The sequence below is a fragment of the Mucilaginibacter terrigena genome (assembly GCF_004168255.1).
GTDB lineage: Bacteria > Bacteroidota > Bacteroidia > Sphingobacteriales > Sphingobacteriaceae > Mucilaginibacter > Mucilaginibacter terrigena.
The window spans coordinates 285,625-343,295 of sequence record NZ_SEWG01000003.1 but is presented as its reverse complement, the minus strand read 5'-3'; the positions used below and the strand labels follow the sequence as shown (position 1 = coordinate 343,295).

The following is a 57,671-nucleotide window of genomic DNA, read 5'->3' as shown; positions in this document are numbered from 1 at the left end:
CCGGGGTGCCAGAACGGTTCATTTGATATTACCCACGATGCACCGATGGTTGGGAAAAACCCGTAACGGTGATTTGCCGAGAAACGCTCAGATCCATTATACCCAAAGTTGCCTTCTAAAAAATAGCGGCTTTTGTAAGAGTAGGTTAACCTGCCGGCTAAGCCCAGGTTACGGTATGGCAACGAGTATTGTAGGGTTACTTTATCCTGCTTTGGATCTTTTGAGTTTGAGTAAACCGTTTGCTGCGAAGTACCTATGAAGGTAGCGCTGATGCCATGGTTGCCAAACTGCTTGTTATAATCTAACGCGCCCTGCAGGTAAATAAATGTATTTGCAATGGGTGAGTTGGCCGAGTAAGTAAGGTATTCTTGCGCTACATTGTAACCAGTAGGCTGTGGGTTTAGCCATTCTAAAGTATACTGGTTAGCCTCCTTATCATACGAGTTAACGTTGTAATAAAACGGAGAATAGGCCAGCTGCGAATCGAAGTACGAATATCTGTTAGTATTGAACAATGCCCTGAATTTTAGCCCATCGGTAATAAAACTAAAATTCTGGTTAACTTCAAACTGGGCCGACATCCTCGATTCCGACGAATTTTTGTGCCCCCTAAGTAATGCGGCGTACGGGTTATTGTATTGTATGTTATTACTTGACGAACCGGAAGCTATGCCCGCATTGCCAAATAAAATGTGCTGTGCGTTAGCGTTGGCTGCATCGGCGGGAAAATAAGCCGGGAACAAGACGGGGCTGGTATGCATAGCCACGTTATACAAGTCGGACGAGAAGGAACCATCGATAGTGATCGGCCCGTTATACTCACTGAAATTACCGGATAACCTTACTATCAGTTCGGTGCTTTTAGTAAGGTTTATATTAACATTGCTGCGTAGTTGGTAATTCCTAAACTTAACGTTGTTGTTATTATTATTTCGGATATCCTGGTTCAACACGCCATTATCAATATTATACGATCCGGCTACATAGTACCTGGTAACTGCATTGCCTCCGCTAATATTTAAGTTGTTACGCTGTGTGGTCGCCCTTTTTTTAAATAGCAGTTTAAGCCAGTCTACCGCGGGGTAAACATATGCGTTGCTTCCCGGCTCGCCATTTATGGCGGCTTGTGTATTTATTATTTTACTTTGCGAGAAAGGCAGCGGCAGCGTAGGGTTGCGCGTTAAAGTTGCCTCGTTATACAGGTTCATGTAAGTGATAGGGTCGGTAAGGTCAAGCGTGTGGTTAGACTCTGACGACGAGAACTCCGACCGGAAACTGATTTGCGCCTTGCCGGGTTTACCCTCTTTGGTACTTATCAGTATTACACCATTTGCCCCCCTTGCGCCATACAGCGCGGTAGCGCTCGCATCCTTTAATATCGAAAAGCTTGCTATGTCATCAACCTGCAGCCTTGCCAGGTCTGATGTTGAATACTCAACATTATCAATTAATATCAGCGGGTCGCGCTTGTAGCCGAAGGTTGTAACACCGCGTATAAAAAACCTGGCATTATCCTGCCCCGGCTGCCCGCTGGTTTGAAAACCCGTAACACCGGCTATTTGCCCAATTAAAGCGTTAGTTAAGTTACTTGCCGGTATTTTAAGGTTAGCCGGGGTAACACTGGTTACCGAGCCTACCACAGCTTCTTTTCGCTCTTTGCGGCCAAAGGCTGTAATTACAACTTCATCAATTGTTTTACTTTCGTCCTTAAGTATAATGCTGAACAATTTATTGGCCTGCGTAGCTACTGTAGTTTGTGATTTAAACCCCACAAACGAAAACCTTACCGTAGCCCCCTCAGGCACATCTAAAATAAAGCGCCCGTTTACATCTGTAACTGTGCCAATTTTTTTATTGCCATCAACAGTAACGTTTACGCCGGGTAACATTAGTTTTAATGTATCGGCTACGGTACCGGTAATGGTTATTTTGGGTGCCGTTTGCGAAAAAGCGCTTTTGCCTGCTACAATAAAAAGCAAACAAAGCAGCACTTTAAGTACCCAAAGGCTTTTGTTTAATTCGTAAATTTTCTTCATATTTTTGATTTGATAATTGATTTTAACTAAGCATGCGCCCATGCTATTTGCCATAATAAAGGGCCAAATTAGCCCGGCCTTGATATGGAGTTATTGATCAAATTTGAGTGGTACGGCACCGCGCGTTGGGCACATACTATGTGCGATAATTCAGGTCTTGTCATTTTAAATTAATTGGCTCTATAAATTGGTATGGTAAACTTAGATTGATTTGCTGCCGCAAGGAATGGATAAAAATTGCAAAAGGATGGATAATTTTGCCTTTATTAAACATTTATAATCTTTGTGCGTAGGTTAGTATCCAATGCCACTATTTAAGGCCAATGCCTATATAACTTTAATGGATTTTTATACCGCCTTGTAAATGGATAATAAGTTAAAACCGCAAAAAGTGTGGGTAAAGGAAGGCTTTATTGGCCAGCGGATGATTGTTTTGCCGCCTAACATTAAGCGTAAAATAATTACCAATCAGGTTATAAAAAACTTTTATTTAACCGCGATAGGGCATTATCCTAACGCTGCTAACCATGGCCGCGAGCGCAAAACCGGCAGCAACCAATACATACTTATTTACTGTGTTGAAGGCGGTGGCACCATTAACTCGGGCGGGGTTACCCATACGCTGATACCCAATAGCTATTATATTATTCCAAAAAATTTACCCCATAGTTATAACAGCGATGCTAACAATGCATGGAGTATTTATTGGATTCACTTTACCGGCGACATATCTGACAAGATATTTGACCGTTACCTGCATAATGGCGCACCAGTGGTGCAGCATATCCCTTATGACGAGAACAGGATAAAAAACTTTGAACAGATATATTCCATCCTCGAAAACAGTTTTAATGAAAAAGAGATGGAGGTAATGAACATTTACCTTTTGCATTTTATATCGTCGCTTATCTATTATAAAGAAGCAAACCCCGCCATTTATAATACCGATTCTATCAGTAACTCTATCCTTTTCATGAAGAAAAAGATAGGTAAGAATTTAACGATAGAAGAGTTGGCTAAACAACAAAACTTATCGGTATCGCATTATTCCAGGGTATTTAAACAAAAAACCGGGGCTTCGCCAATTACCTTTTTCAACCAGTTAAAGATCCAGAAATCATGTCAATACCTCTATTTTTCGGACAGGAGCATTAAGGAAATATGTACCGAGCTTGGTTTTGATGACCAATTTTACTTTTCAAGGTTATTCAGGCATATTACAGGCGTATCTCCATCGGCCTACAAAAAAGCGCACAAAAAATAACAGTCGCCAATATTCTCTTCCTCTCAAAACAGAACAGCCAACTGTTCAAAATCGAACACTCTATTCGATTATGCAACTAACCCTGACTATTCTTTACAACACACTGTAGTATTTTTTCATACACATTTTAATACACAGGCTATTTAAAAAGCTACAAAGTGGGCTATTTTGAAGGCTTTTTGGTTTAATTGTAAAAATATATCATGCTTAATGTCATTTTTTTCAATGTGTTTAAAAAGTTTGGCATTGAATTGGAATACTACTTATCAAACGGAGTTAAAATGGTAATCGAAAAGAAAACTAAAAACACGGGTGAAGAGAAAGAGTGGGAAAACCCGCAAGCACCCGAGAAAACATCCGACGAACGCGACAAGGAACAATTAGCAAGGCAGTATAAAGAAGCAAAACGCCGCCACGATAACCTTAGCGAGAACCAGGGAAACGAAAACAAAGAAGAAACCAAACAATAAACTAAAAAACTTAAAATATTGAATTATGAAAACTTACCAAAAACCAGCCACAAGCAAATTAGTTAATCGCTTTGATAAAGAATTGATGAACATATTAATGAGCGACCTTAAAGCCTTGAAATCAAAAAATGTAAGCCGCTTAACAGCTGCGTAGTTTAACCACACTAAAAAAAACTCAACAACTAAACATCTTTACCCATGAAAGCTTCTAAAAAACCTGCAACAAGTAAATTAGTTACCCGTTTTGATAACGATTTAATGAATTTATTAATGGAAGACCTAAGGGCTTTCAGAGAGCGGAACCAGTTTTCATCAAGCAACAAACAGGGTGCTGTACAACAACAGTTGTCGGCCGCCTGATCGATCATATATTATATCTACAACATCTATTTAAAACATCTCTTTGAGAAAAGTAAGGCCGCTGTAAAAAGCAGGCCTTATTTTTTTGAGGTATATTTTACAATCAGCTTTGCTGTTTTCATTGACGCGCCGGGTGCACCCATCCTTCCGTCGAGCACCTCATAATTATCAAGCATTTTTTGGCGATAGTCATCATCATTCAACAGGTTATCCAACTCGGCAGCTATTTTGGGCGATGTGCAATCCTGCTGTATTAACTCCTTTACCACTTCCTTATCCATTATCAGATTAACAAGCGATATAAATTTTATTTTTACCAGCATACGGGCAATGCTGATGGTTATGGCATTACCTTTATAAACTACCACTTGCGGCACATTAAACAATGCGGTTTCTAAAGTGGCCGTTCCTGAGGCTACTACCGCTGCTTCGGCGTTAGCCAAAATATCGTAAGTGGCATTAAATATTACAGGGATAGCTTTATTACCCAGGTATTGGCTGTAATATTCCGCTTTGAATGAAGGCGCCCCTGCCACAACAAATTGATGATCAGAAAACTCCCCGGTAACGCCCAACATTTCGGGCAGCAACCTGCTTATCTCCTGTTTACGGCTGCCGGGTAACAAGGCTATTATCCTTTTACCGGTCAGGTTATTATTTGTCAGGAAGCTGGCATCGGCCTTAAATGCATCAACGGCATCCAACAGGGGGTTACCTACATAATCTATATCCATCCCCCAGCTTTTGTAAAAATCCACTTCGAAAGGCAGGATACAAAACAGGTGGTCAACAATCTTCTTTATTTTAAGTACACGTTTTTGGTTCCATGCCCAAACCTTAGGCGATATATAATAGCAAACCAACAGGCCCTTAGCTTTAGCAAACTCAGCTATTTTTAAGTTAAACCCCGGGAAATCTATCAGCACTAAAACATCCGGCCGGTATGTCGCGATGTCATGTTTACAAAGCTTTAGGTTTTTAAGGATTGTGCGCAGGTTTATAACCACTTCTACAAAGCCCATAAAGGCCATATCGGCATAGTGTTTAACCAGTGTACCCCCTTCGGCCTGCATCAGGTCGCCGCCAAAAAAACGGAAGTCAGCCTCACTGTCAAGCTCTTTTAGAGCTTTCATCAGGTTGGCCCCATGCAGGTCGCCCGAGGCCTCGCCGGCTACCAGGTAATACTTCATCACGAAATGTGCATTTTAAATACGAATATCAACAACGTACACACAAATGTAGCTATCATTATTCCGTTTGATGTTTTATCAAGATAAGCCTTTGCCGAAAACCGTAACATCACCAGGTTTAGGCCTATGGCTATTAGGTAAGGTATCGCGGGCTTATCCAAAAAAATGCTATCATTCTTTAATAAAACCGCAAATATTAGCCAGGCAAGCACTGGTGCTACACAGCCGTAAAGCATGCCAATGTATAGGTTGTTCTTTTTAAACATTAAATGTCCACGTGTTTAAAACAGGTATGGCGTGGTGCGCGGTCATATCAAACTGAACGGGTACAACCGATGCATAGTTATGATCGAGCGCCCAAACATCGGTATCCTCACCGTTATCGTCGTTCTGAAAAACACCTGTCAGCCAGTAGTAAGGCCGTTTATGCGGATCTATGCGTTCGTCAAATTCTTCGGCCCATTTGGCATTAGCCTGGCGGCAAATTTTTATCCCTTTTATGTTATTCCCTGCCGGGAAGTTAACGTTAAGTACTGTGCCAACAGGCAACCCGTTGGCTAACACCTGCACAGCAAGTTCCTTTACAAACTTTTGGCAATGCTCAAAATTAGCCTGCGTGGTATAATCATCAAGCGAAAACCCGATAGATGGGATCCTTTCTATCGCCCCTTCAACCGCTGCCGACATGGTGCCCGAGTACAATACGTTTATAGAATTGTTAAGCCCGTGGTTAATACCCGATACACAAAGATCGGGCTTTACGCCTTTTAATACAGTGTTAACAGCCAGCTTTACACAATCTACCGGGGTGCCGCTGCAACTGTACATTTCAATACCTTCGTAAATATCAACCTTATCTAAACGCAGCGGCTTACCAATGGTTATGGCATGCCCCATGCCCGATTGCGGGCTATCGGGCGCTACAACCACTACCCTGCCAAGCTCTTTCATGGTGTGCATCAGGGCTTTTATGCCGGCCGCGGTTATACCATCATCATTTACTACCAATATTGTGGGCTGCTTAGTTTTCATCTTGCTGCAAAAATAGATAATTTGCTACACGCCTGCTGACGAAATAAATTAAAAGTGACCTGAATATTAAACTACTTTATTTACACCGGGTATCCTTACTATTAATAAACCTAACAAAAAGCTTATTACCACAGCCAGCGGCGCTACTACCAGCAGTTTTAATGCAGGATCAACCGCCCAGTTGCGTAACCCTACCGAAAGGCCTATGACCACCAACGGGTGAATAATATATACCGCGAATGTGCTGCGCGATAATTTACCGAGGAACACCGACGATTTATTCCAACTGTATTTGCCTATGCAAAGCAGCGCGGCGATGATGGTAAAGCCTACCAGTTGCTCCCAAACAGCATACCATAACGATTGCCAGTGCTCACCGCCGGTAAACCATGTTGTTGGGAAACCCATAAGCTTTCGCGCGATAAAAAATAACGGGAAGCCTATAAACACCAGGCAAAGCGCTATGGTGCGCATACGCTTACCTGTATAATGTTGGGCGTTATTAAGCCATTTGCTTCGTGATGCAATTAAACCCAGTATAAACAAGCTGATGTATTGCGGAAAATGCCCCAATTGAAACCCCAGTGGTTTAAGCACCCATCCCACGGGGAATAAAATACGTACAACATACGTTATGATGCCAACAATTACCGCAAAACCCAGGATAGTTAAGATGTTAGGTAAAGCTACCACCTTGCTCATATGCTTCACGGTTACCCGGTATAAAACATATAACAGGGTAAATATCAGCAGCGCGGCAACAAACCAAAGCACACCAAAATCTACCCATGGATGAAAACCGCCCAAATACTGCAGGTACGTTATATCGCTGCCATTGGCCCATTTGTAGGGCATAAAGCTTAAAAATGGCGATAATACTAACGAATAAAATATCAACGGGATGCCCAGCCTGATCAGCCTGTCTGTAATAAACTTCACAAGGCCTTTTTTATCGTAGGATGACGGAATAAACAATGCCGACAGGAAGAAGAAAAACCCCATAAAAAATGCCTGATTTACGGCTACAAACACTGTCATAGGGATTATGGCGCCTTCCAGGGTGGTTTTTTGTGAGTAGTACCAGCCGCCCGGTGCACCGTAGGTAATAAAGGTGTGGTGCATTATCACCAGTATGGTAAGCAATACTTTTAGATGATCGATATAATTGATCTTTTCTTTTGGCTGAATAAGTGCAGGCCGTGCTTCGGGGTTCGACATTTGATTTTAGTTTATGGCATCAAATGTACACCAGTTTAAATAAAAACGAAATTAGACTTGGCAGTTAATGCTATGTTTGTAAATTGCATTAAATAAACCCATTATAAACCTTTATCATGCAAAGTTCAACTAAAATTTGGCGGATACTTTTCGCCATTGCCATAATAGCCATTGCAGTACAGCAAGTGGTGTTTTCTGTTTACATGCCGGTGATACTTCCCTGGCCCGAAGACCTGGTAAAATCGCCGGTTGTTGTTTGGATAGGCAGCGCAATAGTGGCTGCCATAGGCGCACTTATAATTATTGATAGTAAAGCAAGGCCGGCTGCAATATATTTAGGATTATTATTCCTGGCTTTACTTATCGTATTTCATATACCAAACCAGTTCAGAACCACGCCCGGTTTTTTAGGCAGTTGGGCAAACGCGCTTAAAATATTAGCTTTAAGCGGCTGTGCATTTATTGTTGCAGCATCATCACCAAAAACAGGCACCTATGTTACCGGGTTTGAAGCCATACTGCCAGCGGGCCGCTTTTTTTTAGCTATTACGATGCTTGTATTTGGGATAGAACATTTTGTTTACATAGGTTTTGTGCCCGGGCTTGTGCCACACTGGGCAAAGTTCCCCATTTTCTGGACTTATTTTACAGGGGTAGCGCTTATAGCCGCAGCGCTGGGTATTATACTTAATATCAAACTCCGTCTGGCGGCAAACCTGCTGGGACTTATGATATTTATATGGTTCCTATTATTGCACGTCCCCCGTGCCATGGCCGATCCCCGCGGGGGAAACGGTAACGAGATAGTGAGCGCTTTTGAAGCCCTTGCATTTAGCAGCAGCGCGTTCATACTGGCAGCTATCAGCAGGAAAAAAGAAGCAAAAAGTAAAACTAAAAGAAAAAAGGCTTAGCTATTGCTAAACCTTTTTCTTTCTAAAGCTTCCCTTCCAGTTCTTTTGCTTTTGCATAGTTAGATGTTCCGGGTGGTACATTCCTGAGCCATTTTTTGGCGTTTACATTATCCTTTTGTTTTACATAGCTTAAGGCGATATAGTAAGCGGCATCGTACTTAAATGCCGATTCGCCGGCATATAGTTGTTGCAAAATTTCGCGACCGCTGGCTTCCTGCTTATCCTGTATCAGGGTTATGCTATAGTAATATGCGGCCATGCTGTTTTTAGGGTTAGCCGCATATTCTTTAGCCAGTAGTTTTTCGGCCTGGGCATAATTCTTTTTATTATAAAAAGCAGCCGCCCTTTCCAGGTTAGTTTGCGATCCCTCGCCCCGCTCTGAAACCGACATACTGCTGCTTATAGTGTATTCGTCATACAGGCTTTTCTTCCAGGGATTAAATACTATTAACCCCAATATAAGCACTGCCGCCACGCCGGTGATCCAGCGGGTATATGCTTTAAATGATACTACTTTGGCCCCGGGTTTAAAATGAGTTTTATTTAAACCGTTAAGCGTTTGTTTTAAGTTATTAAGGTTAGCATCAGGCGTTAGGTGTGTTTTTAGTGCAGTTTTTGCCTGGCGGTACTGCTCAACATACGCGCGCAGTTCGGCATCAGCCTGCATTTGCAGTTCAAAATCCTTTTGCTGCTGCGGCTCCATTTCTCCGTCTACATAATTTGCTGCCTGTAGCAGGCTATCGTTATCCATCGCCATTTTACATTAAGATTGAACCATTTTTACCAAAGATGCCATACACTCCGATTTTTTTTTGCGCAGGTACCCGTAAGTAACACCCATGGCTTCGGCCACTTTTTCCTGTGCTTCGCCCTGCATGCTCCAACGGATAATTTCTTTACACTTTTCACCAAGTTTCTCAAAAGCAGCCACAAACCTGTTGTTCTGTTCGGTCTGCTGTTCAAGTTCCTCAGCAAGCGCAAAAGTATCCTCGCTGCTATCTAATACATCGTCGGGGTTATTTGTTACCGGTAAAACCGCTCTTTTTTTCAACTCGTTAAACCACTTGCGTTTGCATACCAAAAAAACAAAAGCATTAAAGGGGCAGGTAAGCTGCAGATCTTTGTTTTTTGCCTGGTGATATATATCAATTAATGCTTCCTGGAAAATATCGGCCGCGTCATCCTCATTGCCATTATTAAAACAGATGTATGACTTAACCTGCCGGGCACAGCTTTTATATATCTCATCTATTAATGCCGCGTCATTATTTAATAAGGCAGTAACGTAACGCTGATCTGGATGGGTTGCTTTTGCCATAAACTTAGGTTGGTGGAAAGTACGAAAAATAATATTTAAAAATATTTTCAAAAAAGGGGGTAACAAATTTTAAGCGCCGCTGATATAGATGCAAACAACGATAAAACACGGCGTAACGCTGAAAAGCCAAAACAGAGTAAGCAATAAAAAAATTAAAAACCACGATCATGAAAAAGTTCAATTTAACCTCAGTATCAGTAGCAGCATTATTGTTATTATCAGCAGCCTGCACAAAAGACAAAAACGACATGGGCTTTGTACCCACCAACCCTGATGGCAACGCACAACAATTTGTGGCCAGTAACGCACCTAAAACACAAAAAGTACAAATTGATGCATCGGCCCTGCCAAAAAGTGTAACACTTAAAGGCGGTACAAAAATCACCTTCCCGGCAGGGTCTTTAAACATTGCAGGTGTAGCCGCAACAGGGCTGGTAACTGTAGAAGCTGTTGAAGTATTAAAAAGAAGCGACGTATTGTTTTACGGCAGCAACACTAACCACAGTAGCGGTGCGCCCCTTGCATCAGATGGTTTTATATATGTAGATGTAAAAGTAAATGGCACCAGCATTGATGCTAACCTGGCTGTGCCGATGGAAATTTCTATTCCGGCTAAAAGAAGCGGTATTACCCAACTTTGGGAGGGGGTTGACCAGGGTGGTAATCCGCTTGTAGCCGGCGCAGCCGCACAAATGGCATGGGCAGCGCCACGTAAAGGCCCTAACGGCCAGGGTGGCGGCAAGGAAGTTGTAGCTGTTGATAACAACTTCACCTTTAATTTTGGCAACACCGGCTGGATAAACACCGACGTATTTTATAGCTACAGCAATCCAAAAACTACCGTTAATGTTGACCTTGTTGGAAATCCCGGTACATTATCTTCATTCCACTCGTACAGCGGCGAAACTTATGTGTACTTCTGCGCCAAAGGCAGCAACGTTGCCGCCCAGTTATACACTACAACAGGCCCCAATAGTGTTAAAAGTTATGACGATGTAATGCCGGTAGGTGTTGAAGGTAAATTTCTTACCTTCTCTATCAAAGATGGCAAATACTACTACGGCGAACTGGAAAGCACTATTGTTGCCAGCCAGCACGTAACCCTAACCCTAACCGAAACTACTGAAGCAGCGGTACAGACAGCTATCAACAGCCTGGATGGTTATTAATTCTACCTATAATTTTATGACCATAATATGGCGGCCTTTTTAAGGCCGCTTATTATGGTTATAAGTTTTTATATTTAATTGTTTTTTACCTAACCAGCCCTGCCCCTGCTCACATGAAAAAGATATTATTATTTGCATTCATCTGCCTCAGCGTAAACCTGCAAGCGCAGGTTGCCCCGGCGATATTACCAAGTGATACCATCCCGGCCATCATTAACCATACAGAAGATAATGGTGTGGTGAAATTCAGTCCGCAGCTGCGGCCGCTACGGCCAATTGCCGGTGCCCCGGCCCCGTTTTATACCTATTTTTGGGAGTTTGGCGATGGCAGTTTCAGTTTTGAGAAAGACCCTGTACACACTTATTTAGATAGCGCCCTCACCTATAATGTACGCCTGTATACTACCAATAATTACGACGATGGCAAGCGCCCGCCAACCCGGCCAAAAAAGATCATTGTAAAATCGGCGAAGGCTATGCTGGCTGCGGTGCAGGTACCCGGCAATCTTTTTCAACCCGGTAGCAGCATCACCCTAAAGAATAACTGCCAGCCTAAACCCGGCGACGATATGATGATGATACTGGGCTACCGCAACAAAGCAGGCAGCATGACCCAAAACCTGGGCGGCACCATCGCTATTTTATATAACGACAGGGAATTTAGCAGCAATAATTTCGAACTTTCAGAAACTCGGACCTACCACAACGAAAAAAGCGAAGATCTTGAAAAGTTAAATGCCTTTGCAGCCATGCCGGTTAAAAAGCAAAAGGATAATTTGTATTACGCATCTTTAAGCCCTGGTATATTGCAGGAACAAATAGATGAGATATTGGCTAAAGAAGCCCTGGTTTTGCTCGACCAGGTAAAGAATTTTAAAAGCAGCAAGGCATGGCATTTTGAGGGGTTAAAGGCAGGGCAGGAAAACTTCGTGTTTATGAACTTTAAAACCACGCCCGAAATGATCAAGGACACCAATGCCATTGTGCGCCTTACCGGTGTTTTTGTACCCGATGACCCAAGGATAGAGAAGGAAATTTTTAGCGTGGAGCTACAGATCGTAGCCTCGCACGATCCTAATAAAATGTCGTTGCGCAAAACACGGATGGATTACCGTTTTACCGGCAAACACCGCGAATTGACCTATCGGGTAGATTTCCAAAACACCGGCAAAGGCCCGGCAAAAAAGGTGAATGTTGGTGTCCGCATTTCGCCGGTATTTGATGTGACAACCATCAAAGTAAGTCGTACAAAACCCGAACTAAAAAGCTGCGACAGCGCTTATGCCAACCAAAGCTGCCTGAATGTCTTGCCGGGAAAAGACAGCGTGAATTTTGTGTTCAATAACATTTATTTGCCCGGCACTCAGCAGGAAGGCGTACACGATGCCGACTCAACCAAGGGCTTTGTGGAGTATAAAATAAAGTTTCAGGAGAAGCCAAAAAAGCTGCCTATTTACACACGCGGCTCTATCATTTTCGATAAGAACGAGCCAATTGTTACCAACCGTGCTACCGGCCGCTTTAAACCGGGGCTTTCGCCGGCAATTATCCTGGGCTTTGGCTTTCCAATTCAAACTAAAAGCAACAGTTATCTAACCCAAAAGAATTACACTATCGGCGCAAGCATTGCGCCTTACTCGCCATACCGGAAATACCTGCAGGCCGAAATTTACCTGAGCGATTTTAAAGAAGTTTCGGATACTAAAACGATAACCGCTAATAAAGATACGGTGATTGGGAAAGACCGCTATGTTATTTCTAATCGTTCGCGCACGTTATCAAATAAAATAACAACCATTAATATTGTGCCTGTATCATTACGGTATAGTTTTAATGATTACGTTGGCGCGGGGGTTGGGGCTTTGCTGGCGCTTGATATAAACAACACATCAAAGCGTGATATAAACTATATGCTTAGCGGTATACAGGGCACACCCGATCTGAACCTATCAGTATTGAAAGATAAGATAACGAATGCCTTCTCTGACGTGCGGGCTTCTGTTTTTGCCGATGTTGTTGTGGGCAAAGTGCGTGTAGGGCCGGCTATTGGTTTCAGGTATTTTTACGATCCAAAATCTTCTGTATCACACGCAAGCACCTATGTAACCTGGAAGTTTTAATATAAAATAACCTATTTTAGTAGCATAACCTTTATCTATGCCGCTGAAGTATTTACGCTTTTTTGTGCTGCTTTGCCTGGCCTTTTGCCATGCAGCCGCTTATGCACAGGATGCAACCATAAGTAAAAACCTGGCAGACTTAAAAGCTAAGAACGACCTTACCGAATGGCTTTACCAGCGTATAGACTATGTAAACGCCAACCCGCAACAATTGCCCTTTTTACTTGCTACCCAAAAAGATGTTTGGCGACAACCTGTAACCCTTGAAGAGCGGATAGCATGGCTGACCTTGTTAAGCACACAAGGGTACGACCAATTGCAAGTTGGTGATATCCTCAGCTCCATTAACTATTACGAAGAAGCCTACGCCTATTTTTATAAATACAAGGTAATGCAATTTGACGTGGTGGAGTATGTATTTAAACCACTAAGCAATAACTACACCCGCCTTGGCGATTTAGAGCGTGCCGTATTTATCCAGCAAAAAACGGTAGACCGTTTAAATGCTTTTGAAAACGCTGATGATATCGCCTCCACCTATAATAACATGGCTATTGCTTATTACACCATGGGCAACTTGGATATGGCAGCCAATTGCGTTGCCAGGGGCGAAAAACTTGTTAAAAGCCCGGCTATCAAGTTCAGGCTGCAAAACATTTTGGCCGAGATCTTCAACGATCAAAACCAACTGCCAAAAGCCAGGGCGCTGCTCCAAAAGAACATATCATCGCAAAAAAAACCTGATCAGGAAACGGCTTACGGGAAATTTGGCGCTTACACCACATTGGGCGATATTGATTTGAAGGCCGGCCAGTTAAATGCAGCCGAAAACAGCTTTAAGGCTGCCTTAAGTATTATCGATATATGGTTTAAGGGTTATCGGCTGCGCGAAAAAGCCAACCTTACCGCACGCTTAGGCAAAATAGAACGGCTAAGAAACCATCCTGAAAAAGCGCTTATATTATTTGATAATGCCTTGCGCATACTGCGGATAAATACCCTGCAAAACAAAACACTGGCACAAAATATATACGGCGAGAATAAACTGGTGGAAATTTTTCACGAGAAAGCCCTAACCTACCGGCTTTTAAAGCAGGATGGGCAGGCACTTGAAAACATGCGTTACGCTTTGCTGGCAAACGATAAAATAAGAAAGGAATTTGCCGATAATAAAACCAAGGAACGCCTGCAGCAGGATGGCAAGGAACTGGCCGAAACCGCTATAGAAATGGCTATGGGTTTATACAATACAGCTTACGATAAAAAATACCTTAACCTAATACTGGAAATTGCCGAGCAAACCAAAGCCCGCACCCTGGCCGACCAGATACAGCGCACCAAACAGCAGCTGGCCACCAACATACACGATACCAGCCTGCGCAAACGGTTGGATCTGGAGCGTGCCATTGCCTATAACGAACGCCTGGTAATGACAGAAAAAGATGGCGCCAAATACCAGAAAAAAGTAAATGCGCTTAAGTATGACCTGTCGTTACTTAACAAAAAATACCGCGAGCAGGCGGCCGGTTCGGTGTTGCCTTCGGCTGCTATATTGGCTGCTTTGCCTGAAGGAATACATGCCATAGAGTTCTTTTTTGGGACCCGGTTTGTTTATGCCATCGATATTAAAAATCGGTATGTTAACGCAGTTTCGCGAATTGGCGGTACAGATAGTTTAAGGGCGCAGCTTACCCTGTTCATCAATACTTATTACCGTAACGGGCCTGATGCGATGCTAAACTCTCCGAAAGAGTTTTTCCTGGCATCGAACCAGATCTATACAACCCTTTTTAAAAATACCCCGCTGCAAGCAAACGAACGCTTATGTGTTATAGCCGATGATGTGCTGGGTTACCTGTCGTTCGATGGACTTATCACTGGTAATAAATATGAGCCGGCTATGTCAAAATGGCCCTTCCTCATCAGGAAAGTGACCACAACCTACGCGTTTTCGCTTAACGCGCTGATAAAAAATAAAGCCAAGGATATAAACAGGGATGCTTTCAGCGGATTGTTTGTAACGCACGAGGGCAGTAACAATACGCCCATCATCGCTGTAAAAAAAGAAGCCACTGCTATCAGCAAATTAGTAAAGGGCGATTATTTGTATGATGATGAGGTTAGTACTAAAACCTTTTTCAACAGCTTTGAAAATTCGGGTACGCTGCACATCAGTACGCATGCTTACTTAAGCGGTATAAATAAGGAGCCGACGCTTGATTTTGGGAAGGACAAGCTGTTCCTGTTTGAATTACTGGCCCGGCGCAATAAACCTAATCTGATCGTTTTAAGCGCCTGCCGCACCGGTGACGGCCTGCTGGCAAAAGGCGAAGGGATCATTAGCCTTTCGCGCGGTTTTAGCGCTATTGGTACGCCCGCCACCATTGCAGGTTTGTGGAATGTTAACGACGAAGCGGTGTCGCAAATAACGGCGGACATGTATAAGTTCTTACTTAGAGGGCAAAGCAGCGGTGCGGCATTACACCAGGCAAAATTAGCGTGGCTGAATAAAGCCCAAGCATCCGACGTCATGTACCTGCCCTACTACTGGGATAGCCTTATTCTGATGGGTGCCGATGAGCCGGTATATTTACAGGCAGTTAGTAATAAAGTTTATTGGTATGCAGCAATGGGGGGTGCATTAGTAATAATAATGGCTTTTATTTACCTTAAAAAGCAACGCAGAAATAAAGCCTAATATCTTGTGGCCTGGAAAATAAACCAAGCATTTAATACCAGGTAAATAGCCAGCAATACCTGGGCAAATACAAAATCAAATTTCCGTGCTTTTTCGATTTTATCCTGCTTCACCAGTTTTAGGGAAAATGATGTGCCGATAATAACAGCCAAAATAAACAGCAGGGTTATGCCGTGCAGGGTATCAACAAGGGTAACCGTGGTAGATTCGGGCAGGGAGGAGTCGACGATATACTTATTACCTATTACAGCAAATAACGCACCTACACTCAGGCCAAAACGCGAATCGATACTATCGGTATGGATGTAAAAACACATATAGGCTATCAGGAAAGCGACATACATCCCTAAAAACATTTTCCAGAACAGTCCCATAGCATCCCTGTCCAGTTGGATCCTGACTTTAAAATTGCTGTACTCGGTATGTGGTTTTGCCAGACTTTCGTCGCCAAAAGCGGTTTCATAAATTTTAATACCGGTGGATACGTCAAGGCTATCGATACGCCAACCGCGGAGGGTGAAGCGCGGGTCGAAATGCTTGCCAAGCGTATCGGCAGCAAACACCAGTGATTTGGAATCGAACTGCGAGTTCTCTATCGAGAACCGCAGCTTCTGCCTGTCGAACGGGAAATTGTTTATCGCCCACGAATCCTTCATCACACATTGCAGCTTCATCAACAGGTAGATCTGGTTATCGCTCGAATCAACAGTAGAATAGGAGGTGGTTACCGACTTTGCCTGCGGCACTTCCAGGTTGTGCAGAAAATCGAACTTCTTGTTCTTGTATTTAAGCCAAAGCCATAGGTTAATGCTATATTCTTTGTCTTTAAAATTAATATCGTGGATACTGGTTATATATATCCCACTGTAAACGGTATCAGCGCGTTCGGCTTGCGCCTTTGCAGGTACAGCTGCTAAAACCGCTATCAGGATAGTAAATGTTAAAAAGAACCGTTTACCAATATACAATGCCATACTAAGGATTTGAGGTATAAGCTAAAAATAGGCATTTTGTTTGTTATTAATTATAGTGATTAAAGCCTAAATGCATACCGATAAAATCATCTGTGAGCCTCACAATAAACTATTTATTGACCACATTTACCGGGTTGCCGTTTAGATAGCCGGCCAGATTATCAACTACCATTTGCATCAGCCTGGTTCGTGCTTCTTTTGTTGCCCAGGCAATATGCGGGGTAATGATGCAATTTTTTGCTTTAAACAATGGGTTATCAGGACGCGGGGGCTCAACTGATAAAACATCGATGCCGGCACCTGCTATTATATCGTTATTAAGCGCATCGGCCAGGTCCTTATCAACAATAATTGGCCCGCGTGATGTATTTAGCAGGAATGCCGATCGTTTCATCCGTTTCAGGTTTTCGGTGTTGATGAGGCCTGTAGTTTCGGGAAAAAGCGGGCAGTGTATGCTCACCACGTCCGACTCAGCCAAAAGCTCAGGGATATCTGCCCACCTGAAATTGTCGCGATGCGACTGATCTGTACGCGTGCGGCTGTTTCCGATGATGTTCATCCCGAAAGCGGTGGCCACGTCGCCAACTTTTTGGCCTATGCTGCCAAAGCCAATAATGCCTATGGTTTTACCCGCAAGCTCAACCAAAGGGGAGTTCCAGTAGCAAAAATCGGCAGATCGCGCCCAATCGCCATTCATCACCGAATCGCTGTGTTGCTGAACATGCTGGGTAAGCCCGAGCAGTAAGGCAAATGTTAGCTGCACTACTGATGTTGTACCATAGCCCGGCGCGTTGCAAACAACAACGCCGTTGCGCCTGGCAGCATCAGCATCAACAATATTGTAACCTGTAGCCAGCACGCCAATATACCGCAAACCAGGGAGCTGATCTATCACCTCGCCGCTTAACGGGGTTTTATTGGTAAGCAGGATATCCGCCCCGCGCGACCGTTCAAGCACCTCTGCAGGCGGTGTACGGTCGTACAAAACTACCTCTCCTAAATTTTTCAATGCATCCCAGCTTATATCGCCGGGGTTTAACGTATAGCCATCAAGTACTACTATTTTCATTTTTTACTGTGTAGTACAAGTATACATACTAATATTTTACTTACTGTGATGGGGTTAAACGCTTTAATTACCTGGTAAAAATTGTTATTTGCCCTCCTGTTTTAAACAGATCGTGCGGTACAAAATGCCCTTTGCTTGTTTTCCCGTTCACTTTTATAGTTGTAAGGGTTCTGCCTTTGCCGGGTTTAGTTATAGTAAGTGTTTTACCACTGCTTGTGCGCCATTTTACTTCATCAAAAAGCGGTACCGTAACAATATAACTGGGGTCGGTTGCCGAAAAAGGGTACAAACCTAAAGAACTGAATACATACCATGACGACATCTCGCCGGCGTCGTCCATGCCGCTTAGTTCCAGGCCCTCCTTACCAATTCCGTATAAATTATTCAGAATATAATCGATAATTTTCTGTGATTTTGCGGGCTTATCAATAAAAATATAAGCGAATGGCGCCTCATGATCGGGCTGGTTACCCTGGCAATACTGGCCTATCATCGTCTCTACATTCCGGGCTATATGATTGGGGTTCCAGGGTAAGGTAAACAGCGAATCTAACTTTGATTCGAACCCTTTGGGGCCACCGTAAAGTTCTATCAGGCCCTTCATATCGTGCGGTGCAAAAAACGATACCTGCCAGGCATTTGCCTCGCGGTACATATATTCGTAATACGGGTATTGCGGATCGAATGGTTTGATCCAGTCGCCGCTCTCTAACCTGCCCCGCATAAACCTGGTAGTGGGGTCGAACATGTTCTTATAATTTTTCGAGCGGGCCATCAGTATACGGTAGTTAGCGGTATCGCCTAACTTTTTTGCTATCTGCGCTACAGAATAATCATCGTAAGAATATTCCAGTGTTTTGGATACACCTGCTTTGGCCTTTGTTTCCACATTGGGGTTAGGAATGTCAGGGTCTGATATATAACCCTTTTTAATGTATTCGCTAATGTACGGGCGGGCGCCCCCTTCTATATTGGCATTACGCAAAAGCAGCTGATAGGTGGCCTTAATATCAAAATTATCAATACCCCTCAGGTAGGCACCCGCTATTGATGATGCCCCGTGGTCGCCATGGAAAAAGGTAGGCAAAAACCCTGTTTTATCACCAACATCCTTCATAGATTTAATAACATTAAGGGTAACCTGCGGGGTAACCAAGCCCAAAAGAACATCCTTATTACGATAAGTGTCCCATAAGGATGGCTCGGTATAGTAAGTGATACCTGTATTTACCACTTTCTTTTTAGCATCTGTAAACTCGCCGTTCACGTCGCTGCGTAAAGCAGGCCACAAAAACGACCTGTATAAGCATGAATAAAACATTTGCGTTTGCTTTGCCGTACCGCCCTTTACCTGGATAGCCGATAACAGTTTCTCCCATTTTTGGGTTGCCTCGTTACGGATTGTCTCAAAAGATTTGCTGCCTATTTCTGCTTCCAGGTTTTCTTTAGCGTTCTTTACGCTTACGAATGATAAGCCTATTTTAAGCTCCACCGGCCCTGTACTTCCGTCGGCCAGGTCCAGCATGGCAAAGCCCGATCTTTTCCCCTCCTCGGTTAGCGCTAACTTTTTAATTTTGGTGTTAATAGTAGCATAAAAGTAAACGTTTTCGCCACCCTGGAATCCCTGTACGGCGTTATCGCCTGCCAGCTTAATATTCCAGGTGGTTACCCTGCTGTTGGCTTTGCCAAGGTCGAAAAGTATCTGCCTGTTTGTGTTGTTTTTATATTCGTACCGGTGAAAGCCCGCGCGTAAGGTTGATGTTAAGCTTGCGTTTACCTTGTAGTCGTCTAAATAAACCTGGTAAAAACCCGGCGCCGAACTTTCCCTTTTATGCGAAAACCTTGAACCGAATTTATCACCGGGATTGGAAACCGGCAGTATAGGAATATTACAAAGGTTCCAGTGGCCCTTATTAGTGTGCGTAAACCCCAATATCACCGAATCTTCGTACTGGTACCCTGCACCCGAGCCATATGCCGTCATGGGGCTTAACTGCACCATAGCGTTTGGTAACGAACTACCGGGAAATACCAGCCCAGCCCATGAGCGCCACCCTTCGGGCAATTTGTAGCCGAGTATTTTGGGGTCGTTAAGGGGTGCGGTACCAATAAATGTGTTTACATATTTGGTATAATGGGTTTGTTGGGCCCTGGCAGCACCAACTGTGCAGGCAAGCATCAGTACAAAAAATACTTTTTTGGTCATCAGTTATAATTGGTTGTAAGCGGCGATAAACAACAACGCTTACCTTATTCGCTAAAAGTTTACACAGGTTTATAGCAGGGAAATTGCCTGCTATTTATATTAAGATGCAATACCGGGGCGTATCCCCCAAAAGAATTTCAAATTTATATGGCTGCTAAATTCCGTTAGAGGCCTAATTGGCTATTTTTAACCAGCCTGTTATACTCATCCTTGGTAAATGGGTAACTAAAACTTCGTGCTCCAGTTCGGTGCTTTTAAAGAATACGCTTTTTCCCGCGTTTGGCGAAATATCCTGCGATCCGTTTTCCTGATAGATACGTAAGGCCCCGCCATTCACTTCGGCATTCAGGTAAATGATCATAGAGAAAGCCCTTGTGCCGTTCTGCTTAAAATTATCAAGGTGCCGTTTATAAAAACTTCCTTTTTCGTAAAGGGTGTAATGAAACTCGTAACCGGTTATACCTGCATAACAGCTACTGTTAAGATGGGTAACGAAGGTATCCATCAAATCAAAAAAATCGTTCTCATAAACGTTATTATGATCGCGGTCCAGCCAGTAAATTTTATCGCTGCGCACCAGCTTATCATGATTTACCAATTGGTTATTACCGGTACCGGCAGTAAGCAGCTTGTTACCGACATATAGCGCGTTGATGTTGTTTACCAGGTTTGCGGATAATGCCTGGGTGATAAAGTTTTTAACCGTGCCTACCCTGGTGGCCAGGTAGGTATCGATAAGCTCGTCGAAGATGATTTCCAAATTGATGTAAGGTACATCAATTACATCCGCTTGGTGCCATTTAACATTTATATAATTTAAAATTCAATCGCTAATGGTAAGCACCCTGCTACATTTTCGCGACAGGGGCCGGATTATGCCGGATCTTCTCGTCGTACAGCACTATTTTACCGTTTTTAAGCAAAACATCATCGGTATAATAAAGCGAATCCGTTTTACCTCTTTTATCTGTCCATTTTTCCATGTACCAAAGGGTAACCCAGGTGTCCTTTTTATCAGGGTAATATGTGGTCATCCACGATTCAAACTCTTTTGACACGGTAACCAGGTCTCCCCGCATCTGGCTTATTATCTTTACCAGGCTGTCCTTTTTACCCGTAAAAGAAAAGTTATCTGCCATAAAGGTAACAGTATCTGCAAAGCCCTCTGTGGCCCCTTTAATATCACCGTCTACATATTTCTTAAGGCAGTTTAGTACTATCAAAGCGTTTTTCTCATCACCCTTTTCCCAGTTAATAGAGTATTTGGGTTTAAACGGGTAGCTAAGCTTAGCGGTGGTATCGGTTTTAGGCTGGCCGGCAGTATTTGTTTGCTTGCACCCTGCAAACACAATACATATAATTGCTAATAGTAGGATCTGTTTCATGGTTAAGGCTGATTATAAGTTATTTATAAATAAATATATAAAAAGTTTCAATCTATTGTATTTACTAAAGTACCAAACAAGGAATTTTATAGCTTTATACCACTATGCTATATATTACACAGCTTATTTACATAAAACCAGGGCAGGAAGTTATTTTTCACCAGTTTGAGGATGTCGCTATTCCCCTTATTGCAAAATACAATGGCACATTAATGCTGCGGGTACGGCCAGATGAACAGGTTATTATTGAAGGTAACATACCCATCCCCTATGAAATTCATTTAGTTAAATTTACGGATGAGCGCGACCTCGAAAACTTTATGAAGGATGAGGAACGGAAAAAATTCCTGCATTTAAAGGAGCAGTCGATAGAGTCTGTTATGCTGATAAAGGGGGTGAAATTATAAAGAAAAGCCCCCCGGGAGGGGCTTTCTTTTATTTCGATCTTACAAAATCCAGGTCCTGGAAATCGTAACTAAAATCGGTAGCGGGCGATATAGGTTTCATTTTAAGCCCAAGCGGTTTCCCATTCTCGTCAGTAGTGAACATGGCAAAGGCATCTGCATCCATACTGCGCTTGTTCCATTTTACCACAAAGGTATTGCCCTTGTAATAAAACATTTGCCCGGCTAAAAGTGGCGAACGTTTTGAGGTGAACCAAAGCTGCCCGTCCTTTTGGCTGATGGTAACATCGCCCAGCCAGTTATCATGGTAAGTACCGGTATATAAGCTGCCGTCTACAGGAGATTTCTTTTGTTCCTCTACCTGTTTCCAAACGGCAGTAACAACACTGGCGGCGCCTCCAAAATTTCCCTTTTCAACATCGCTGTACAGTTTTACCCAGTCTTTGCCGGTATCGCCAATATAGCTATCGATGATCTCGTTGGTGACAGAGGTAAATGCACCGCCCGACTGCTGGTTGGTGAGTACTATGATCCCCAGTTTTAGTTCGGGGAACAAGGTAACCTGGGTAACCATGCCATCTAAGCCGCCGGTATGGCTGGCCTTTAAATAACCTTTGGCATCATTAAGGAACCAGCCTAAGCCGTAGCCGCTAAAATGCGTATTATAGGGGCCGGGCACACCAACAGGCAGCGCTGTTTGTACAGTCCACATTTCGTGGTGTATGCGGCTGCTGAACAGGCGTTTGCTTAGGTCGTCGCCATATTTACCATCATTCATTTGCATTATTGCCCATTTGGCCAGGTCGTTTACGCTGCTGTAAATACCACCCGCAGCATTAGTTGGCTCGCTGGTGCTGCGCGGTATTACCACCACTTTACCATCAACCTGCGCGTGCGCGTCTATATAATTTTTTGTGTTTTTGATGCGGCTGTATGACGCGAAACTCCCTGTCATTTGCAGGGGTTTCATGATCCTGGTTTCGATAAAGTTTTCCCAGGTCATCCCGCTTACCCGGGCAATAACTTCGCCTGCTACAATGTATAGTTGGTTATCGTAATCAAATTTACTGCGGAAACTGCTTACCGGCTTTAAATAGCGCAGGTTATGTATAATATCCTTCACCGTAAAATCTGCCGAATCGGGGAATATCATCAGGTCGCCGGCACCCAGGCCTAAGCCGCTGCGGTGGGTTAGCAGGTCGCGGATGGTAAATTCAGCTGTAACATAAGGGTCGAACATTTTAAATTCGGGGATATAATCTGTAACCTTATCATTCAGTTTAAGCTTGCCTTCGTCAACCAAAATACCAATTGCCGCTGTTGTAAAGGCTTTGCTGTTTGATGCTATACCAAACAGCGTGTTAGCATCAACTTTTTGCTTAGTGCGTAAGGATGCAACCCCATATCCATTAGCATATACCAACTTGCCGTCCTTTACAACAGCCACAGCTATGCCGGGCACATCAAAGGTTTTTAAAGCCAGCTGCGCCAGGCTATCAATTTTTGCCGGCGACATTTGTGCCCTTACATTAATTGCGCTTAAAATGCCTGCTATAGCGGCAAAGGGTATAATATATCTAAATTTCATGCGATTGGTCTTGATTGGTTCAATATAGGTAATTACTAAATATTACTTCAAAATAATTTCAGCACAATCTTCTCCATTAAGCTTAGCATAAAATGAATGCAGTTACCCTACAAGCTAAACCGATATTCTTTTTGTAGATTTATATTGCGTTGTTTAGCACAAATCCCTAAATTGAAGTTTATGAGATCGGGAGCACTAAAAATAGCATTCATTTATGTTGCGGCAGGTGTTCTGTGGATCACACTTAGCGATAAATTGTTGCTGGCGCTGCAAAGCCACCTCGATTTACAAGTTGTATTATTTATCAGCAGCATTAAAGGCATTGGCTATGTAGTGCTAACCGGCGTGCTTTTGTATAAGCTTATCCGGATCCATACGAAGCGCCTGTCTGAGAGCGAGCGGCGCTACCGCAGCTATTTTGATGATAACCCAAACCCCATGTGGATAATTGACCTGCGTACCCTGGCCTTTATGGCGGTAAACGAAGCAGCTATAGTTTTTTACGGCTACAGCCGGGAAGAATTTTACAGGATGAACGTACTCAGTATAAGTCCGCCGGAAGATATTAATGCTGTTTATTCGGCTGTTAGAGAATTGCAGCCGGGGATGAATGATAATGGCATTTGGCGGCACCGTAAAAAAGATGGAACTTTTGTAAACGTTGAAATTACATCGCACCTTATCCGCAAACAAAAAAACGGCAATCTTATGGCTATGATCAAGGGCTTAAATTGATATACTATTTATTGCGGCAATTTTAAATATCTTTATCAACCAAACCCGCAATTAATTAAAAATGAAAGCCCTGGCTTTACAATCCGCAAAAAAACTTTACGGCCTGGACCATTTGCGCGCCTTTGCCATCTGCTATGTTTTAATTTATCATTACCGCCTTTTTGGCCGCCCCGATTGGGTACCGGTGGTTAGCAACTTCGGCTGGACGGGCGTTGACCTGTTTTTTGTTTTGAGCGGCTATCTTATCTCCTCGCATTTGTTTGCCGAACTTTCAAAAACAGGCACCTTATCTTTAAAAAGGTATTTTATTAAACGCTCGTTCCGTATATTACCCGCTTACATTTTTATAGTGGCTGTTTACTTTCTTGTACCGGCCTTCCACGAAAAGGAGTCGTTATCCCCCCTTTGGCGTTTCCTCACCTTTACCAAAAACTTCGGGTTGGATATGCAGGCGGAAGGCACTTTCTCACACTCATGGTCGCTTTGTGTAGAAGAACAATTTTACCTGGTGCTGCCCATGGTGCTGCTGGCCTTAGCCTGGTATAAAGCAGGCAAAAAAGGCCTGCTAATATTGGTTGGCGTATTTGTGGCCGGTTTTGCCGTTCGCTGGTATGGCTGGCAGCTAATTGAACCATATATTGATACTGCCGGTTTTCGGGTATTGCATCATAAATATATTTACTACCCAACTTACACACGGCTTGACCCCTTGCTTATGGGTATTGCAGTATCGGCCTTATATAATTATCGCCCTGCCTTCGGCAGTAAAATAGTAAGGGTAGTAAACTGGTTAATACCAATAGGGATATTGGTTTTGGTTGCGGCATATTACATAAACCGGAACGAGGCAAGTATTATCTCGGTTGTTTTCGGCTACCCCGTGGTGGCTATTGGTTATGGCCTTATTGTAATGGCTGCGGTACATCCATCATGTTTTTTGTATAAGTACCGCTCGGCAGTTACCGAAAAAATTGCAATGCTATCTTACAGCCTGTATCTTTCGCACAAAGGCTTAATGCCTTTAACCCAAAAGCTAATAGCGCCTTATGGCTTTAGCCCCAATAGTAATATTACTATGCTGATATGCTTTGTAGTAGTTGTTGCTGGCGCAATATTGCTGCATATTGTGGTGGAGAAACCGTTCCTGAAAATGCGGGATAAGTTTTTGAGACCAAAACCTGCAACCCCTGAAGAGGTACAGATTATCATGTCTTGATGAATGTTACATTGGCGCTACTCTATTTTTGAAGCCAGCAGTATGGCGATGGATAATGCAACCCGTTTCAGCTTTTGTCATTGTTTCAATGTTGAGGCCGATATAAATACCGGCCTCAACATTGTCTGTCATTTCCTTTCTATAGATATTACGTACTGAAAAAGCACATTGATATTGATTATTTTCAGTTAAATATATATTAGGAAACCATCGGGGTTGCTGCAATTTAAAATACTAAAATCGCGACCTTTTTCGCTATATAAATATCGTTCAGGTATATATTTTTTATTTTTGGGAATTTTCCTCAACACTCACCTCTGCTAAATTATCTTTTATATTCCAGTCTGTAAGCAGGTAATTCGGGTCGATAACAGCCCTGGAAGGTTTTACAGGGACTGTAACTGAGATGGTTTGCTGATCAGATCTTAAAAAGTGCTTCTGAAGGTAAAGCAGTTTACCTGTTTCCTCTCCATTTTTGGCAGGGGCAAATATCCCAACCTCTATCCAATCTTTTAACGGAACCCGCTTCTCTTCCCCCCGTTCGCTCACTACAAATTTGCGGGCCTGCACGCTAAATGTCACCTGCCAGGTGCCGGCTTTAGTTTGTTTGATAGTTGCGTGTTTAGCTTTCAGGTCCCAAAACGTGTTTTCTTTAAATAGGTTGTGCAGGAGATAGCGGAGCGAATCTGGTGTTACTGCCTCCAGTTCCTGGTAAAGGTTTAAAGATGTAGCCATGGGCGTTTTACCCGGACTGTGCTTTTGCAGCAATTGGCTAAGCGCCATATTAACACGGCTTTTACCTATATATTTACTAAGCGTATACAGTGCAAAAGGCCCTTTACGGTAATTTTGATAAAAGTCTGCAGCTTGCAGGAGTGGCAGAGCAGCCCGGGTACGTGGCGTTTCGTACTCTTCCCGCATAAAACTTAGTAACTTTTCCAGGTGCTCAGGCCCGTACTTTTCTTCCAGTACACCCATAGCCGAATACCACGCCAAACTCTCGGAAAGCAGACCAGCACCTTCTACATAGGCGGATTTTAATTGATTGCCCCACCACTGGTGTGCAACCTCGTGTGCCACCACTGCCGTTACCAGGTCAAAACCGCGTGCGTCTTTGTCCGGGTTCATCAGGAAAAATCCTTCCCCGGTAGTGATATTGGCCGGAGCGGCATGGTTCCCGCCGTCGCGGCCCGGCTTGGCCACAAACCTAAGCTGGCGGTACCGGTAAGGCCCAAACTGCTTGGTATAGTAATCCAGGGATGCTTTAACGCTCTTCATCATCCGCTCCAAATTCATAGCATTAGCAGGATCGTGGTAGATCTGGATAGATACAGGCCTCCCGCAACCTTGCGGCGGGACCCATTGCTCTTCATACAAAGCGTACGCGGCCGAAAAGAAATTATATTCGTTTCGGATAGGGGCATCGGTAATATAGTGGAAATAGCGCCGGTCGCCTTTCTTCCATGTCTTTTGCAGGGTGCCCGGCGCTATCGCTACCTGATCAGTATCTGTACTTACTAACGCGTCCACCCATACCTGTTCGGCAAATGGGGCATAATTTCGGGCTTTAACATTATACACCGAAGCAGTTGCCGGCCGTGGGGCAAGACCGTATTTTTTCCGGCCTCCCGCGTTGTCCAGTTCCCGGTATTGCTGGTACCCCATAACAGGCAGCCATTCGTAGTTGCGCAAGCCGGCAAACTTTTCGGTTATTGACGAATCAGCGCCGTTGTTACTAAAGCCCCCCGCTTTATGATATACCTTAAAATTTAACAGCAGCGTATCACCGGGTTTTAGGGGGTTTTTAAGTGCATAAATAAAAAAACCTGACCCATTATCTGCAGGTACCTGTATAACCGGCCTGTTAAAAGTTATGCCCGTGGTTGTGCCTCCCTCGGGAGCTGCCATCAGCAAAGTATCTATAGAAACGTTTTGCTTGTTTACTAACAGGTAAGTTCCCTTTAATTCAAACTCGCGCCGCGCCGGGTAAATTGCTACCTGTAAATTCACTTTAGTAAGATGGGGCTGCGGTGTGTAAGCATACCTGCCATACCGGTGCTCGTAAGCAGCACGGCCTGCAGATACTTCATCCTCATTTGTGTAGTTATTAAGGATGTTTGTATTATATAAGATATGCCCGCCTGTTGCAAGGATCAGCCCTGATATGATAAGAGCTGCCAATGCTGTAGGCCGGGTGAAGCGCCGGCGGGCCAACTTCAATCGCCTAAGCAAACTTTCGTCGCGGCTGCGTACCCAAAGCAGGCTTGCTATCACTGCCAACAATACGGCCCACGCGGCCCAATATGCTTTAAACCAAAACCAGGGTGCAACAGACGAACCAAACCCCCCCATGCTGGTATATGACCATTTAGGGCTCGATCCAAAAATCAGGAGCTTGTGCTCTATCCCAAGCAGCGGGGCAAATAAAATGCATCCAAAGGCTATAAGCGCAACTAAATGACCAAGGTATTTTTGATTGATGATTACATGGATCCACAATGCAAACAGGGCGAACAGCAGGCCTTCTATCAATTGGAAACCGAAGAGTACTTTTAAATACAGCCCTAACCCGACGTAGGTACCGCCAATAGCTATTTGCGCGATTACCCCGGCAATTAGCAGAAATACCAGCCATACAATAAGCATAAGGCAAAGCGACAGATATTTGCTAAGGAACAATATCCATTCCGGCACCGGTGCCGCGTTAGCAAGTTCGCTTAATCCGCTATCTCTTTCGCGCCAGATGAGTTGGCCAGCATAAAAAATGATCAGCAGGAAAATCACTATCCAGAACTTTCCGGGTGATGTAATAGGTGCAGTCAAAACTTGTAAAACTTGCTCGGTAACGGGTAGTAAAGGAACACCTTTTGCTTTTAAATTGCCGGGCATAGCAAAACCTACCACCATCGCCAGGCAGCCTAATAGAACAAGCCCTACGCGGCTTTTTGCCAGTGCCCAAAATGATGTCCAGGTTGTAACTTTTAACTGGTGTAAATGTGTTGCCGGGCTATAAGCCGCTTGCACCTGCGGTAACAATTCTGCTTTTTCCCAGTTTAGCAAGCCCGGGTCGTTTACATTTGCCGGCTGTGAAGGGTTCTTTTTACCGGCGCTGCCGGCAGAAGGTATTGCAAAGCGGAAACGAAAATAGGCGACCGCCAGCATGCAAGCGGTAATAAATAACCATAATAAACGGTTCGCCATAAATGCGCCATCGGGTTCAATAAGGCGGGCGTTCCTTTCTATCGGGCTCCAATCATTCAGGTGGTTCATTACCGAATTTAAATAGATAGGATCCATAAAGGTTTCCAGATCCCTCAGCCCTAATGCTCCTAATACTTGCCCTCCCAGGTAAGCAGTCATAGCAAGTGTTACACCACACAGGTAGCTTGCCATGGCGCTTCGTGTAAGTGTGGCCATGGCAAACTGGATAGCTGTAGCAATAAAGGCGTTGGGCAAGATCACGTAAAACAAAATGCTTAGATAACTTGCCGACCGGAATGGCCCCAAAAGGCCAGGCTCTATCCCGGTTAGGTATGTAGCCGACAAGATCCCTGCAGGTATGGCGAGCAGGATCATTATATTGAGCACAAATGCCGCGATAAACCGCCCGCCCAGGTATTCGGCCTTGGTGGCCGAGGATGTGTAGGTAAGCGAGAACATGCGTGTTTGCACATCTCTTGCCGCGGCATCTCCCGCTATTGATGCACCTATCAAAAGCCAAAACATGCTGCATACAACAGCAACAGAGGCGATAACCACCGGCGCATTGATCATAAAATAACCATTGCGCGCATCATCAAGGTAGTTAGCTGTGATGGTTAAAAATGCAATACCAAACACCACCGCGAAATAAAGCCATGTTGTAACCTGTCGGATTTGGTAAACGAATTCCAGTTGAATGATTTTTCGCAGCTTCATGGCTTTGTACCCTCCGCATTTTGTTGAACCCCATAAAAGCCGGCCATAGTGCTGAAGTAAATATCTTCCAGATCCGGCTCTACTTTTTCAAAATCATTACCCGGATTGGCCAAGCTGTAAATGTGTACCATAGTGCGCCCGCCAAGGAACTTAGCCGAAATGACCTGATGCTCCTGCGCCAAACCTGCCAGCATGCTTTTATCAATCAACTTTCGCCATATTTTTCCATTAATGTCGGCCACTGCTTTATCTGTTTGTGCCTCAAGCAAAATCGTCCCTTTATTAATAATGGCAAGGTTGGTACAAAGTTCAGATACATCTTCAATAATATGTGTGGACAGGATAACCACACTTTGCTCGCTTAGCTCGCTTAGCAGGTTCAAAAACCTTACACGTTCAGCAGGGTCGAGCCCGGCTGTTGGCTCATCAACAATTAACAGTTTAGGGTTTCCCAAAAGCGCTACTGCCACACCAAAGCGCTGCCGCATACCGCCCGAGTAGCCACCCAGCTTTTGCTTGCGCTTATCCCACAGGTTGGTTTGTTTCAGCAGGCCCTCTGTTACTTCTTTGCGTGCTGCACGGTTAGTGAAGCCTTTAAGTACCGCGAAGTAATCGAGCAGCTCTTCGGCAGTGGCTTTTGGGTATACGCCAAATTCCTGCGGCAGGTAGCCAAGTGTCCGGCGTACTTCCTCCTTTTGGTTAATTACATCTGTCTCTCCCAAAAATATCTGTCCCTGGTCAGGCTCCTGCAGTGTGGCCAAAGTACGCATAAGCGTAGATTTACCCGCCCCGTTAGGTCCCAGTAGCCCATACATTCCCGGCGGGATAGTTAGCGAAATGTTATTTAACGCCTGAACACCGTTGGCATAAGTTTTACAAACGTTGCGGATGAGCAGGCAATCTTTATGTTCTTCTATATTTTTCATTTTTTGATATATCTTTCATTGTAAAAGAAGCGCCTTCATTATCAATTGCGAAAACAGATATGCAGTCTCTATAAACTAATCGACAAACACCCCTTTTATTCCCGCCAGGCACCTACCGGCTCATTCCGGTTATTTGCAGATCAGATAAGGGCGTTGGTCGAGCAGGTGGTTGGAGAATGACAGGAAAAAATACCTTTGTTGTATGAATCGGATTAAAAAGCTATTCGTGCTGATACATGTTGTTCTTTGGACAATTTTCAGCCTGCTGGTAGTCTTGCAACTTAGAACTGATGGTAACCAGCACTGGTTAATCGCAACCCTGGGGTTCATCCTGACGGGTTTATATGCTTTTTACAGCCACTTTTTTTTGCTAACCCGCTACCTGGGTAAAAACCAGCCGGGCGCTTATTTTATAAGGTTTACAGGAATTGTGCTGAGCGGGCCGGTAATATTTATAATTTTTCAGTACATCAGGCAGGATACCCGCGACGATCTGTTCGAGTCTTACTTAATGTCGCTCATCTCTATCGTGCTCATCTTCGTGCTTTTAGGCTGGCTGGCCAGGATTACGGAGAACCTGGTGCTCAACACCATCAGGAAAGAGCAGCTGGAGAAACAGGCCGTGGAATCGGAGCTGTATTATCTTAAATCCCAGATAAACCCGCATTTTTTATTTAATACGCTTAACAATATCCATACCCTTGTTTATAAACAGGCGCCGGCAGCGCCAGAGGCCGTTATGCGCCTGGCATCTTTAATGCGCTACATGATCTATGAGTCGAACGCCTCCATGGTGCCGCTTACCAGGGAGATAGATTACCTGCAGGATTATATGGGTTTGCAGCAGCTGCGGTACAAAAAAGCCCTGGTAGCAGATCTTGAAATAAAAGGAAATGCGGCATCGTGTAATATTGCGCCCCTGTTATTCATCCACCTGCTGGAGAATGCCTACAAACACAGCCCTGCGCGGCTGGAGCCGGGCGATATTAAGGTTGGTATCGGGATCATAGGAAATTCCCTTACCTTTCATATTAAAAACCCAATGAACGAAAAACATGTGAACACACTGGAAGGCCCGGGTGGTATTGGCCTGCAGAATGTAAGGAAAAGACTGGCGTTATTGTACCCGGGCGCACATACATTGGAGATAAATACTACAGACGGAATGTTTAATTTAACTTTAAAGATCAGCGCATTACACTCACCTGCTTCATGAAAGAAAAGCTCACCTGCTACATAATTGATGATGAATACCTGGCCCAGGAAATACTGGAAGAGTACGTAATGAAAGTGCCTTTCCTGGAACTGAGGGGCACCTTTATGAGTCCGCTGGAAGCGGCCGTGCGTATAAAAGATGATAAACCCGACCTGCTTTTCCTGGACATCAACATGCCCGACCTGGATGGGCTTAGCTTTATACCGATGCTAAACCCCAAGCCTATGATCATACTAACGACGGCCTACGACCAGTACGCGCTTAAAGCCTTTGAACTGGAAGTAAAAGACTATCTGGTGAAGCCTTTCCCGTTTGAACGGTTCTATAAAAGTGTACTGCGCCTTTACCAGGAACATAGTGCTACACTACAGCCCGAAAAGAGTGATATTAAGGCGGAGCCGAAAAATGAGCCGGGGTATATCTTTCTAAAGGTGGGCCACCGCATCCGAAGAATCGCGATCTCCGATATTATATTTGTAGAGGGCACGAGAGACTACCTGCAGATCCATACCGCCAAAGAAAAGATCATGACCCTGCTGAACTTTGCTAAACTGGAAGAACTGCTCCCTACCCGGGGGTTTGCCCGCGTGCACCGGTCGTACATGGTGGCTATCGATAAGATAGACCATATCGAAAAAAACAGGATCAAAATCGCGGACCAGCTAATTCCAGTAAGCGATACCTATGCCGAGGCCTTTTACAGGATGTTAAGGGGGATTTTGTAGCGACGGCACTTTTAGTATGAGTTACACAGGTTTCCTAATTAGCCGCCTAATGTAGACTATAATAAAGTATATAAACCGGAAATTGAATTAAACAAAAAAGCCCCGCGGACTTGCGGGGCTTTGCTCCACTGACTGGACATAACATTTGGTAGAACAGTTGAAGCTTTTAAATGATTTAAAAGTTGCTTAAAAGGGGTTCGAGTCCCCTAAGGGCTACGGTAAACGTCGATTTCTTACAAGAGATCGGCGTTTTTTGCTTTATAGGTCGCGTAATAGGTAAAATTTATCTGGAATTGAATGACGCGGAATGAAGTTGAAACACGTTTACCGCCATCTCCAAACGCATATCATTAAACTGCATCCGCACCGAACAACTGAACATTTAAAAAGGCTTTGGGCTTGTTCAATTCAGACCTATTTACGCTTGATTTACCCATCATCAAAAAGGGTAAAATTTCATGAGCAAGTCGAAGTTTTTGCGGTCTGAAGTCAACGACAAGACTTGTTTGAAATGGATTTTATGTCGGATAACTTAAACCAAAGTTATAACCTTTGCCCCACCGGGGGAAAGGAGTTCTTAATCTGTATTAAAATATTTCTCTCTCCCTGTTAGTGCTTCAAAGTAAAAATTCAAGAAATCAAAGCTCAGAGATGAATTGATTGAACCTGATTCAAATGAGATTTGATGAATCAAATGATGAGCCCAATTAAATCGTTAATCTCAGATTTATCTATACGATGATAAAAACGAAGTATAATAAGTTGGCATGCGCCGCTTGCGAATTAAGCTTTAATAGCATTAAATTAGTTTATTCGAAAATTAAGCCTCCGGCTCATCCGAGGTTAGCGATTTAAGCCAAAGAATTTGATGCGAGCGCAAAGATAATCTCCTCTCGTGGGTTACGACCCAACCGGGAATACTTCAAAGCCGAGGCATAAGAAAAGATGCTTTAAATGATTGTTATGGAAAGAAACATACTACTACTTGTTTGTGAAATCGTCTACAAACTTTTCGAGAAGTTCATTATTTGCAGCTATTAATTCATTCTGCTGTTTCAGTAGTTCATTTGTGGCGCTTTGCTTCGCACTGATTTCATTCATTTTCCAGTACCAAGTGAAAAATTCACGTATCACAAGGAATACGATAAGTACACCTGCAATAACAAATAAGGTTTGTAACCAAGTCATATTAATGGGTTAGAGTATGTTAGATTTTTTTGCAGTAAAACAAGAACTTTCCCGCGTCATTTTGAATTGTGACACAGATATCAAAGCTGGCATCTTTGCCGCCAATTGTTATTTGAATATAGCTTTGGGGATACGATAAGCCATCAGCAACAGAAAACTCATAAGTTTTTTCAGTTTTGTCTGAATTAAATCGCACAGCTTTTAAAGTTAAATAGTGGTCGGTAGCTTCATTGTTAGGATTTATTAACACTAAATTGTAGTGTGAGCCAATGAGAGATTTGAAGTTAAAATCGGATTTAAAAAGGAAGGTGCTATTCGATTGTCCAATATTTATCTTGCCATTTTCATACTGCCCAATCTTAATTTGCTTTTTAGATACGTACGTTTGCTGAGAAAATGATACTTGTGCAGAAACGAGTAGGAACACAAAAATTAAAAATGTTTTCATTGAAGGTTTTAGATTTTTACCTCCAGTTCCAAAAGGTGGGTTAAAAAAAACAAGCGTGAAACTGAAGCCTATAAATCACTGAAAGAGAGGCAACTGGTATCGCCCACACGCAGGAAATAAATAGTGCAAACAGCTCACGCCTGTGGCATGAGCGTTCAGCTTACTATTCCCCTTGTGTTAAAAATTACCAGTTTTTCTCTTTCAGGAACTATGTGCTAACGCTGTATCGTTATAATTATATGTTGTATTACTTTTTATCTATTCAATAAGCATTTGAATTTTGTTTCACTGGCTAATATCGGGTTTAATTCTGGAAAATAAATGATAGTCATTCAGAAGACTTACGATTGGCACTACTTGCTTTAGCAGAGCGTAGCTCTGTCTTAGTATACTTCTTTCTTGAGCATAGCGAAAGAGAGAAGTATACCGAGTTCTTTTATAAAATTGCTATCTATAGTTGATAACTAAACCTTTTTATCTTATTATGTAGTGGCACCGACCTCTCACTGGTCGACATTTCGCCTTCTCAAAGGTCGCTATTTCAGCTTTTTTAATTTCCAATCTTCTTCACCCCCCCCTTTAATAAATTATTGAATTGACGTACAGATTGTTAACGCTCCTGAAAAAAAAAGATTTAAAAAAACATCAAAAATGCCAGTTTTCGATGCTTCAGGGAAGTTATACATAGTATACAACAGCAATTAAAAATGAAAAAGACACGAAATCAAGAATTTGAAAATCAATGGGGACAGTATGAAATTGGACGAGTTTTTTTTTATGCTCCGGCTGCTATAGTCGAGGATCAGAACTTGAGTTTTCAAGCGAGGATACTATTTCTCATCATTAACTCCTACTGTAAGAATAAAGGGTATTGCTATGCCGGTATTGAAACCCTTTGTAAAAAAATGGCATTGAAGGAAACGATGTTAAAAAAATATAAAAAAGAACTTAAGGATAACCAAATCATTAAAACTTCATACAAAAGAGATCGCGAGCACCCTTCTCGAATTTACATAAGATTTGATACTCTGATGGAACGTTATCCTAAGTTACCAATAAGAATTCCTGAGGGTTGTAGATTATCACATAAAGCCGAGCAAAGATTAAGAAACGCTCGAAAGCATCTGTAAATCAATGTATTGTCCTAAAATAAACTTAATCAAAAACTTTATTTTTCCAATAACTCGCTGGAGATTAGCCAGTAAAATAAACCCATCGACATGAAAAATTCGATTAATATAAGGCCTGTTATCAGGCATGACAAGCAACGCAAAGACGGTCTATATCCGTTAAATCTTTCTATACGCGTAGGAGGTGCAACTAACCGGGTGTCAACAGGGAAATACATCCAGGCAAGCGATTGGGACAGTAAAAGCGGTTGTTTAAAAAACAATACTAAAGCTAACCAATTTATAAATCAGATACTCGCGGCACAAATGAAAAGTTGGTGGGAGAAGATGTATACTCTTAAAACATATCGGTCGACATTAAACGTCCTCAAGAAATTTGCGCCAAAGGCTTCATTTGGTGATCTAACTTATGCCTTTATTCAAAAGTTTGATGTGTATATGAGTCAAAAAAGGGGTAATTCACTTAACGGTCGATGGGGGCGGCACAAATGTTTGCGTGCAGTGATACGTGAAGCTATAAAAAAAGAGCTAATAAAGGAAAGTAATTACCCTTATAGGCACTTTGAGGTAAAGTCCACGGTAAGTAAACGTGAACCTTTGACTGTAGCTGAAATTCAGGAGATAAAAACACTATTGATCCCAGAAAAGAATGGTTTTTTAAACAGGGTGCGGGATATATTCTTGTTATCTGTTTATACAGGACTACGTTATAGCGATATTATGCGATTATCTTTTGAGCACGTAGATGCGGAACTTAATCTAATTGTAATCGAAATGCAGAAGACCAAAAAGGTGGTAACAATACCTGTTTTACCAGATGCCAAACTTATTTTGGAGAGATATACCAAGCACAAGATCAAAACCGTTGGCTTGACCATAATGCCCCAAATGACCAATCAAGTCCTCAACAGGGAATTAAAGATATTGATATCAAAGACCAACATTACTAAAAATGTCACTTTTCACATAGCGCGATATGCGTTCGCGTCTTCACTTGTTCAGGCTGATATCAACCCATTTATTATGATGGAACTTATGGGGCATGCAAGAATAACGCAAACTCAAACTTATATCAAACCCGCCAAAACAAACCTTGTAAAATCCATGGAAAAACTTGCTGACACCTACAGTAAGGCGGTTAATCACGGGAAACAGAAAATCGAAAACCACCAGGCAACCTTACTGCATATTTAAACCCTAACCATTTAAATCAATGAAAAATAACACCGTAAAACAGATACAAACCCGTAAATACTATGCTTCGCCGCGTCTTACACATGAGTTTAAATTAAAGCTTAAAAGGGACATTAAATGGTTGTATGTAAACAAAGAATTTATTGAGTTCATTGAAGCCACTATCAAAAAATTGCCAAAGAAAGATGTTCTTCCATGCCTGTACTATTTCAAAAAACTGGCGGTTCAGGTGCGAAGAACACCAGAGCCGGAACACTATAAAGCGTTCGAAGGTTTATATGATGAACATATATCGGAAATAATCGATGAACAGAAATTTTATAATCCTGTGAAATGGATTGATGCGGAAATCGAGGAAATAATGGCGGTAGCTGGGTTGGCAACAGTAAACGCCTACGGCGCTGACGAAGATTTTAGCGAATTTAAACCAAGCTTTGACCCTGAGCTTGTACCCGAAAAGAAAGTGATTGAAATGTTAGGCATGAGCAAAAGTAAATTACTTAGGCTACGGGCAGAAGGGATGCCTTACCAACAAATTGGCAAACCGATATTTTACAACCTGAAAGAATTGAAAGAGTGGCTTAAATGCACCGCCGCTTAATTGCCGAGCCTGATCCGAAAGAATCAGGCTTTTTTCATGCTTTTAAATGCCGAGGCGCAACGATTAAGTAATTAAGCAGATAAGTGCCCATGCGAAAAAGAAATTAGCCATCGCAACAAATTTCACCAATAAAATCAATCCTATCATAAATTATTATAATGATTAAGAAATATAAAACCAACCATGTTAAAGAACACAAAAAACAACAACATTGCGTAACGTGTAATCGCTATGTAACTTACGATGAACGTTACCCTGACTATGTATGCAAGAAGTGCGTTGAACTTGCTATTGATAAAGGTGGTAAATCAGTAACGTTCTTTAATATCACTGATTCAGGGCATGGATGTCAAGGTAAATACGTTGACGATGGCAAGCTTTGTAGGGGAACAACCTGTTTCATCAAAGGTGTAAGATGTTTTGCTGAAGAAGCATACTTTGGAGGCATTGTCATCAGACCATTTAAGCGCAATCGCAAAGCCGGGGACATATTAGAAAAACTTGGAAGTCTTGAGCCTTGATGAGCGAATGATACACTTAAAAATACTTTTCGCTTTCTCAGATAAGAGGAGAAAAGGGGGCTGGGGGGAAAAGTGGTGTTTGGCTGTGTGCGCCGCAGGCATTTCTCTGGGTAAAGGTAAATCTATTCTCTCTCTGAGAAAGTAAAATGTGATATTCTTATCTGATGATGTACAACCCCAAATTAAATCATTAGATAAAATGCAAAGTAGGCTTTGAAGCTTGATGAAACTGTAAGTTAATCAAGTCTCAAGGCCTATTTTGTTGAAGATAATATATTTGGGTCTGATGATAAATATAAAAATCTCTCCTTATATCAGATTTTATAATGAACAAATCACGTTGTTATATTAACAAAATCAAACGGTTTCTACATAATTAACGATGAACTTTGCTACCTGTTCCTGCTCTGCTATTGTTAAAATGTCTCCATCATAAATCCAGTACCCTTGTGCATCAAATAATATCCTGCCAAAGTAATCAGGGTCTTTTTCATATTCTGTATATAAAAGGTAGCACAACGCGGCATCTTTGCTGTCTAAATCTAATATAATACGCACCACCTCATCTGGTTGGTTCATGCGTTTAATCCAAGCCCGGGCATCATTAACCAAATAAGCATTGTTTATCATCAAAACAAAAGTGAAAAATATTTTGTAATAATTCATATGAATTGCTAAAAATATTAGCATAGATTTGTATTAGTAATTATTTGTGATGGCCGATAACAAAAGAGAATTGATTAACAGTTTGCAGAAAAATATTTTGCAATGGGAAGGTTACAAGCCGCCCTCTCTTAGTGAAAGGAAGTTATTTGGTTTAAATACTATTGAGGCAAACTTTCCGAATGGTATATTCCCCATACGTGCCGTACATGAATTAGTTTGTGATAATACGGAACAGGCCACTGCTTCAAGTGGTTTTATCAGTGGCCTACTATCAGTATTAATGCAGAATAGCGGGGCATGCTTATGGATAAGCCTATCCGGAAATATGTACCCAGTAGCGCTAAGATCATTTGAAGTTGAGCCTGACAGAATAATTTTTATCCAGCTTAAAAAAGACAAAGATGTGTTATGGGCGATGGAGGAAGCTTTGAAGTGTGCCGGTCTAACAGCTGTTGTAGGAGAATTGTCTGAGGTTGATTTTAAACAATCGAGGCGTTTACAGTTGGCCGTAGAACAAAGCGGTGTAACCGGTTTTATACTCCGTAACAGATCAAATAAAATGGGATCAACTGCTTGTGCTGCGAGATGGCATGTTAAACCTTTAGCAAGCGAAGCAATAGACGGGTTGCCGGGTTTGGGGTTTCCCCGCTGGCAGGTTGAGTTGTTGCGCGTACGCAATGGCAAACCGGGTAATTGGGTTGTTGAATGGTCGGATACTGGGTTTACACCAATACTGAAAGAACAATTAGAACATCAAATACAAAAAGTAGGATGAGCCATGCAAAAGCGTTACATGGTAATATGGTTTCGTCATTTGACGACGGATTGGCTGACACTTCGCAAGCCGGAATTAAAAGATGTGCCTTTTGCTTTTGTTGCCCCTGAACGTAACCGCATTATTATTACCGCTGCCAACCCTATTGCAGAAGCCCAGGGTATTTATAGAGGAATGGCGGCGGCTGATGCCAAAGCTATTACCACCAACTTGCAAGTTGTGGATCACTTACCTGGTAAGGAGGCTAAACTGTTAAAGCAATTAGGCTTATGGTGCATCAGATACACACCAATAGTAGCTGTTGATTTGCCTGATAGTCTGATATTAGATATATCCGGCTGTGCTCATTTATGGAAGGATGAACGTGGTTATTTGAAGGAGATCGTAAATAAACTACGGTCATCAGGATATAATGCAAGGGCTGCTATTGCCGATACTATTGGTGCTGCCTGGGCTATCAGCCATTATGGAAAAATAACACCTATTGTAGGCAGCGGTGAACAAGCACAAGCGTTGCTTAACTTGCCCCCAATAGCTTTGCGGTTAGAAGATGCTGTACTTCAAAAACAACAAAAATTAGGTTTTGCTACCATCAAAAGCTTTATGCAAATTCCACGTACTGTATTGCGCAGGCGATTTGGTGACGGCTTTTTATTGAGGTTGGCTCAGGCTTTGGGGGTTGAAGACGAGCACCTTGTTCCACTTATTCCACCAATACCTAATACAGAAAGGTTGCCTTGTCTTGAACCAGTAAGAACGGCTAAAGCTATTGAAATCGCTATCACAAAATTATTGGAAAGTTTGTGTGTACGCTTACAGTCGGAGGGTAAAGGCATTCGTAAAGCCACATTAAAATGTTATCGGATTGATGGCAAAATGGTGCATGCAAAGATCAGCACCAATCGCGGTTCGCATAGCGTGTCACATTTATTTAAACTTTTTGAGTTACAGATTAATAAAATAGAACCGGCATTAGGCATTGAGCTATTCCTTATGGAAGCAACCAAAGTAGAAGATATTGATCCTTTACAGGAAAAACTCTGGGCTGATAAGCCCGGCCTGCAGGATACGGCTTTGGCAGAATTGTTAGATAAGTTAGCCGGTAAAATTGGCGCTAAAGCAATATATCGCTATTTACCATCAGAAAATTATTGGCCTGAGCGTGCGATTAAACAAACTTCATCCTTAACAGATGTGCCGACAACTAAATGGCGAAACGATAGGCCAAGGCCTTTACGCCTTTTGCAACATCCCGAACCTGTTGAAGTAATGGCGTTACTGCCTGATTATCCACCAAAGGTTTTTACTTACAAAGGTAAGCGGCACATAGTAGAAAAAGCGGATGGCCCAGAACGTATTGAGCGCGAATGGTGGCAGGACAAAGGTGTGCACCGCGATTATTATGCGATTGAAGATGCTGAAGGGCAAAGATACTGGCTATTCAGATCAGGCCATTACGATGCTGCCCCGCAATGGTACTTACACGGATTTTTTGCATAGCTATGAGGTACGTTGAATTACAAACTACATCAAATTTTAGCTTCCTGCGGGGTGGGTCACATCCTGAAGAATTGGTTGAGCAAGCGTCTTTATATGGCTATGATGCTATCGCCATAGTTGATCGAAATAGCCTTGCGGGTATTGTTCGTGCCCATATCGTAGCAAAAAAATTAAATCTCAAATTTATTCCTGCTTGCAGGCTTGATCTGTTAGATGGGGCAAGCTTGCTTGCTTATCCTACTGACCGCGATGCTTATGGCAGGCTTTCAGCATTATTAACGGTTGGTAACTTAAGGGCTGGAAAAGGAGAATGCCATTTGTATAAAACAGATGTTTATGCACATAAAGAAGGGATTAAGTTTATCATCATCCCACCAGATGAATTGAACGCAAGGTTTGACTATGATAATGGATTTAAAAGAAATGTAAATGAATATAAAGGTGAATTTGGTGGCTCTTTATATATCGCAGCCACCCGATCGTATAGCGGCGATGATGCTAAAAGATTAGCGCGCTTATCAAAATTAGGCATACCTATGGTAGCTGTAGGCGACGTGCATTATCATGAATTAACCCGGCGTGAATTGCAGGATATTTTAACCTGTATCCGGGAAAAATGCACTATACATACAGCCGGATTTAAGCTGCACGCCAATGCCGAGCGGTTTATCAAACCTGTAGATGAAATATATCGTTTGTTTCGGCAATATCCTGAAGCAATTGAAAATGCTTTGGTAGTGGCAGATGCCTGTCAATTCTCTTTAGATACCTTAAAATATATTGAGCCTGAAGAAAAAATAGTTGATGGCCTTACACCTCAGGAACGGTTAACCAAATACACTTGGGCTGGCGCACATGAGCGGTTTGGTGAAATACCAAAGAAAGTATCTGATCAAATCGAATTTGAGTTAGCCTTTATTGCAAAACGAAATTTGGCACCCTATTTTTTGCGGGTATATAAGTATACCCAAAAGGCAGAAGAATTAGGTATTCTGCATCAAGGGCGAGGCTCAGCAGCTAACTCAACTGTTTGCTATTGCTTATCCATCACAGCGGTAGACCCGATGAAATCCCGCTTGTTGTTCTCTCGATTTATGTCTGATGCTCGGGAAGAATGGCCTGATATTGATGTAGATTTTGAACATGAGCGGCGCGAGGAAATTATCCAGCATATTTACGAATATTATGGGCGGGAACATGCCGCCATTGTTGCTACAGTAACGCAAGAACGTCACCGTGGGGCTATTCGTGATGCCGGTAAAGCGATGGGTTTATCTGAAGACACCATCAAACGCGTAGGTGCTACTATTTGGGATTTTAGTGAAGAAGGTTTTGATGAAAAGCGCTTACGGGAGCAGGGATTAAACCCTAATGATCCACTTATTCATAAAGTGCTGCAATTAACTACCCAACTGATGGGTTTTCCCCGGCAACTGGGGCAGCATACGGGTGGGTTTGTTATAACGGATAATAAACTATCAGATCTATGCCCGGTAATGAATGCGCGAATGGAAAACCGCACTCAACTGGAGTGGAACAAAGATGACCTGGAAGCATTAGGAATTCTAAAAGTGGATGTTTTGGGTTTGGGCATGCTCACCATGATCCGCAAAGCATTTGATTTAGTACTACAACACTACGGCAGAAAGCTAACCTTAGCTAATGTGCCGCAGGATGACCCAAAAGTATATGAGATGATTTGCCATGCAGATACTATTGGTGTATTTCAGATTGAAAGCCGGGCGCAAATGTCCATGTTGCCACGCCTCAAACCACAATGCTTTTATGATTTGGTGATAGAAGTAGCCATTGTTCGACCCGGCCCAATTCAGGGCGATATGGTGCATCCTTACCTGCGCAGGCGGAACAAGGAAGAGCCTGTTGATTATCCATCCCAAGAGTTAAGGGACATATTAGGGCGTACATTAGGAGTTCCATTATTTCAGGAACAGGCAATGGAAATAGCCATTGTTGCAGCTGGTTTTACGCCTGCTGAAGCTGATGAGCTTAGGCGAAGCATGGCAAGTTTCAAGGCCAATGGTAAACTTGGCCTCTATGAAGATAAGATGGTAAAAGGCATGCTCAAAAATGGCTATGAGGAAGATTTTGCAAGGCGGGTATTTAAGCAATTACAAGGTTTTGAAGGCTATGGTTTCCCTGAAAGCCATGCAGCATCATTCGCCTTATTGGTTTATATATCATCATGGTTAAAATGCTATTATCCTGATGTATTTTGCGCGGCATTGCTCAATAGCCAACCTATGGGGTTTTATCAGCCGGCACAAATAGTACGTGACGCAATAGATCATAACGTTAAGGTTTTACCCGTTGACATAAACTACTCTTTGTGGGATAATATTTTAGAAGAAAAAAACGGCGAACATCATATAGTGAGGTTGGGTTTCCGGCAAATCAAAGGATTGCGTGAAGATGATATGCAATTACTTATAGCTGCACGTAAAGCATCATATACCCACATTAATCAACTATGCACCGCTGGTATTTCTGAAGCTGCTTTAGAAATACTGGCCGATGCAGATGCCTTTGGTTCATTAGGTTTAGATCGCCGTAAAGCATTGTGGGAAGTATCGGCTTTAGGGGATAGGCCAATGGCTCTGTTTGAAGATACGCTATCAGAAAGTGTAAAAGAGGTAAAGGTACAATTACCATTAATGTCAGAAGGTGAGCATGTGGTGCAGGATTATTCATCGACGGGCTTGTCCCTGAAAAATCACCCGGTTGCTTTGGTTCGCGAAAAACTGGCTTTACTGCATAACACAAAAATTGCTGATCTGAAAAAAATGGAAGATGGCGAAGCTGTGAAAGTAACAGGCTTAATAACCGTTCGCCAGCGGCCAGGTACTGCTAAAGGCGTATTGTTTATGACATTGGAAGACGAAACGGGAGCGGCCAATATTGTAGTTTGGCAAAGGCTGTTTGATATGTATCGAAAAGAGATCATCCAATCGCGTTTATTTATGGTGCAGGGCTATTTACAGATAGAAGGTGAAGTAATCCATGTGGTAGCCAACAAATGCTTTAACCTAAATAGTATGTTACGTGGATTAACACAAACCATTGAAGATAAACTGCCGTTCTTAATGGCAAGGGCGGATGAAACTACTAAACCACATCACGGTGGCAACAAGGGCGAACAACAAGCCGGTAAACAAGAAGAGGTGTTTTATAAAGGAAGAAATTTCAGGTAGATACTTGTTATATTAATCAGATGTTCTAAAATAACTTGCCTTAAAAGGCAAAACAGTTGACTTGTCCAATACTCAAATAACAAGAGAAATTTAGCTTAAATCAATATAAATCCATAGTACTTAAACTCGGTTTCAAATAAAATTATCCATCTAAAGCATCATATAGAAAACTGAAATTGAGAACATGGTAAAACTGAGAAAGCCACGAGAGCCTAAACTCAATTAGAAATGTTTGCCATTAATAAATGATTTCTAAATCAAATTTATCTCGAGAAACACTTTTCATTGATTTAAGATGTCGGCTCAGCCACCTTTTTAATTGTTCGCTTGTTCGGTTAGTTTTCGCTTGTTTTATGCTGAGGATTTCTTTGATTAGCTTAGCCGTGGGTATTTACAATCAGCTTTTGATGGGTCTTCAGCATTGAAATGGTTCGATTTAGGGCAGTTGGATAAACTCCTGAAAACTTTCAGATCGTTCCGCTCGCGTGGTAAAAAGTGGGTTAGTCGGGTTGAGAGGGATGAGAATGAGAATTGTTTTGCTTTATCAAGGTACCGATTTTACCTATTGCTATACCTAACCATTCGCCTCTTAGACAACTCTTGTATAGACCGGTATCCCCTCGCGGAATCGAACCTAACTTCAGTCATTTTTCAATTTCTTAAAACGTGTATTTATTATCATAGTGATTCAAAGTCTCAATAAAATCTACCGCCCTATATATATTTAAAGGGGCTTAATTGTTTCTTAGATTACAATTATCTTTAAAGTAGTTACAACAGCATTTCTCCAATTTTAAGTGCTAATTTTATAAAGTGAAGATACTGATAGTAGAAGACGAAACAGGCCTGCGCGATAGCATTGAAGCGTACTTTACAGGCAGCGACAGCATTTGCGAAACGGCGAAAGATTTCACCTCGGCTTTAGCAAAGGTTAGTGTTTACCGTTACGATTGCGTAGTGCTTGACCTTACCCTACCCCACGGCAATGGCTTGGATATTGTAAAACATTTAAAAGGGAACGGGCATAACGACGGGGTGCTCATCATCTCTGCAAAAAACTCGCTGAGCGATCGCCTTACCGGGCTCGACCTGGGAGCGGATGATTATTTGACCAAACCCTTCCATTTATCAGAACTGAAATCAAGGGTTACGGCTATAGTACGGCGTAGAACATTCAACGGAAACAACAACCTTAAATTTAACGAGATCGATATCGATCTTGATGCGAAAGCTGTAAAAGTGAAGGACGTTGTTGTAAAATTCACCCGTAAAGAATACTCCCTGTTATTGTATTTCATCGCCAATAAAGGTAAGGTGGTATCCAAAAGCGCAATTGCCGAGCACCTTTGGGGCGATAGTATCGATATTGCTGATAATTTTGATTTTATCTACTCGCACATTAAAAACATCCGCAAAAAAATGGTTGAAGCAGGCGGTAATGACTACATACAGGCTGCCTACGGCATGGGTTATAAATTTGCCGGCGTATGAAACTTTTAACCAAATACAATAGGGTTAACATAGCGGTTACAGTTGTTATTATGCTGGTTACGGGCATTATCTATTATTACACCATCAGCCATATTTTAACCGGCCAGATAGATAAGGACTTGGAACTTGAGGAAAACGAAGTGTTTAGCTACGTAACCAAAAATCACCGTCTGCCCGATGTTTACGAAAGCAACCATCAGCAAATTGTTTTTATGCCGCTTGGCAATAAACAGGTTGAACGCAGGTTTTTAGATACCACCTATCATGACTCGGATGAAAAAGATCTTGAGGCGGGCCGTGCGCTTATCAGTTCCGTAAAAGTATCGGGGCAAAATTATCGGATACTGGTAACCCAATCCAAGGTAGAAACCGAAGACCTGATCCAGATCATCTTCCTGATCACTATCGGGGTTATTGTAAGCCTGCTGGTGATACTCATTATACTAAATAGGGTTATATTAAAAAGTATCTGGAAACCTTTTTACAAAGTGCTGTTCCAGTTAAAGGAGTTTAGTTTGGTTAACAACGGCGTCATCAGCAATACCCCATCAACAATAGATGAATTTACCGAACTCGACCAGGCCGTTATCAGCATGGCCGACAGGGTAAAAAACGATTATCAAAACCTGAAGGCATTTACCGAAAACGCCTCGCACGAGCTAATGACACCAATTTCGGTCATCAACTCAAAACTGGATACCCTGGTGCAAACCGATGAGTTTACCGATAAGCAAAGCAACCTGCTGAACGATATTTACGGCACGGTAACAAGGTTAACCCGTTTAAATAAATCTATGCTATTGTTGGCTAAGATAGAGAATGGATTAATACAGGATAACCAACTTGTTGACGTAAAAGATGTGGTGAAAGAGTGCATTTACCAGCACGAGGAAATGGTGCAACAGTTGGGCATCACACTGAAAACTACTTTGGGCGATAAACAGCTACAGGCCAATAAATCGCTCATAGAAATTTTAGTGAATAACCTGCTGAGTAACGCCATCAGGCATAACCACCAGGATGGGGAATTATCCGTTTACCTCGATTCGGAAAAACTAATCATCAGTAATACAGGCGAGGGTAGTTTTGATTTTGGACAGGTGTTAAAAAGGTTTCATAAATCTGACGGTTCCGAAGGCATCGGGCTGGGCTTAACCCTGTGCAAACAGATCTGTGACAGCCATGGCTTTAAGCTTAATTATGAACACAATGATAAAAAACATGCTTTTTCGGTAAGGTTTTAATTATCCAAATTTCCTCCAGTTTTAGTCCAAGTTGAGCACAGCTTTGGCGTATAGCTTAGTATAAAAATTACTAAACATGAAATTCATCAAAACAACAGCAGCTATTTTAATAGCAACAGCCATGGGCGTAACTGCTATGGCTCAAAAAATTAGTTCAACGCAAGTACCTGCAGCGGTAAAAGCCTCTTTCGGCAAAGCTTACCCTGCGGTAAAAACGGTTAAATGGGAAAAGGAAAAAGGCGATTTTGAAGCGGGCTTTAAACAAGGCAGTAACGAGATGTCGGCAGTATTTAAGGCAGATGGTACGCAATTAGAATCTGAAGTGGAGATAAAAACTACGGAGTTACCTGCATCTGTTTTAAGCTACGTTAAACAAAATTATAAAGGCGCTGCCATTAAAGAAGCCGCTAAAATTACAAAGGCAAACGGTGAAGTAAATTACGAGGCCGAAGTAAATGGCAAAGACCTGCTTTTTGACAGCGCCGGCAAATTCATAAAAGCGGCGCAAGACTAACACCAGACGTGGCCTTATCGGGGGATTATGGCCGGTTAAATGCTGCGGATGTGCCATTCGCAGCATTTTTTTTAGCTGCTTCTCCCACAAAATGTTTACAGAATTGGTTAGGAAATTTACAATTGAAAAATTTAACTTGATAGCCTGTAGTTTACGACCCGGATGAGATATTTTATTAACCTGTTTTTATTCCTTTTATTCGGCACAACTTGCTTCGCGCAAACCAAAACCCTGGATGAGTATTTGCAGCAAGCCGTAAAAAACAGCCCGCTGATAAAAGATCTTAATAACCAGATCCTGTCGGCGCAATTAGATAGTGTGCGCATCCGTGCAGGGTTTAAACCACAAGTTACGGCCAGCAGCGCGGGCTTATATGCACCGGTAATAAAGGGATATGGCTATTCACAGGCTATCACTAACGGGCAATCATTAAATGGCTTGTTAACCGTAAGCAAAGCGTTTATAGGAAAAGGATATTTAAATGCGCAGTTTGCGGCGCTGGGTATCCAAAACGACTCATTGCGCAACAGCATTAAACTTTCTGAACAAGACCTTCGCCGCACTATCATCGGTCAATACATTGCCGCTTACGGCAGCCTTCAGCAACAACGTTTTAATCAGGAAGTGGTCGACCTGCTTAGCAAAGAGGAAGACCTGCTAAAACGCCTTACCCGCAGCAACGTTTACCGCCAAAGCGATTACCTTACCTTTTTAGTAACGCTTAAACAAGCGCAGCTGCAACTATCGCAAACAAAATTGCAATACAAAACAGATTACGCCACGCTTAACTACTTGTCGGGCGTAGCCGATACTACTATTTTTGAGATAACTAAACCCGAGCTGCAAAAGACCATTAACACTACCGACCGCAGCGCCAGCATCTTTTTTAAACAATACCAGCTGGATAGTATACGGTTGGATAATAACCGTATACTGGTAGATTACAGCTACCGCCCCAAACTAAGTATTTTTGCAGATGGTGGTTACAACTCCGACCTTACTGCGCAGTATTATAAAAACTTTGGTACAAGCGTAGGCTTTACTGTCAGTATGCCCTTGTATGACGGTGGGCAGCGCAAACTGCTTTACAAAAAACTATCGCTCGAGCAGGAAACCAGTCGTGCTTACAAAGCTTTTTTTAATAATCAGTATACACAGCAGATCAACCAGCTAAACCAGCAAATTGGCGAGTACGATAAACTTATCGCCGAAATAAACGATCAGTTTAAATATTCCGAAAGCCTGATAAAGGTGGACACCCAGTTACTGCAAACCGGAGACCTGAAAATTGCCGACCTGATCCTGGCTGTGAACAATTACCTCACTATAAAAAACCTGCTTACCCAAAACACCATCAGCAGGCTGCAACTTATTAACCAACTTAACTACTGGAGCCGATAATATGAACCGATATTACAAGCCATTTATCATACTTTTTGCCTGTGTAGGCATTACCACCTTGCTGTCATGCGGTGGCGGCAGTGCGCCTGCTGATGAAGAGGCTGCCGTACAATCGCAAACACCAATTACGGTAACCACGGTAGGTAACAGCGCCCTGGCCGATTCTATTGAATTGAACGCCACATCATCGTTCATGCAAAAAAATTATGTGAGTGCCAATGCGATCGGTTATATCCAAAAGGTGAATGTGCAGCCGGGGCATTATGTAGAAAAAGGCCAGTTAATGTTCACCATAAAAACAAAAGAGGCGCAGAGTATTGGTAATACCATCAATGTATTAGATACTACTTTTAAATTTTCGGGCATTAACAACATCCGGGCATCGCGCAGTGGTTTTGTAACCCAGTTGCTGCACCAGGTTGGCGATTACGTGCAGGACGGCGAACAACTGGCCATCATCAGCGACCGGGAGAGTTTTGCTTTTGTGTTACAACTACCTTACGAGTTGAGGGGCGTTATCGCCAATAATCAAAATCTTACGCTCACCCTGCCCGATGGCGAGAAACTTAAGGGGCATATTACCTCGCTGATGCCATCAGTTGATACGCTGTCGCAAACACAGGGCATCGTTATTAAAGTAGATAACAACCATCCCATCCCCGAAAATTTGGTGGCTAAAGCACTTATCATTAAAACTGCAAAAAGCAGTGTGCCGTCGTTGCCAAAATCGGCAGTTTTATCAAACGAAACGCAAAATGAGTTTTGGGTAATGAAGCTGATAAACGACACCACAGCAGTAAAAATACCGGTAAAAAAAGGCATAGAATCTGGCGGGCGAATAGAGATTCTGTCACCTGCATTTAATCCAACCGACCGCGTGGCGGTAACGGGCAATTATGGTTTGGCAGATACCGCCAGGGTTAAAATTGTAAAACCATGAACAGCCTGAATAACTTTTTCATCACCCATAAAAAGCCTATTAGTTTGGTGCTTTTTATTGTGTTGCTTGGTGGCGGCTTTGCCTATTCGCGGCTGCAAACTTCCCTTTTCCCTGAAATTACTTTTCCAAAGATCAAGATCATTGCTGATGCCGGTTTGCAGCCCGTAAATAAAATGATGGTAACGGTTACAAAGCCGCTGGAGAATGCCGTTAAGCAAGTGCCTGATTTGCATTATGTGCGCAGCACCACCAGCCGCGGCAGTTGCGAAATTTCCGCTTATATGAACTGGGATGCAGATATCGACCTGAGCCAGCAACGCATCGAATCGCGCATAGCGCAGATCAAAAATATATTGCCACCCGAAGCTAATATTACGGTTGAGAAGATGAACCCATCTATCCTGCCGGTTAGCGGGTACACGTTAGAAAGCCACAATCTTTCGCCTATAGAATTAAAACAACTGGCTACCTATACTGTAAAGCCGTTTCTTTCACAGGTGGATGGTGTGTCGGAGATCAGAGTTATCGGAGGCAAAACAAAGGAATACTGGCTGGTGCTGAACCGCCAGAAAATGAGTTCGCTTGGGCTGACACCCGATATGATCACCAATACGCTGGCGCAAACGGCGTTCATCAAAAGCAACGGGTATTTGTCTGATTTTAAGATGCTGTACCTTACCGTTACCGATGCCAGCGTAAACACCAGCGAACAACTGCAAAACCTGGTGGTAAGTAATAACCGTAAACGGGTTATCCAGTTAAAAGATGTGGCCGAGATCCAGATAAACCCGGGTATCGAGTATACTAAAATAAACGCTAACGGGCACGAAGGGGTGCTGATAGCGGTTATCAAACAACCCAATTCCAACCTGGTAGACCTGTCTGCTGCCATGACCACCAAGGTGGCCGAGCTGCAAAAGGTACTGCCAAAGGGTGTATCTATAAAACCCTATTATGTACAGGCCGATTTTGTGAACGAGTCGGTTAAGAGCGTAAGCGATAGCTTATGGATAGGCCTGGCGCTGGCCATTATTGTAGCCATTATATTCCTGCGCTCGTTAAAGGCAAGCGCCACTATTTTGATCACCATTCCGGTAACCTTAGGGCTTACCCTAATTATTTTATATGCGGTTGGTTATACCCTGAACATCATGACCCTGGGGGCTATCGCAGCCGCTATCGGTTTAATTATTGATGATGCCATTGTGGTGGTCGAGCAGATCCACCGCGTTCATGAGGAGCATCCCGAAGAACCAACCATAACGCTTTTACAAAAGGCCATCAATTATTTATTCCCGGCCATGGTGGGCTCGTCGGTAAGTACCATTGTGATATTTATTCCATTCTTGCTGATGACGGGCGTAGCAGGCGCTTACTTTAAAGTGATGACCGATACTATGATCATTACGCTGGTATCGTCCTTTTTTGTGACTTGGGTGGGCCTGCCCGTTATTTACCTGCTGCTCACTAAAAACACACAGGTTAACAGCCTGAAGGTAAAAGAAGAGGCACACGGGGTTAAAAGGCAGCGTTGGGTATCTTTCTTTATTCTTCGGCCATTTATGAGCATTATTTTGATCATAGCGCTGCTGGCTGTTATTATCGTCATCCCGGGCAGGTTAGAAACCGGTTTCCTGTCGGATATGGATGAGGGCAGCATCGTATTAGATTATACCTCCCCTCCCGGCACATCGCTTGAAGAGACCGACAGGATGCTGCGCGAGATCGAAAAAGTTATTATCAAAGAGCCTGATGTGGCAGCATACTCGCGCCGTACGGGTACGCAAATGGGTTTCTTTATTACCGAGCCAAACACCGGCGATTACCTCATCCAGTTAAAAAAAGGGCACAGCAAAACATCCGAAGAAGTTATCAGCGACCTGCGTACCCATATCGAAGCCACTCAGCCGGCACTACGGGTTGATTTTGGACAGGTTATAGGCGATATGCTGGGCGATCTGATGACATCCACCCAACCCGTCGAAATAAAGGTATTTGGAGACGACCAGGCAAAACTGCAGGCTTTATCAAAACAGGTGGCTGCTATTGTAACCGATGTTAAAGGCACAGCCGATGTTTTCGACGGGATAGTAATTGCCGGCCCATCAGTAGATATTGTGCCCGATTATGCCAGGCTTGCTCAATACAATATTACCCCCGCCGCTTTGCAAACCCAGGTACAATCGGCTTTAGAGGGTAATGTTATTGGCAATTTATTTGAGCGCGAGCAGCAATCGCCTATCCGGATGGTTTACCCCGGCAACCGCCTGCAGGACGTGGCGGGGATTAAACGCCTCAACCTGTTTTTGCCCGATGGCAGGCTGATACCGATTACCCAGCTGGCCAACGTAAACCTGCACACCGGCGACGCCGAGGTTGAGCGGGAGAATCTGCAGGCGATGGGTGTGATAAGTGCGCGTTTAGACAACAGCGACCTGGGCAGTGTTATTCCTGCCATACAAAAAGGAATAGCCGAAAAAATAAACCTACCACCCGGCTACCATGTAGAATATGGTGGTGCATATGCCGAACAACAACAAAGTTTTAAAGAGCTTTTGATGATACTGGTAACCGCAAGCCTGTTAGTTTTCGGGGTGATATTGTTCCTGTTCAAACAATTCAGGATTGCCCTGCTGATACTGGTTGTGGCTGTTTTAGGTATCGGCGGCAGTTTGCTGGCTTTATTTCTCACCAATACACCGCTTAACGTAGGCAGCTATACCGGCCTCATCATGATTGTGGGTATCATTGGCGAAAACGCCATCTTCACCTTCTGGCAATTCCGCGAAAGCGCACGGGAAAGCAGCGTGGATGATGCTATTGTTTATTCCATATCAACCCGGCTTCGCCCAAAACTGATGACAGCCTTGGGGGCAATAATTGCCTTGATGCCCCTGACTTTGGGAATAGGCGCCGGCGCACAATTACACCAGCCGCTGGCGATAGCGGTAATAGGTGGCTTTTTAGCAGCGTTGCCCTTACTCCTGATTGTGTTGCCAAGTATGCTGCGGATCTTTTACCGTAACCACGTTTTTGTTAAAGCAGAAGTTAAAAGATAAGCTTAAAGCTGCTTGGTGAATGCAAAACCTACCATACCATTGCCAAAGCTTGGCATTAACGAGGTAGTTTTACCGGAGTTTTTATCGTGAAAAAGCTTATTCCTGAATAAAGGATAAATAAGATAAGCCGCCTTTGTTGACAGGATACCGAAACCGGCACCGGCTATAATATCGCTAAACCAATGGTCGCGGTTATAAACGCGTAAAATGGCCGTGGCTGTTGCAAAGGTATAACCCGCTACGCCATACCAGGGCGATTTATCGCCATACTCCTGCGCCATAAATTCGGCTGCTGCAAAAGCATTACCCGAATGCCCCGATGGGAACGAATACCGGTTTGAGCCATCGGGCCGAAGCCTGTGTGTTACTTTTTTTAACGAGAAGGTGCTTAACGCCATAATGCCTTCAGACATTCCCAAAAGCACCGTCCTGTCTATGAACGTATTTTTACCATGTATGCCCGCCAGGTTCAATCCATAAACCATCACAACAGGTGCATATTGCAAATAATTCTCGGGGTGGTAATGAAAATTGGGGTGGTCTTCTATAAGGTCATTATAAACATGTATATCCACATCGCGGATAGGTTTTATAACAAACGACAAGGCTCCGTAAGTAACAAACACCGCCGGTGGAATAAAAGAGATAGCTTTACTTTCCAGATGCCTCACTGTATCCGGCAGGGCATTTATTTTTGCGGAATCCCGCCTTACGGTATCTATAATTTGCGCGTTTGCACTTAAAGAAACAATGCCTAATGCAACAACAATTAACTTTTTCAAACAGATTTAATAATGATTATTTACCTACCTCAATTACATGGAATGTCCCGGCTACCATATGCGGGCGCGGATGCGCGTTTTCTGCAGTTGGCAGTGTGGCCTCCATTTGTGCGGCAGGTAAAAACAGGTGGTGGGTTATCAGGTCGATGCCGATGGTGCGTGCGCTTTTTTCAGTCGTGATGTTTTCTACGAATACAAATTTATCAGCGTTTACCTCCCTGATAACTGACATGTTGCCATCACCGTTAGAACTGTATGCCAGCTTCAGCGCCGGGTCGAACGCTACGCCGTCGCAATCGCCAATTTTAAATTTGGCCAGGTTTTTACCATTACCCGCATCCATAACAACCATAGTAGCATTGCCGCCGCACCCGATGAACAGACGATTAGTAACCCTGTCAATAGCTAAACCCGATGGTTCATCACCATCGTTAATTTTATAACGGTTAATTACTTTGTAAGTGTTGGCATCTATCACCACAACTTCGTTAGTAGTTTCAGAATTGACGAAGATCTTGCCTTTGCCATCAGATACACCAGTCTCGGGCTTGCCGCCAAGCGGGATAGTTGCAACAACCCTATCGGTAGCCGGGTCAATAACGGTAGCATCACTGCTGCGGCCGTTAAAGGCATATACTTTTTTAGAAAAATTATCATAAAATATCGCGTCGGGATTGGTGCCCACGGTGATTTTGGTGATCTCGGCATTGGTCTTCAGGTCGAAAACGGTGCAGCTATTATCGCGGCCATTACTTGTATATCCTTTACCAAGCGACTTAACCAAAGCTATACCGTGTACACCATTGGTATTTGGGATAACGCCAATAGAATCGCCGGTTGCGGTGCTTAAAATGTTAACCTGCGTACCGTGCGATACGTATATCTTTTTCTCCGCGGCATCAACCGTAACATAATCCCAACCACCGCTACTTTTAATAGGATGTTTTTTGAGTATATGTAGGCCGGTCTTATTCTGTGCTGATGCACCCAGCGCTATTAGCACAATGCCAAGAACTGAAAATACTTTGGCGATATTAGATTTTAACATGATGGAATTTTTCATGCTATATACAGTATCATTCTGTAGGAATGTTGGATGAATTTATATAGAAAAATAATAACAGGTCATAGATGGGGCAAACTTGAATAAAGTAGAATGAGCCCCAATGATGTTAATATGCAGTTTAATAACGCTAAAAAGGAACAAATTAACGCCAAACTTATTCCCCTAAGGGCTATATTACTAAAGGATCCATTTATTGTTACCGGCAACTTTCAGCGCCTCCGCTTTACTGTTGACCGCTAATTTCTGATAAATATTTTTGATGTGGCTGCGTACGGTTTCCTTGCTGATAAACAAGTCAAGTGCAATTTTCGAATAACTTTTACCTGCAGAGATTCCGCGCAACACCTCGCTCTCCCGGTCGGATAAGGGAGAACCTGTTATCTGGTTAAAAGAAAGTACTACCATTTTAGCAATACTCAGGCTCATTGGGGCCCCTCCGGCAAAAGCTTCAGCTATGCTTTTTACAATGCTATCTGTATCGGAGTTTTTAACAATATAACCGCCTGCTCCTGCGCAAAGCGAACGAAACACTTTATCGCTGTCTTCCAGCACCGTGATGATCAACACAATGCAGGCCGGGTGGCGTTTTTTCAATTGCACCGTTCCATCAATACCATTCATTCCCGGCAGATCAATATCCATCAGCACCAGGTCGGGCCGGTCGGTATCCAGTTGTTTCAGTGCGGGTTCACAAGCCGGGTACTGACCGCAAACTTCGTACAAGCCGGTATCGTCTATCAAGGCAGCAAATCCCTCTCTTATGACGGCATTATCCTCTATAATTAAAATCCTTTTTTTCATTTTTCTTTTGTGATCTGAATAGGAATGGTAACGGTAATACAGGTACCTTCCTGTGTGGAAGATACGCTTAAGGTAAAGCCATTCTTCTTACAACGCCGTTCCATATTCCCCAAACCGTAATGCGGCTGGCTGGTATCTGCAACCTTCCAATGCCCATTATCGCGTAATTGATAGGTAATTTGCTTTTCTTCGCCATACATGTTAAAAACCACCTCCTGCGCTGCTGCATGTTTTACTACATTCGTCATGGCCTCTTTAAAAATGTAAATGATATTCAATGCTGCCGTAGGAGCGAATTGTACAGGCGGGCAATTTGCGGAAACGGAAGAAAACGCAATATCGAACTGGTTGTAGTACTGTTGCCCGTAAGCGGTAAGATATTGACAAAGTTCCTGCGGGTCATCACTGTCGTGATGAAGTTGCCAAAGAAAATCTTTGCTGGCACTGTATAATTTGCGGCTGTTTTTAATAATGCTGTCCACAATTGGGCGGGCTTCATCACCCTCACTGTATTTTTGCTTGAGTAAACTGGCCTGCCGGGTAATAGCCGAGAGCATGTTGCCCGTTTCGTCATGGAAATCAGTGGCCATTGCTTCCCGCATAGCGTTCAATTGTTCGGTGCGTTGCTTTACAGCCTCATCCAGCATCGTGATCTTCTTATCCTGCAGGGACTTTATCTTAATTCGGTCCCGTTCCTGGTCCATTTGCAGGTAAGCCAAAAATCCACCAAAAAATATAGTTATCATAGCGTTCATGATCAGGGCGTACATGGCATCACTTTTAACCGGGTGGGTGTACAAGGTTTGATGGTAGATGAATCCAAATACGGCCAGGTTAGAAAATATCGCCCACCAGCCGTACTTTTTATCAGCCCAGATCGCGCATAACAAGTACATATGCAACAGGCTTACATTAGAGGAAAATATCAACCCGGAATCGCGTATCCAGTCATAAATGAGAAAGTAAGTCACCAGCGCTGTAGTGGTCATCGGTATCCGGTAATGCCCAAAATAGCGGGCGCACAGCAAAGTGATGATCACCAGCGCATTATTAATAAAATAGCCCGCAATTGGTTTATCCAGAAAATACAGCGGAATGGGAAATAACAACATCAACGGCAGGCCGATCAGGCAGGTACTCAGCAATACCCTGAACTCATGATAACGAGGGTCTGCGATATTACCGCGCATTTCCCGGGGCATAAAAAAAGTAACGATACGATCAAACATGACAAATAAAAGTACATCCTTTTTGCCGGTCTTGATGCGCCTGATTGAAAAATCCCCCAATCTGCGGTATTGCAACCGGTCATCAGGCCGGTTAAATTTGTAATTAAAATCTTGTCATGAAAAGAATATTTACGATACTGGCTGTACTGCTCATTAGCTTAACCGCCTGCAAGAAAGGCCGGGTGTCAAAAGACCCATCTGTTAACGATCCAGGTTCCACTACCCAGGAACCGGTTATCGCTTATGGAAACCTCAACGGTACCATCTTCCCGGCCGGAGCTGCTGAGAAAATAACGTTGATCAGTGATATTGATCCCAATGTCGCCGTAGTCGTGCAGCTTGATGCTATTACCGGTAATTTTTACAGATGGGAAATTAAGCCCGGCAACTATCATCTCATCGTGTTGCCTAAAAGTGGTTACATACTAACAACAAAGGATTATCCTGTTCAAATAATAAAAGATCAAACTACTGCTATCGGCACCATAAAAGCGGATGAAAAAAGTCCGGAACCCGATAAAACGTATTCGTTTTCTTACAAATTAAACGGTTCCAGAGAAAGTTACCCTGGCAAGGGTACTTTCACCGGAACAGATCTTAAAATTACCGGAAAACGGTCTGAGGGCACTTACCAGAAACTCGGTTACTACACTTTTGAGTCAACGATCAGCGTTACCGGTGTAACGGGGCTTGGCGATTACTACGCTAAAATGACTTACGTTACAACTAAAGGTACCATAGGTTACAGGACCTGGGGAAGCGCGGCTGACGGCGGAAGCGCTAAAGTGACGGTTACCGCTATTGACCCTGTCAATAAAAAAATCAGCGGTTCTTTTACCGCCAAGCTGGCACCAATTGCCGGAACGACCGGGATCCTGACGGTAACTGAAGGAACATTTAATATAACATATTAAATATGGCTGGTGTTTCCTGGTACGCTTTAATCCTGTAATTCATCAAATTCGGAATAGTCGGCAGCGGGAGCATAAAATCATTTGAACAACGACGGTAAATGAGTATGATGCGACTATGACTGCAAAGGAACAGGCCACGTCTTTCTTTAAAATGGCCTTTCTGATTGGTCCCATAAAGGCACCAATCAGAAAGGCAACTCCTTGATTAAATTAGTAATTAATGTGTAATGCCTCATCAAGGCTTACATTGATGTTCTCTTTTTGTAATAAACCACAGCAATTCAGGTGTTGTGCTTTTTTCTATTAATATATTCATTTGGCCTAAAATAAATCCTACAACAAAATGAGAGGCTTCAAAAATTGCGATTAAGGAAAGCAGGCAAGAATAGATGTTATTGGGATTGACACCTCGAACCAAAATTTACGGAAATCATAAAACCAAAATTCAGTCAGAATATGGATGGGAGTTTTAAAATGGCGCTTATCACGCTGTTTAATCAATAATACACATTATTTCAATTAACAAATTCTATAGTTCTTATTTTGAGCTCGAACCAATAGAAGCACAATCAGTTCCAAATAATAAATGATGATTAATATATTACAAGTATATTTTTGTTGTGGGTAGAGTTTACACAGTCTCCGTAACCTTAATGGGCGCGAACCAAAAAGAGCCCCTATTGATTTAAACGCACATTTTAAAATGGTCCAAAATTAAAATAGGCCTTAGCGGGCATGCTAAGGCCTATTGCTCCTGAGGCTGGGCTCGAACCAGCGACCCTCTGATTAACAGTCAGATGCTCTAACCAGCTGAGCTACTCAGGAGTATTTCCTGATTTGGAGTGTGCAA

General features: G+C 43.0%; 50 protein-coding genes and 1 tRNA gene (1 of these 51 running past the window's edge). 27 read left to right on the top strand and 24 right to left on the bottom strand.

What is annotated here, in order from left to right; translation table 11 throughout:
• A protein-coding gene (locus EWM62_RS08770) for a SusC/RagA family TonB-linked outer membrane protein (protein WP_129876279.1) crosses the window boundary here: on the bottom strand, positions 1-2,036 show its 5' portion. Its footprint begins 1,213 nt before the window's first position; only the first 2,036 of its 3,249 coding nucleotides appear in the window; it begins with the start codon at positions 2,034-2,036; its stop codon lies beyond the left edge, outside the window.
• Between the two features lie 364 nt (positions 2,037-2,400).
• On the opposite strand from EWM62_RS08770, the gene EWM62_RS08765 reads away from it, so the two are divergent.
• The 4 genes from EWM62_RS08765 to EWM62_RS19295 all read left to right on the top strand — a co-directional run bounded on the left by EWM62_RS08765 (position 2,401) and on the right by EWM62_RS19295 (position 4,130).
• The gene (locus tag EWM62_RS08765) at positions 2,401-3,300 is read left to right on the top strand and encodes an AraC family transcriptional regulator (RefSeq protein ID WP_129876278.1); all 900 of its coding nucleotides are present in this window, start codon (positions 2,401-2,403) and stop codon (positions 3,298-3,300) included.
• Positions 3,301-3,503: 203 nt separating this feature from the next.
• The gene (locus EWM62_RS08760; protein ID WP_162499811.1) at positions 3,504-3,770 is read left to right on the top strand and encodes a hypothetical protein; all 267 of its coding nucleotides are present in this window, start codon (positions 3,504-3,506) and stop codon (positions 3,768-3,770) included.
• 25 nt (positions 3,771-3,795) lie between these two features.
• Entirely contained in the window at positions 3,796-3,924 is a 129-nt protein-coding gene (locus EWM62_RS19675; RefSeq protein ID WP_262708470.1) for a hypothetical protein, read from the top strand.
• Positions 3,925-3,968: 44 nt separating this feature from the next.
• A complete protein-coding gene (locus EWM62_RS19295; RefSeq protein WP_162499810.1) occupies positions 3,969-4,130 on the top strand; it encodes a hypothetical protein in 162 nt (53 codons plus the stop codon).
• Positions 4,131-4,207: 77 nt separating this feature from the next.
• Here the strand turns inward: EWM62_RS19295 and lpxB are convergent, their stop codons facing one another.
• The 4 genes from lpxB to EWM62_RS08740 all read right to left on the bottom strand — a co-directional run bounded on the left by lpxB (position 4,208) and on the right by EWM62_RS08740 (position 7,570).
• A complete protein-coding gene (gene lpxB / locus EWM62_RS08755) occupies positions 4,208-5,320 on the bottom strand; it encodes a lipid-A-disaccharide synthase (RefSeq protein ID WP_129876538.1) in 1,113 nt (370 codons plus the stop codon).
• Positions 5,320-5,586, bottom strand: a complete 267-nt coding sequence (locus EWM62_RS08750; protein WP_129876276.1) for a hypothetical protein — start codon at positions 5,584-5,586, stop codon at positions 5,320-5,322. The genes lpxB and EWM62_RS08750 overlap by 1 nt, the downstream gene beginning before the upstream one ends.
• The gene (gene surE / locus EWM62_RS08745) at positions 5,579-6,352 is read right to left on the bottom strand and encodes a 5'/3'-nucleotidase SurE (protein ID WP_129876275.1); all 774 of its coding nucleotides are present in this window, start codon (positions 6,350-6,352) and stop codon (positions 5,579-5,581) included. Before surE ends, EWM62_RS08750 begins: the two co-directional genes overlap by 8 nt.
• A 66-nt stretch (positions 6,353-6,418) precedes the next feature.
• Positions 6,419-7,570: an acyltransferase family protein gene (locus tag EWM62_RS08740; protein WP_129876274.1), complete on the bottom strand. Its 1,152-nt coding sequence runs from the start codon at positions 7,568-7,570 to the stop codon at positions 6,419-6,421.
• Positions 7,571-7,686: 116 nt separating this feature from the next.
• Between EWM62_RS08740 and EWM62_RS08735 the strand changes: the two genes are divergently transcribed.
• Positions 7,687-8,481, top strand: a complete 795-nt coding sequence (locus EWM62_RS08735) for a DoxX family protein (protein ID WP_129876273.1) — start codon at positions 7,687-7,689, stop codon at positions 8,479-8,481.
• Positions 8,482-8,503: 22 nt separating this feature from the next.
• Here the strand turns inward: EWM62_RS08735 and EWM62_RS08730 are convergent, their stop codons facing one another.
• Together EWM62_RS08730 and EWM62_RS08725 are read right to left on the bottom strand one after the other, a co-directional pair.
• Positions 8,504-9,232, bottom strand: coding sequence for an anti-sigma factor (locus EWM62_RS08730; RefSeq protein ID WP_129876272.1), 729 nt, complete (start codon positions 9,230-9,232; stop codon positions 8,504-8,506).
• Between the two features lie 12 nt (positions 9,233-9,244).
• On the bottom strand, positions 9,245-9,799 hold the full coding sequence (locus tag EWM62_RS08725) for an RNA polymerase sigma factor (RefSeq protein ID WP_129876271.1): 555 nt from the start codon (positions 9,797-9,799) through the stop codon (positions 9,245-9,247).
• 167 nt (positions 9,800-9,966) lie between these two features.
• Between EWM62_RS08725 and EWM62_RS08720 the strand changes: the two genes are divergently transcribed.
• The 3 genes from EWM62_RS08720 to EWM62_RS08710 all read left to right on the top strand — a co-directional run bounded on the left by EWM62_RS08720 (position 9,967) and on the right by EWM62_RS08710 (position 15,786).
• A complete protein-coding gene (locus tag EWM62_RS08720; protein ID WP_129876270.1) occupies positions 9,967-10,968 on the top strand; it encodes a hypothetical protein in 1,002 nt (333 codons plus the stop codon).
• Positions 10,969-11,081: 113 nt separating this feature from the next.
• Positions 11,082-13,088 (top strand): DUF7849 domain-containing protein, encoded by a 2,007-nt coding sequence (locus EWM62_RS08715; RefSeq protein WP_129876269.1) that lies wholly within the window; start codon positions 11,082-11,084, stop codon positions 13,086-13,088.
• Between the two features lie 37 nt (positions 13,089-13,125).
• Positions 13,126-15,786 carry a CHAT domain-containing protein gene (locus tag EWM62_RS08710; protein ID WP_129876268.1) on the top strand — a complete coding sequence of 887 codons (2,661 nt, stop codon included), beginning with the start codon at positions 13,126-13,128 and terminating at the stop codon, positions 15,784-15,786.
• On the opposite strand, the gene EWM62_RS08705 is transcribed toward EWM62_RS08710, so the two are convergent.
• The 5 genes from EWM62_RS08705 to EWM62_RS08685 form a co-directional block, all read right to left on the bottom strand.
• Positions 15,783-16,760 (bottom strand): ligand-gated ion channel, encoded by a 978-nt coding sequence (locus EWM62_RS08705; protein WP_129876267.1) that lies wholly within the window; start codon positions 16,758-16,760, stop codon positions 15,783-15,785. The genes EWM62_RS08710 and EWM62_RS08705 overlap by 4 nt on opposite strands.
• 109 nt (positions 16,761-16,869) lie before the next feature.
• Complete coding sequence (locus tag EWM62_RS08700; protein ID WP_129876266.1) at positions 16,870-17,829, bottom strand: D-2-hydroxyacid dehydrogenase; 960 nt, start codon at positions 17,827-17,829, stop codon at positions 16,870-16,872.
• Positions 17,830-17,896: 67 nt separating this feature from the next.
• The gene (locus EWM62_RS08695; RefSeq protein WP_129876265.1) at positions 17,897-20,035 is read right to left on the bottom strand and encodes a GH92 family glycosyl hydrolase; all 2,139 of its coding nucleotides are present in this window, start codon (positions 20,033-20,035) and stop codon (positions 17,897-17,899) included.
• 172 nt (positions 20,036-20,207) lie between these two features.
• On the bottom strand, positions 20,208-20,795 hold the full coding sequence (locus tag EWM62_RS08690) for a 2OG-Fe(II) oxygenase (protein WP_129876264.1): 588 nt from the start codon (positions 20,793-20,795) through the stop codon (positions 20,208-20,210).
• 88 nt (positions 20,796-20,883) lie between these two features.
• Complete coding sequence (locus EWM62_RS08685; RefSeq protein ID WP_129876263.1) at positions 20,884-21,420, bottom strand: hypothetical protein; 537 nt, start codon at positions 21,418-21,420, stop codon at positions 20,884-20,886.
• 104 nt (positions 21,421-21,524) lie between these two features.
• Here EWM62_RS08685 and EWM62_RS08680 point away from each other — a divergent pair, with 104 nt between their 5' ends.
• Positions 21,525-21,827: a DUF1330 domain-containing protein gene (locus EWM62_RS08680; RefSeq protein ID WP_129876262.1), complete on the top strand. Its 303-nt coding sequence runs from the start codon at positions 21,525-21,527 to the stop codon at positions 21,825-21,827.
• Between the two features lie 28 nt (positions 21,828-21,855).
• On the opposite strand, the gene EWM62_RS08675 is transcribed toward EWM62_RS08680, so the two are convergent.
• Positions 21,856-23,412: a serine hydrolase gene (locus EWM62_RS08675; protein ID WP_129876261.1), complete on the bottom strand. Its 1,557-nt coding sequence runs from the start codon at positions 23,410-23,412 to the stop codon at positions 21,856-21,858.
• A 180-nt stretch (positions 23,413-23,592) separates the two neighbouring features.
• Between EWM62_RS08675 and EWM62_RS08670 the strand changes: the two genes are divergently transcribed.
• Positions 23,593-24,147, top strand: a complete 555-nt coding sequence (locus EWM62_RS08670) for a PAS domain S-box protein (RefSeq protein WP_162499809.1) — start codon at positions 23,593-23,595, stop codon at positions 24,145-24,147.
• A gap of 61 nt (positions 24,148-24,208) precedes the next feature.
• Positions 24,209-25,363, top strand: a complete 1,155-nt coding sequence (locus tag EWM62_RS08665) for an acyltransferase family protein (protein WP_129876259.1) — start codon at positions 24,209-24,211, stop codon at positions 25,361-25,363.
• Between the two features lie 6 nt (positions 25,364-25,369).
• Here the strand turns inward: EWM62_RS08665 and EWM62_RS19670 are convergent, their stop codons facing one another.
• The 3 genes from EWM62_RS19670 to EWM62_RS08655 form a co-directional block, all read right to left on the bottom strand.
• Positions 25,370-25,495 (bottom strand): hypothetical protein, encoded by a 126-nt coding sequence (locus tag EWM62_RS19670; RefSeq protein WP_262708469.1) that lies wholly within the window; start codon positions 25,493-25,495, stop codon positions 25,370-25,372.
• 153 nt (positions 25,496-25,648) lie between these two features.
• A complete protein-coding gene (locus EWM62_RS08660; RefSeq protein ID WP_129876258.1) occupies positions 25,649-29,281 on the bottom strand; it encodes an ABC transporter permease/M1 family aminopeptidase in 3,633 nt (1,210 codons plus the stop codon).
• The gene (locus EWM62_RS08655) at positions 29,278-30,207 is read right to left on the bottom strand and encodes an ABC transporter ATP-binding protein (protein WP_129876257.1); all 930 of its coding nucleotides are present in this window, start codon (positions 30,205-30,207) and stop codon (positions 29,278-29,280) included. The genes EWM62_RS08660 and EWM62_RS08655 overlap by 4 nt, the downstream gene beginning before the upstream one ends.
• A gap of 202 nt (positions 30,208-30,409) precedes the next feature.
• Between EWM62_RS08655 and EWM62_RS08650 the strand changes: the two genes are divergently transcribed.
• Positions 30,410-31,423 (top strand): sensor histidine kinase, encoded by a 1,014-nt coding sequence (locus EWM62_RS08650; protein WP_203235012.1) that lies wholly within the window; start codon positions 30,410-30,412, stop codon positions 31,421-31,423.
• Positions 31,420-32,148 carry a LytR/AlgR family response regulator transcription factor gene (locus tag EWM62_RS08645; RefSeq protein WP_129876256.1) on the top strand — a complete coding sequence of 243 codons (729 nt, stop codon included), beginning with the start codon at positions 31,420-31,422 and terminating at the stop codon, positions 32,146-32,148. Before EWM62_RS08650 ends, EWM62_RS08645 begins: the two co-directional genes overlap by 4 nt.
• A gap of 981 nt (positions 32,149-33,129) precedes the next feature.
• On the opposite strand, the gene EWM62_RS08640 is transcribed toward EWM62_RS08645, so the two are convergent.
• Together EWM62_RS08640 and EWM62_RS08635 are read right to left on the bottom strand one after the other, a co-directional pair.
• The gene (locus tag EWM62_RS08640) at positions 33,130-33,336 is read right to left on the bottom strand and encodes a hypothetical protein (protein ID WP_129876255.1); all 207 of its coding nucleotides are present in this window, start codon (positions 33,334-33,336) and stop codon (positions 33,130-33,132) included.
• A gap of 19 nt (positions 33,337-33,355) precedes the next feature.
• Positions 33,356-33,784: a hypothetical protein gene (locus EWM62_RS08635; protein WP_129876254.1), complete on the bottom strand. Its 429-nt coding sequence runs from the start codon at positions 33,782-33,784 to the stop codon at positions 33,356-33,358.
• 707 nt (positions 33,785-34,491) lie between these two features.
• Between EWM62_RS08635 and EWM62_RS08630 the strand changes: the two genes are divergently transcribed.
• The 4 genes from EWM62_RS08630 to EWM62_RS08615 all read left to right on the top strand — a co-directional run bounded on the left by EWM62_RS08630 (position 34,492) and on the right by EWM62_RS08615 (position 37,230).
• Positions 34,492-34,914: a helix-turn-helix domain-containing protein gene (locus EWM62_RS08630; protein WP_129876253.1), complete on the top strand. Its 423-nt coding sequence runs from the start codon at positions 34,492-34,494 to the stop codon at positions 34,912-34,914.
• Between the two features lie 90 nt (positions 34,915-35,004).
• Positions 35,005-36,108, top strand: coding sequence for a site-specific integrase (locus EWM62_RS08625; RefSeq protein ID WP_129876252.1), 1,104 nt, complete (start codon positions 35,005-35,007; stop codon positions 36,106-36,108).
• Positions 36,109-36,127: 19 nt separating this feature from the next.
• On the top strand, positions 36,128-36,709 hold the full coding sequence (locus EWM62_RS08620) for a helix-turn-helix domain-containing protein (RefSeq protein ID WP_129876251.1): 582 nt from the start codon (positions 36,128-36,130) through the stop codon (positions 36,707-36,709).
• Positions 36,710-36,867: 158 nt separating this feature from the next.
• Positions 36,868-37,230 (top strand): hypothetical protein, encoded by a 363-nt coding sequence (locus EWM62_RS08615; protein ID WP_129876250.1) that lies wholly within the window; start codon positions 36,868-36,870, stop codon positions 37,228-37,230.
• Between the two features lie 357 nt (positions 37,231-37,587).
• On the opposite strand, the gene EWM62_RS08610 is transcribed toward EWM62_RS08615, so the two are convergent.
• Entirely contained in the window at positions 37,588-37,920 is a 333-nt protein-coding gene (locus EWM62_RS08610) for a hypothetical protein (RefSeq protein ID WP_129876249.1), read from the bottom strand.
• A gap of 25 nt (positions 37,921-37,945) precedes the next feature.
• On the opposite strand from EWM62_RS08610, the gene EWM62_RS08605 reads away from it, so the two are divergent.
• The 9 genes from EWM62_RS08605 (at position 37,946) to EWM62_RS08565 (ending at position 52,029) form a co-directional block, all read left to right on the top strand.
• Positions 37,946-38,671: an ImuA family protein gene (locus tag EWM62_RS08605; RefSeq protein ID WP_129876248.1), complete on the top strand. Its 726-nt coding sequence runs from the start codon at positions 37,946-37,948 to the stop codon at positions 38,669-38,671.
• A gap of 3 nt (positions 38,672-38,674) precedes the next feature.
• Positions 38,675-40,171, top strand: a complete 1,497-nt coding sequence (locus EWM62_RS08600) for a Y-family DNA polymerase (RefSeq protein ID WP_129876247.1) — start codon at positions 38,675-38,677, stop codon at positions 40,169-40,171.
• 2 nt (positions 40,172-40,173) lie between these two features.
• On the top strand, positions 40,174-43,380 hold the full coding sequence (locus EWM62_RS08595) for an error-prone DNA polymerase (RefSeq protein ID WP_129876246.1): 3,207 nt from the start codon (positions 40,174-40,176) through the stop codon (positions 43,378-43,380).
• Between the two features lie 813 nt (positions 43,381-44,193).
• On the top strand, positions 44,194-44,871 hold the full coding sequence (locus EWM62_RS08590; protein ID WP_129876245.1) for a response regulator transcription factor: 678 nt from the start codon (positions 44,194-44,196) through the stop codon (positions 44,869-44,871).
• The gene (locus tag EWM62_RS08585) at positions 44,868-46,115 is read left to right on the top strand and encodes a sensor histidine kinase (RefSeq protein ID WP_129876244.1); all 1,248 of its coding nucleotides are present in this window, start codon (positions 44,868-44,870) and stop codon (positions 46,113-46,115) included. The genes EWM62_RS08590 and EWM62_RS08585 overlap by 4 nt, the downstream gene beginning before the upstream one ends.
• Positions 46,116-46,191: 76 nt before the next feature.
• A complete protein-coding gene (locus EWM62_RS08580; protein WP_129876243.1) occupies positions 46,192-46,629 on the top strand; it encodes a PepSY-like domain-containing protein in 438 nt (145 codons plus the stop codon).
• Between the two features lie 162 nt (positions 46,630-46,791).
• The gene (locus EWM62_RS08575; RefSeq protein WP_129876242.1) at positions 46,792-48,030 is read left to right on the top strand and encodes a TolC family protein; all 1,239 of its coding nucleotides are present in this window, start codon (positions 46,792-46,794) and stop codon (positions 48,028-48,030) included.
• A gap of 1 nt (position 48,031) precedes the next feature.
• A complete protein-coding gene (locus EWM62_RS08570) occupies positions 48,032-48,970 on the top strand; it encodes an efflux RND transporter periplasmic adaptor subunit (protein ID WP_129876241.1) in 939 nt (312 codons plus the stop codon).
• Positions 48,967-52,029 carry an efflux RND transporter permease subunit gene (locus EWM62_RS08565; protein ID WP_238989309.1) on the top strand — a complete coding sequence of 1,021 codons (3,063 nt, stop codon included), beginning with the start codon at positions 48,967-48,969 and terminating at the stop codon, positions 52,027-52,029. The genes EWM62_RS08570 and EWM62_RS08565 overlap by 4 nt, the downstream gene beginning before the upstream one ends.
• A 2-nt stretch (positions 52,030-52,031) precedes the next feature.
• Here the strand turns inward: EWM62_RS08565 and EWM62_RS08560 are convergent, their stop codons facing one another.
• The 4 genes from EWM62_RS08560 to EWM62_RS08545 form a co-directional block, all read right to left on the bottom strand.
• The gene (locus EWM62_RS08560) at positions 52,032-52,811 is read right to left on the bottom strand and encodes a phosphatase PAP2 family protein (RefSeq protein WP_129876240.1); all 780 of its coding nucleotides are present in this window, start codon (positions 52,809-52,811) and stop codon (positions 52,032-52,034) included.
• Between the two features lie 16 nt (positions 52,812-52,827).
• Positions 52,828-53,874: a YncE family protein gene (locus EWM62_RS08555; protein WP_203235011.1), complete on the bottom strand. Its 1,047-nt coding sequence runs from the start codon at positions 53,872-53,874 to the stop codon at positions 52,828-52,830.
• Between the two features lie 180 nt (positions 53,875-54,054).
• Positions 54,055-54,678 carry a response regulator transcription factor gene (locus EWM62_RS08550; RefSeq protein WP_129876239.1) on the bottom strand — a complete coding sequence of 208 codons (624 nt, stop codon included), beginning with the start codon at positions 54,676-54,678 and terminating at the stop codon, positions 54,055-54,057.
• Entirely contained in the window at positions 54,675-55,868 is a 1,194-nt protein-coding gene (locus EWM62_RS08545) for a sensor histidine kinase (RefSeq protein WP_162499808.1), read from the bottom strand. Before EWM62_RS08545 ends, EWM62_RS08550 begins: the two co-directional genes overlap by 4 nt.
• A gap of 155 nt (positions 55,869-56,023) precedes the next feature.
• Here EWM62_RS08545 and EWM62_RS08540 point away from each other — a divergent pair, with 155 nt between their 5' ends.
• On the top strand, positions 56,024-56,821 hold the full coding sequence (locus EWM62_RS08540; protein ID WP_129876237.1) for a hypothetical protein: 798 nt from the start codon (positions 56,024-56,026) through the stop codon (positions 56,819-56,821).
• A 751-nt stretch (positions 56,822-57,572) separates the two neighbouring features.
• On the opposite strand, the gene EWM62_RS08535 is transcribed toward EWM62_RS08540, so the two are convergent.
• A tRNA-Asn gene (locus tag EWM62_RS08535) sits at positions 57,573-57,646 on the bottom strand.
• Positions 57,647-57,671: the final 25 nt, after the last annotated feature.

Excerpts from the sequence above, each read along its gene's own strand:
- EWM62_RS08765 (WP_129876278.1), top strand. The coding sequence starts at position 2,401 with ATGGATAATAAGTTAAAACCGCAAAAAGTGTGGGTAAAGGAAGGCTTT.
- EWM62_RS08760 (WP_162499811.1), top strand. The coding sequence starts at position 3,504 with ATGCTTAATGTCATTTTTTTCAATGTGTTTAAAAAGTTTGGCATTGAA.
- EWM62_RS19675 (WP_262708470.1), top strand. The coding sequence starts at position 3,796 with ATGAAAACTTACCAAAAACCAGCCACAAGCAAATTAGTTAATCGCTTT.
- EWM62_RS19295 (WP_162499810.1), top strand. The coding sequence starts at position 3,969 with ATGAAAGCTTCTAAAAAACCTGCAACAAGTAAATTAGTTACCCGTTTT.
- lpxB (WP_129876538.1), bottom strand. The coding sequence starts at position 5,320 with ATGAAGTATTACCTGGTAGCCGGCGAGGCCTCGGGCGACCTGCATGGG.
- EWM62_RS08750 (WP_129876276.1), bottom strand. The coding sequence starts at position 5,586 with ATGTTTAAAAAGAACAACCTATACATTGGCATGCTTTACGGCTGTGTA.
- surE (WP_129876275.1), bottom strand. The coding sequence starts at position 6,352 with ATGAAAACTAAGCAGCCCACAATATTGGTAGTAAATGATGATGGTATA.
- EWM62_RS08740 (WP_129876274.1), bottom strand. The coding sequence starts at position 7,570 with ATGTCGAACCCCGAAGCACGGCCTGCACTTATTCAGCCAAAAGAAAAG.
- EWM62_RS08735 (WP_129876273.1), top strand. The coding sequence starts at position 7,687 with ATGCAAAGTTCAACTAAAATTTGGCGGATACTTTTCGCCATTGCCATA.
- EWM62_RS08730 (WP_129876272.1), bottom strand. The coding sequence starts at position 9,232 with ATGGATAACGATAGCCTGCTACAGGCAGCAAATTATGTAGACGGAGAA.
- EWM62_RS08725 (WP_129876271.1), bottom strand. The coding sequence starts at position 9,799 with ATGGCAAAAGCAACCCATCCAGATCAGCGTTACGTTACTGCCTTATTA.
- EWM62_RS08720 (WP_129876270.1), top strand. The coding sequence starts at position 9,967 with ATGAAAAAGTTCAATTTAACCTCAGTATCAGTAGCAGCATTATTGTTA.
- EWM62_RS08715 (WP_129876269.1), top strand. The coding sequence starts at position 11,082 with ATGAAAAAGATATTATTATTTGCATTCATCTGCCTCAGCGTAAACCTG.
- EWM62_RS08710 (WP_129876268.1), top strand. The coding sequence starts at position 13,126 with ATGCCGCTGAAGTATTTACGCTTTTTTGTGCTGCTTTGCCTGGCCTTT.
- EWM62_RS08705 (WP_129876267.1), bottom strand. The coding sequence starts at position 16,760 with ATGGCATTGTATATTGGTAAACGGTTCTTTTTAACATTTACTATCCTG.
- EWM62_RS08700 (WP_129876266.1), bottom strand. The coding sequence starts at position 17,829 with ATGAAAATAGTAGTACTTGATGGCTATACGTTAAACCCCGGCGATATA.
- EWM62_RS08695 (WP_129876265.1), bottom strand. The coding sequence starts at position 20,035 with ATGACCAAAAAAGTATTTTTTGTACTGATGCTTGCCTGCACAGTTGGT.
- EWM62_RS08685 (WP_129876263.1), bottom strand. The coding sequence starts at position 21,420 with ATGAAACAGATCCTACTATTAGCAATTATATGTATTGTGTTTGCAGGG.
- EWM62_RS08680 (WP_129876262.1), top strand. The coding sequence starts at position 21,525 with ATGCTATATATTACACAGCTTATTTACATAAAACCAGGGCAGGAAGTT.
- EWM62_RS08675 (WP_129876261.1), bottom strand. The coding sequence starts at position 23,412 with ATGAAATTTAGATATATTATACCCTTTGCCGCTATAGCAGGCATTTTA.
- EWM62_RS08670 (WP_162499809.1), top strand. The coding sequence starts at position 23,593 with ATGAGATCGGGAGCACTAAAAATAGCATTCATTTATGTTGCGGCAGGT.
- EWM62_RS08665 (WP_129876259.1), top strand. The coding sequence starts at position 24,209 with ATGAAAGCCCTGGCTTTACAATCCGCAAAAAAACTTTACGGCCTGGAC.
- EWM62_RS19670 (WP_262708469.1), bottom strand. The coding sequence starts at position 25,495 with ATGACAGACAATGTTGAGGCCGGTATTTATATCGGCCTCAACATTGAA.
- EWM62_RS08660 (WP_129876258.1), bottom strand. The coding sequence starts at position 29,281 with ATGAAGCTGCGAAAAATCATTCAACTGGAATTCGTTTACCAAATCCGA.
- EWM62_RS08655 (WP_129876257.1), bottom strand. The coding sequence starts at position 30,207 with ATGAAAAATATAGAAGAACATAAAGATTGCCTGCTCATCCGCAACGTT.
- EWM62_RS08650 (WP_203235012.1), top strand. The coding sequence starts at position 30,410 with ATGAATCGGATTAAAAAGCTATTCGTGCTGATACATGTTGTTCTTTGG.
- EWM62_RS08645 (WP_129876256.1), top strand. The coding sequence starts at position 31,420 with ATGAAAGAAAAGCTCACCTGCTACATAATTGATGATGAATACCTGGCC.
- EWM62_RS08640 (WP_129876255.1), bottom strand. The coding sequence starts at position 33,336 with ATGACTTGGTTACAAACCTTATTTGTTATTGCAGGTGTACTTATCGTA.
- EWM62_RS08635 (WP_129876254.1), bottom strand. The coding sequence starts at position 33,784 with ATGAAAACATTTTTAATTTTTGTGTTCCTACTCGTTTCTGCACAAGTA.
- EWM62_RS08630 (WP_129876253.1), top strand. The coding sequence starts at position 34,492 with ATGAAAAAGACACGAAATCAAGAATTTGAAAATCAATGGGGACAGTAT.
- EWM62_RS08625 (WP_129876252.1), top strand. The coding sequence starts at position 35,005 with ATGAAAAATTCGATTAATATAAGGCCTGTTATCAGGCATGACAAGCAA.
- EWM62_RS08620 (WP_129876251.1), top strand. The coding sequence starts at position 36,128 with ATGAAAAATAACACCGTAAAACAGATACAAACCCGTAAATACTATGCT.
- EWM62_RS08615 (WP_129876250.1), top strand. The coding sequence starts at position 36,868 with ATGATTAAGAAATATAAAACCAACCATGTTAAAGAACACAAAAAACAA.
- EWM62_RS08610 (WP_129876249.1), bottom strand. The coding sequence starts at position 37,920 with ATGCTAATATTTTTAGCAATTCATATGAATTATTACAAAATATTTTTC.
- EWM62_RS08605 (WP_129876248.1), top strand. The coding sequence starts at position 37,946 with ATGGCCGATAACAAAAGAGAATTGATTAACAGTTTGCAGAAAAATATT.
- EWM62_RS08600 (WP_129876247.1), top strand. The coding sequence starts at position 38,675 with ATGCAAAAGCGTTACATGGTAATATGGTTTCGTCATTTGACGACGGAT.
- EWM62_RS08595 (WP_129876246.1), top strand. The coding sequence starts at position 40,174 with ATGAGGTACGTTGAATTACAAACTACATCAAATTTTAGCTTCCTGCGG.
- EWM62_RS08585 (WP_129876244.1), top strand. The coding sequence starts at position 44,868 with ATGAAACTTTTAACCAAATACAATAGGGTTAACATAGCGGTTACAGTT.
- EWM62_RS08580 (WP_129876243.1), top strand. The coding sequence starts at position 46,192 with ATGAAATTCATCAAAACAACAGCAGCTATTTTAATAGCAACAGCCATG.
- EWM62_RS08575 (WP_129876242.1), top strand. The coding sequence starts at position 46,792 with ATGAGATATTTTATTAACCTGTTTTTATTCCTTTTATTCGGCACAACT.
- EWM62_RS08570 (WP_129876241.1), top strand. The coding sequence starts at position 48,032 with ATGAACCGATATTACAAGCCATTTATCATACTTTTTGCCTGTGTAGGC.
- EWM62_RS08565 (WP_238989309.1), top strand. The coding sequence starts at position 48,967 with ATGAACAGCCTGAATAACTTTTTCATCACCCATAAAAAGCCTATTAGT.
- EWM62_RS08555 (WP_203235011.1), bottom strand. The coding sequence starts at position 53,874 with ATGAAAAATTCCATCATGTTAAAATCTAATATCGCCAAAGTATTTTCA.
- EWM62_RS08550 (WP_129876239.1), bottom strand. The coding sequence starts at position 54,678 with ATGAAAAAAAGGATTTTAATTATAGAGGATAATGCCGTCATAAGAGAG.
- EWM62_RS08545 (WP_162499808.1), bottom strand. The coding sequence starts at position 55,868 with ATGCGCGGTAATATCGCAGACCCTCGTTATCATGAGTTCAGGGTATTG.
- EWM62_RS08540 (WP_129876237.1), top strand. The coding sequence starts at position 56,024 with ATGAAAAGAATATTTACGATACTGGCTGTACTGCTCATTAGCTTAACC.